Source organism: Sphingomonas hengshuiensis, from assembly GCF_000935025.1.
Lineage (GTDB): Bacteria > Pseudomonadota > Alphaproteobacteria > Sphingomonadales > Sphingomonadaceae > Sphingomonas > Sphingomonas hengshuiensis.
In genome coordinates, this window is the sequence record NZ_CP010836.1 from 2,616,859 (window position 1) to 2,670,291 (window position 53,433).

Annotated in this window: 66 protein-coding genes, 4 tRNA genes and 1 pseudogene (2 of these 71 cut by a window edge); 31 read left to right on the top strand and 40 right to left on the bottom strand. The window is 66.3% G+C overall.

Annotated elements, in window-relative coordinates; genetic code table 11:
• The 11 genes from TS85_RS11495 to TS85_RS11535 form a co-directional block, all read right to left on the bottom strand.
• Positions 1–37: the start of a hypothetical protein gene (locus TS85_RS11495; RefSeq protein WP_227698457.1), read on the bottom strand. The gene continues 668 nt to the left of window position 1, outside the view; the window shows 37 of its 705 coding nt (coding positions 1–37); it begins with the start codon at positions 35–37; its stop codon lies off the left edge, out of view.
• A 23-nt stretch (positions 38–60) separates the two neighbouring features.
• Positions 61–264: a hypothetical protein gene (locus TS85_RS25400; RefSeq protein WP_155006384.1), complete on the bottom strand. Its 204-nt coding sequence runs from the start codon at positions 262–264 to the stop codon at positions 61–63.
• The gene (locus TS85_RS11500; protein ID WP_044332268.1) at positions 257–556 is read right to left on the bottom strand and encodes a hypothetical protein; all 300 of its coding nucleotides are present in this window, start codon (positions 554–556) and stop codon (positions 257–259) included. Before TS85_RS11500 ends, TS85_RS25400 begins: the two co-directional genes overlap by 8 nt.
• Positions 553–1,245, bottom strand: a complete 693-nt coding sequence (locus TS85_RS11505) for a hypothetical protein (RefSeq protein WP_052507868.1) — start codon at positions 1,243–1,245, stop codon at positions 553–555. The genes TS85_RS11500 and TS85_RS11505 overlap by 4 nt, the downstream gene beginning before the upstream one ends.
• Entirely contained in the window at positions 1,242–2,276 is a 1,035-nt protein-coding gene (locus TS85_RS11510) for a phage Gp37/Gp68 family protein (RefSeq protein WP_044332269.1), read from the bottom strand. Before TS85_RS11510 ends, TS85_RS11505 begins: the two co-directional genes overlap by 4 nt.
• Complete coding sequence (locus TS85_RS11515) at positions 2,276–2,470, bottom strand: hypothetical protein (RefSeq protein ID WP_044332270.1); 195 nt, start codon at positions 2,468–2,470, stop codon at positions 2,276–2,278. Before TS85_RS11515 ends, TS85_RS11510 begins: the two co-directional genes overlap by 1 nt.
• Positions 2,470–2,925 (bottom strand): hypothetical protein, encoded by a 456-nt coding sequence (locus TS85_RS11520; RefSeq protein WP_162184715.1) that lies wholly within the window; start codon positions 2,923–2,925, stop codon positions 2,470–2,472. The genes TS85_RS11515 and TS85_RS11520 overlap by 1 nt, the downstream gene beginning before the upstream one ends.
• Positions 2,926–2,942: 17 nt before the next feature.
• Positions 2,943–3,518, bottom strand: a complete 576-nt coding sequence (locus TS85_RS11525) for a hypothetical protein (RefSeq protein ID WP_044332273.1) — start codon at positions 3,516–3,518, stop codon at positions 2,943–2,945.
• Between the two features lie 236 nt (positions 3,519–3,754).
• Complete coding sequence (locus TS85_RS11530; protein ID WP_044332274.1) at positions 3,755–4,096, bottom strand: hypothetical protein; 342 nt, start codon at positions 4,094–4,096, stop codon at positions 3,755–3,757.
• A gap of 67 nt (positions 4,097–4,163) precedes the next feature.
• Complete coding sequence (locus tag TS85_RS26245) at positions 4,164–4,298, bottom strand: hypothetical protein (protein ID WP_265102090.1); 135 nt, start codon at positions 4,296–4,298, stop codon at positions 4,164–4,166.
• A gap of 63 nt (positions 4,299–4,361) precedes the next feature.
• Positions 4,362–4,829 (bottom strand): phage regulatory CII family protein, encoded by a 468-nt coding sequence (locus TS85_RS11535; protein ID WP_044332276.1) that lies wholly within the window; start codon positions 4,827–4,829, stop codon positions 4,362–4,364.
• A 52-nt stretch (positions 4,830–4,881) separates the two neighbouring features.
• Here TS85_RS11535 and TS85_RS25760 point away from each other — a divergent pair, with 52 nt between their 5' ends.
• Entirely contained in the window at positions 4,882–5,163 is a 282-nt protein-coding gene (locus tag TS85_RS25760) for a hypothetical protein (protein ID WP_052507869.1), read from the top strand.
• On the opposite strand, the gene TS85_RS26415 is transcribed toward TS85_RS25760, so the two are convergent.
• Complete coding sequence (locus TS85_RS26415) at positions 5,067–5,654, bottom strand: helix-turn-helix domain-containing protein (RefSeq protein ID WP_077228831.1); 588 nt, start codon at positions 5,652–5,654, stop codon at positions 5,067–5,069. The two genes, TS85_RS25760 and TS85_RS26415, sit on opposite strands and share 97 nt — an antisense overlap.
• Positions 5,655–5,757: 103 nt before the next feature.
• Here TS85_RS26415 and TS85_RS25765 point away from each other — a divergent pair, with 103 nt between their 5' ends.
• The 18 genes and pseudogenes from TS85_RS25765 (at position 5,758) to TS85_RS26430 (ending at position 15,401) form a co-directional block, all read left to right on the top strand.
• A complete protein-coding gene (locus TS85_RS25765; protein WP_044332277.1) occupies positions 5,758–6,045 on the top strand; it encodes a helix-turn-helix domain-containing protein in 288 nt (95 codons plus the stop codon).
• 79 nt (positions 6,046–6,124) lie between these two features.
• A complete protein-coding gene (locus TS85_RS11545; RefSeq protein ID WP_162184716.1) occupies positions 6,125–6,850 on the top strand; it encodes a tellurite resistance TerB family protein in 726 nt (241 codons plus the stop codon).
• A gap of 92 nt (positions 6,851–6,942) precedes the next feature.
• A complete protein-coding gene (locus TS85_RS11550) occupies positions 6,943–7,215 on the top strand; it encodes a hypothetical protein (protein ID WP_044332279.1) in 273 nt (90 codons plus the stop codon).
• Positions 7,212–7,337, top strand: coding sequence for a hypothetical protein (locus tag TS85_RS26250; protein ID WP_265102091.1), 126 nt, complete (start codon positions 7,212–7,214; stop codon positions 7,335–7,337). The genes TS85_RS11550 and TS85_RS26250 overlap by 4 nt, the downstream gene beginning before the upstream one ends.
• Complete coding sequence (locus tag TS85_RS25410; RefSeq protein WP_155006386.1) at positions 7,334–7,471, top strand: hypothetical protein; 138 nt, start codon at positions 7,334–7,336, stop codon at positions 7,469–7,471. Before TS85_RS26250 ends, TS85_RS25410 begins: the two co-directional genes overlap by 4 nt.
• Positions 7,471–7,749 (top strand): hypothetical protein, encoded by a 279-nt coding sequence (locus TS85_RS11555; RefSeq protein WP_044332280.1) that lies wholly within the window; start codon positions 7,471–7,473, stop codon positions 7,747–7,749. The genes TS85_RS25410 and TS85_RS11555 overlap by 1 nt, the downstream gene beginning before the upstream one ends.
• A 63-nt stretch (positions 7,750–7,812) precedes the next feature.
• On the top strand, positions 7,813–8,079 hold the full coding sequence (locus TS85_RS11560) for a DUF6948 domain-containing protein (RefSeq protein WP_155006387.1): 267 nt from the start codon (positions 7,813–7,815) through the stop codon (positions 8,077–8,079).
• On the top strand, positions 8,067–8,435 hold the full coding sequence (locus tag TS85_RS25930; protein WP_077228574.1) for a hypothetical protein: 369 nt from the start codon (positions 8,067–8,069) through the stop codon (positions 8,433–8,435). The genes TS85_RS11560 and TS85_RS25930 overlap by 13 nt, the downstream gene beginning before the upstream one ends.
• Entirely contained in the window at positions 8,432–8,875 is a 444-nt protein-coding gene (locus TS85_RS26420; RefSeq protein WP_077228575.1) for a DUF4326 domain-containing protein, read from the top strand. The genes TS85_RS25930 and TS85_RS26420 overlap by 4 nt, the downstream gene beginning before the upstream one ends.
• Complete coding sequence (locus tag TS85_RS11570) at positions 8,872–9,147, top strand: hypothetical protein (protein ID WP_044332282.1); 276 nt, start codon at positions 8,872–8,874, stop codon at positions 9,145–9,147. The genes TS85_RS26420 and TS85_RS11570 overlap by 4 nt, the downstream gene beginning before the upstream one ends.
• Positions 9,148–9,285: 138 nt before the next feature.
• A complete protein-coding gene (locus tag TS85_RS24675; protein ID WP_077228576.1) occupies positions 9,286–9,543 on the top strand; it encodes a hypothetical protein in 258 nt (85 codons plus the stop codon).
• Position 9,544: 1 nt separating this feature from the next.
• Positions 9,545–10,051 (top strand): annotated as a pseudogene (locus tag TS85_RS26425) (DNA cytosine methyltransferase); the annotation flags it as partial.
• Between the two features lie 106 nt (positions 10,052–10,157).
• Positions 10,158–10,934: a hypothetical protein gene (locus tag TS85_RS26115; RefSeq protein WP_044332284.1), complete on the top strand. Its 777-nt coding sequence runs from the start codon at positions 10,158–10,160 to the stop codon at positions 10,932–10,934.
• A 10-nt stretch (positions 10,935–10,944) separates the two neighbouring features.
• Positions 10,945–11,454 carry a hypothetical protein gene (locus TS85_RS24120; protein ID WP_052507870.1) on the top strand — a complete coding sequence of 170 codons (510 nt, stop codon included), beginning with the start codon at positions 10,945–10,947 and terminating at the stop codon, positions 11,452–11,454.
• Entirely contained in the window at positions 11,454–12,692 is a 1,239-nt protein-coding gene (locus TS85_RS11590; protein ID WP_044332285.1) for a phosphoadenosine phosphosulfate reductase domain-containing protein, read from the top strand. The genes TS85_RS24120 and TS85_RS11590 overlap by 1 nt, the downstream gene beginning before the upstream one ends.
• A complete protein-coding gene (locus TS85_RS11595) occupies positions 12,689–13,099 on the top strand; it encodes a hypothetical protein (RefSeq protein ID WP_227698458.1) in 411 nt (136 codons plus the stop codon). Before TS85_RS11590 ends, TS85_RS11595 begins: the two co-directional genes overlap by 4 nt.
• 332 nt (positions 13,100–13,431) lie before the next feature.
• Complete coding sequence (locus tag TS85_RS11600) at positions 13,432–13,722, top strand: hypothetical protein (RefSeq protein ID WP_044332286.1); 291 nt, start codon at positions 13,432–13,434, stop codon at positions 13,720–13,722.
• A gap of 50 nt (positions 13,723–13,772) precedes the next feature.
• A complete protein-coding gene (locus tag TS85_RS26430; RefSeq protein ID WP_077228832.1) occupies positions 13,773–15,401 on the top strand; it encodes a recombinase family protein in 1,629 nt (542 codons plus the stop codon).
• On the opposite strand, the gene TS85_RS11615 is transcribed toward TS85_RS26430, so the two are convergent.
• The 4 genes from TS85_RS11615 to TS85_RS11630 all read right to left on the bottom strand — a co-directional run bounded on the left by TS85_RS11615 (position 15,361) and on the right by TS85_RS11630 (position 18,562).
• Positions 15,361–15,434: transfer RNA gene (locus TS85_RS11615), tRNA-Met, on the bottom strand. The two genes, TS85_RS26430 and TS85_RS11615, sit on opposite strands and share 41 nt — an antisense overlap.
• A 53-nt stretch (positions 15,435–15,487) precedes the next feature.
• Positions 15,488–15,997: a 2'-5' RNA ligase family protein gene (locus TS85_RS11620; RefSeq protein ID WP_044332289.1), complete on the bottom strand. Its 510-nt coding sequence runs from the start codon at positions 15,995–15,997 to the stop codon at positions 15,488–15,490.
• Positions 15,994–17,916, bottom strand: a complete 1,923-nt coding sequence (locus tag TS85_RS11625; RefSeq protein WP_044332290.1) for a potassium transporter Kup — start codon at positions 17,914–17,916, stop codon at positions 15,994–15,996. The genes TS85_RS11620 and TS85_RS11625 overlap by 4 nt, the downstream gene beginning before the upstream one ends.
• A gap of 172 nt (positions 17,917–18,088) precedes the next feature.
• Positions 18,089–18,562, bottom strand: coding sequence for an Lrp/AsnC family transcriptional regulator (locus TS85_RS11630; RefSeq protein ID WP_044332291.1), 474 nt, complete (start codon positions 18,560–18,562; stop codon positions 18,089–18,091).
• A gap of 131 nt (positions 18,563–18,693) precedes the next feature.
• On the opposite strand from TS85_RS11630, the gene ald reads away from it, so the two are divergent.
• Positions 18,694–19,800, top strand: a complete 1,107-nt coding sequence (ald, locus tag TS85_RS11635; RefSeq protein WP_044332293.1) for an alanine dehydrogenase — start codon at positions 18,694–18,696, stop codon at positions 19,798–19,800.
• Between the two features lie 38 nt (positions 19,801–19,838).
• Here the strand turns inward: ald and TS85_RS11640 are convergent, their stop codons facing one another.
• Genes TS85_RS11640 through ccmC form a run of 7 tightly spaced genes read right to left on the bottom strand, consistent with a single transcriptional unit; the run spans position 19,839 to position 24,680 of the window.
• Positions 19,839–20,513 carry a tetratricopeptide repeat protein gene (locus tag TS85_RS11640; protein WP_044332295.1) on the bottom strand — a complete coding sequence of 225 codons (675 nt, stop codon included), beginning with the start codon at positions 20,511–20,513 and terminating at the stop codon, positions 19,839–19,841.
• A complete protein-coding gene (locus TS85_RS11645) occupies positions 20,513–20,905 on the bottom strand; it encodes a cytochrome c-type biogenesis protein (protein WP_044336194.1) in 393 nt (130 codons plus the stop codon). The genes TS85_RS11640 and TS85_RS11645 overlap by 1 nt, the downstream gene beginning before the upstream one ends.
• Positions 20,906–20,934: 29 nt before the next feature.
• A complete protein-coding gene (locus tag TS85_RS11650) occupies positions 20,935–21,459 on the bottom strand; it encodes a DsbE family thiol:disulfide interchange protein (RefSeq protein ID WP_044332297.1) in 525 nt (174 codons plus the stop codon).
• Positions 21,456–23,399, bottom strand: coding sequence for a heme lyase CcmF/NrfE family subunit (locus TS85_RS11655; protein WP_044332299.1), 1,944 nt, complete (start codon positions 23,397–23,399; stop codon positions 21,456–21,458). The genes TS85_RS11650 and TS85_RS11655 overlap by 4 nt, the downstream gene beginning before the upstream one ends.
• A complete protein-coding gene (ccmE, locus tag TS85_RS11660) occupies positions 23,396–23,830 on the bottom strand; it encodes a cytochrome c maturation protein CcmE (RefSeq protein WP_044332303.1) in 435 nt (144 codons plus the stop codon). The genes TS85_RS11655 and ccmE overlap by 4 nt, the downstream gene beginning before the upstream one ends.
• The gene (gene ccmD, locus TS85_RS25415) at positions 23,827–23,958 is read right to left on the bottom strand and encodes a heme exporter protein CcmD (protein ID WP_155006388.1); all 132 of its coding nucleotides are present in this window, start codon (positions 23,956–23,958) and stop codon (positions 23,827–23,829) included. The genes ccmE and ccmD overlap by 4 nt, the downstream gene beginning before the upstream one ends.
• Entirely contained in the window at positions 23,955–24,680 is a 726-nt protein-coding gene (gene ccmC / locus TS85_RS11665) for a heme ABC transporter permease CcmC (RefSeq protein WP_044332306.1), read from the bottom strand. The genes ccmD and ccmC overlap by 4 nt, the downstream gene beginning before the upstream one ends.
• 173 nt (positions 24,681–24,853) lie before the next feature.
• Between ccmC and TS85_RS11670 the strand changes: the two genes are divergently transcribed.
• Positions 24,854–26,929 (top strand): catalase, encoded by a 2,076-nt coding sequence (locus TS85_RS11670; RefSeq protein WP_044332313.1) that lies wholly within the window; start codon positions 24,854–24,856, stop codon positions 26,927–26,929.
• Positions 26,930–27,032: 103 nt separating this feature from the next.
• On the opposite strand, the gene TS85_RS11675 is transcribed toward TS85_RS11670, so the two are convergent.
• The 3 genes from TS85_RS11675 to TS85_RS11685 form a co-directional block, all read right to left on the bottom strand.
• A complete protein-coding gene (locus tag TS85_RS11675) occupies positions 27,033–28,085 on the bottom strand; it encodes a Glu/Leu/Phe/Val family dehydrogenase (protein WP_044332316.1) in 1,053 nt (350 codons plus the stop codon).
• Positions 28,086–28,109: 24 nt separating this feature from the next.
• A tRNA-His gene (locus TS85_RS11680) sits at positions 28,110–28,186 on the bottom strand.
• A 64-nt stretch (positions 28,187–28,250) separates the two neighbouring features.
• Positions 28,251–29,441 carry a GspE/PulE family protein gene (locus tag TS85_RS11685; RefSeq protein WP_052507871.1) on the bottom strand — a complete coding sequence of 397 codons (1,191 nt, stop codon included), beginning with the start codon at positions 29,439–29,441 and terminating at the stop codon, positions 28,251–28,253.
• Positions 29,442–29,586: 145 nt separating this feature from the next.
• Here TS85_RS11685 and TS85_RS11690 point away from each other — a divergent pair, with 145 nt between their 5' ends.
• A complete protein-coding gene (locus TS85_RS11690; RefSeq protein WP_044336196.1) occupies positions 29,587–30,267 on the top strand; it encodes a prolyl hydroxylase family protein in 681 nt (226 codons plus the stop codon).
• Between the two features lie 59 nt (positions 30,268–30,326).
• Here TS85_RS11690 and TS85_RS11695 read toward each other — a convergent pair whose 3' ends face one another.
• Both TS85_RS11695 and TS85_RS11700 read right to left on the bottom strand, forming a co-directional pair.
• Positions 30,327–33,089: a TonB-dependent receptor domain-containing protein gene (locus tag TS85_RS11695; protein WP_044332318.1), complete on the bottom strand. Its 2,763-nt coding sequence runs from the start codon at positions 33,087–33,089 to the stop codon at positions 30,327–30,329.
• An 84-nt stretch (positions 33,090–33,173) separates the two neighbouring features.
• The gene (locus TS85_RS11700; RefSeq protein ID WP_044332320.1) at positions 33,174–34,859 is read right to left on the bottom strand and encodes a hypothetical protein; all 1,686 of its coding nucleotides are present in this window, start codon (positions 34,857–34,859) and stop codon (positions 33,174–33,176) included.
• A 449-nt stretch (positions 34,860–35,308) separates the two neighbouring features.
• On the opposite strand from TS85_RS11700, the gene TS85_RS11705 reads away from it, so the two are divergent.
• Positions 35,309–36,535 carry an MgtC/SapB family protein gene (locus tag TS85_RS11705; protein WP_227698459.1) on the top strand — a complete coding sequence of 409 codons (1,227 nt, stop codon included), beginning with the start codon at positions 35,309–35,311 and terminating at the stop codon, positions 36,533–36,535.
• Position 36,536: 1 nt separating this feature from the next.
• Here the strand turns inward: TS85_RS11705 and TS85_RS11710 are convergent, their stop codons facing one another.
• Positions 36,537–38,264, bottom strand: coding sequence for a M1 family metallopeptidase (locus tag TS85_RS11710; RefSeq protein ID WP_044332323.1), 1,728 nt, complete (start codon positions 38,262–38,264; stop codon positions 36,537–36,539).
• Positions 38,265–38,399: 135 nt separating this feature from the next.
• Here TS85_RS11710 and lon point away from each other — a divergent pair, with 135 nt between their 5' ends.
• From lon to TS85_RS11725, 3 genes are all read left to right on the top strand, one after another.
• Positions 38,400–40,796 carry an endopeptidase La gene (lon, locus tag TS85_RS11715; protein WP_044332326.1) on the top strand — a complete coding sequence of 799 codons (2,397 nt, stop codon included), beginning with the start codon at positions 38,400–38,402 and terminating at the stop codon, positions 40,794–40,796.
• Between the two features lie 158 nt (positions 40,797–40,954).
• Positions 40,955–41,227 (top strand): HU family DNA-binding protein, encoded by a 273-nt coding sequence (locus TS85_RS11720; protein WP_044332328.1) that lies wholly within the window; start codon positions 40,955–40,957, stop codon positions 41,225–41,227.
• A 107-nt stretch (positions 41,228–41,334) separates the two neighbouring features.
• A tRNA-Val gene (locus TS85_RS11725) sits at positions 41,335–41,409 on the top strand.
• Between the two features lie 272 nt (positions 41,410–41,681).
• Here TS85_RS11725 and TS85_RS11730 read toward each other — a convergent pair.
• The 4 genes from TS85_RS11730 to TS85_RS11745 form a co-directional block, all read right to left on the bottom strand.
• Positions 41,682–42,347 carry a hypothetical protein gene (locus TS85_RS11730; protein ID WP_044332330.1) on the bottom strand — a complete coding sequence of 222 codons (666 nt, stop codon included), beginning with the start codon at positions 42,345–42,347 and terminating at the stop codon, positions 41,682–41,684.
• A gap of 62 nt (positions 42,348–42,409) precedes the next feature.
• Positions 42,410–43,675 (bottom strand): ATP-dependent Clp protease ATP-binding subunit ClpX, encoded by a 1,266-nt coding sequence (gene clpX / locus TS85_RS11735; RefSeq protein WP_044332332.1) that lies wholly within the window; start codon positions 43,673–43,675, stop codon positions 42,410–42,412.
• Between the two features lie 142 nt (positions 43,676–43,817).
• A complete protein-coding gene (locus TS85_RS11740; RefSeq protein WP_173426226.1) occupies positions 43,818–44,450 on the bottom strand; it encodes an ATP-dependent Clp protease proteolytic subunit in 633 nt (210 codons plus the stop codon).
• Between the two features lie 119 nt (positions 44,451–44,569).
• Positions 44,570–45,499: a glycosyltransferase gene (locus TS85_RS11745; RefSeq protein ID WP_044336197.1), complete on the bottom strand. Its 930-nt coding sequence runs from the start codon at positions 45,497–45,499 to the stop codon at positions 44,570–44,572.
• Between the two features lie 121 nt (positions 45,500–45,620).
• Between TS85_RS11745 and TS85_RS11750 the strand changes: the two genes are divergently transcribed.
• Complete coding sequence (locus TS85_RS11750) at positions 45,621–46,199, top strand: DUF4328 domain-containing protein (RefSeq protein ID WP_162184717.1); 579 nt, start codon at positions 45,621–45,623, stop codon at positions 46,197–46,199.
• Between the two features lie 58 nt (positions 46,200–46,257).
• On the opposite strand, the gene tig is transcribed toward TS85_RS11750, so the two are convergent.
• A complete protein-coding gene (tig, locus tag TS85_RS11755) occupies positions 46,258–47,955 on the bottom strand; it encodes a trigger factor (protein ID WP_044332337.1) in 1,698 nt (565 codons plus the stop codon).
• Positions 47,956–48,015: 60 nt separating this feature from the next.
• Positions 48,016–48,100, bottom strand: a tRNA-Leu gene (locus TS85_RS11760).
• 109 nt (positions 48,101–48,209) lie between these two features.
• Here TS85_RS11760 and TS85_RS24690 point away from each other — a divergent pair.
• Genes TS85_RS24690 through TS85_RS11775 form a run of 4 tightly spaced genes read left to right on the top strand, consistent with a single transcriptional unit; the run spans position 48,210 to position 49,599 of the window.
• A complete protein-coding gene (locus TS85_RS24690) occupies positions 48,210–48,395 on the top strand; it encodes a hypothetical protein (protein ID WP_077228578.1) in 186 nt (61 codons plus the stop codon).
• Between the two features lie 28 nt (positions 48,396–48,423).
• Positions 48,424–48,603: a hypothetical protein gene (locus TS85_RS11765; RefSeq protein WP_044332339.1), complete on the top strand. Its 180-nt coding sequence runs from the start codon at positions 48,424–48,426 to the stop codon at positions 48,601–48,603.
• 13 nt (positions 48,604–48,616) lie between these two features.
• The gene (locus tag TS85_RS11770) at positions 48,617–48,883 is read left to right on the top strand and encodes a DUF6894 family protein (protein ID WP_044332342.1); all 267 of its coding nucleotides are present in this window, start codon (positions 48,617–48,619) and stop codon (positions 48,881–48,883) included.
• Positions 48,880–49,599 carry a Crp/Fnr family transcriptional regulator gene (locus TS85_RS11775; protein ID WP_044332345.1) on the top strand — a complete coding sequence of 240 codons (720 nt, stop codon included), beginning with the start codon at positions 48,880–48,882 and terminating at the stop codon, positions 49,597–49,599. The genes TS85_RS11770 and TS85_RS11775 overlap by 4 nt, the downstream gene beginning before the upstream one ends.
• 7 nt (positions 49,600–49,606) lie before the next feature.
• Here the strand turns inward: TS85_RS11775 and TS85_RS11780 are convergent, their stop codons facing one another.
• The 5 genes from TS85_RS11780 to gatB all read right to left on the bottom strand — a co-directional run.
• The gene (locus TS85_RS11780; protein WP_155006389.1) at positions 49,607–50,206 is read right to left on the bottom strand and encodes a hypothetical protein; all 600 of its coding nucleotides are present in this window, start codon (positions 50,204–50,206) and stop codon (positions 49,607–49,609) included.
• Between the two features lie 2 nt (positions 50,207–50,208).
• Entirely contained in the window at positions 50,209–51,384 is a 1,176-nt protein-coding gene (locus TS85_RS11785; RefSeq protein WP_044332348.1) for a M48 family metallopeptidase, read from the bottom strand.
• Positions 51,381–52,115, bottom strand: coding sequence for a hypothetical protein (locus TS85_RS11790; RefSeq protein WP_155006390.1), 735 nt, complete (start codon positions 52,113–52,115; stop codon positions 51,381–51,383). The genes TS85_RS11785 and TS85_RS11790 overlap by 4 nt, the downstream gene beginning before the upstream one ends.
• Before the next feature lie 127 nt (positions 52,116–52,242).
• The gene (locus TS85_RS11795; protein WP_077228579.1) at positions 52,243–52,842 is read right to left on the bottom strand and encodes a peptidylprolyl isomerase; all 600 of its coding nucleotides are present in this window, start codon (positions 52,840–52,842) and stop codon (positions 52,243–52,245) included.
• A gap of 12 nt (positions 52,843–52,854) precedes the next feature.
• Positions 52,855–53,433, bottom strand: the end of a protein-coding gene (gene gatB, locus TS85_RS11800) for an Asp-tRNA(Asn)/Glu-tRNA(Gln) amidotransferase subunit GatB (RefSeq protein WP_044332349.1). 927 nt of this gene lie beyond the right edge of the window; the window shows 579 of its 1,506 coding nt (coding positions 928–1,506); the start codon falls outside the window, past its right edge — the gene reads right to left on this strand; the stop codon is at positions 52,855–52,857.

Below are 53,433 nucleotides of genomic sequence, written 5' to 3' on the forward strand. Positions count from 1 at the left end.
CGAGCGAGTCATGCGCTTCGACGCGACGCTGCATCACGGCAGTGGATCGGTTCGGGCCGGTCACGCGCCGACGTCCGGCTGCGCTATGGGACAAAAGGTTGATGTGCAGGCCACCGCGCGCGCGACGCCGACCATTGCATCGCACTGGCTGCACCATATCCGCCGCACCCCGGCCAATGCCGGGCCGCGGTTCTGCTGCAACTCCGCAACGGAGCGATGGTCGCGATAGGGAAACCGCCCGGTGGCGGCGCGGGCTTTAGCCATCGTCACGACTTCCCCCGCCCCGCCGCCCGAGCAGCCCGGCAGCATCCAGCATCATGCGCACCACCCGCCGCGTCGCCGGGCTGTCCGCGCCGCCGACATGCAGCCCGGTCGTCACCTCATCGGCAAACGCCGCCACATGCCGGATCGTCAGCGCCCCGGTATCCGCATCGATCGCCCCGCGCGCGACGGCGGCACGGACACGATCGGCATGTGCCGCCGCATGGCGCACCACGCCGACCCGCTCATCGGCCCGCGCCTGCGCATCGATGTCGCCAAAGGTCCGGCGCGTCATGCGGGCAACCCGTCAATGTTGCCGGTGACGACGCGGAAGGTGAGCGCGACGACCCATGGGTTCGCGTCCCACGCATCCTCACCATGCAGGCTGTTCCAGAGCAGGCGGTAGGCTTTGGCAGCGGTTGGCCCCCAGCATTCGCCCGCACGGGTGAGCGCGTAGCCTTCGAGCGCCGGGGCCAGGCCCTCGGCAATTGCATCCGCCTCGCGGATCGACTGCAACCGCTCGACCCGCACGTCCTCGACGATCAGCGTCAGACGCGAGGCCCAGCGCGGCATGTGCATCCCTTGGCGGTGCTTGCCTGGTACTCCCACCGGACAGCGGCCATGTTCGCTACTATCCGCGAGGTAGAGTACCGGCGTGTTCTGATCGAGGTCGCGGGGCGCAACGCCATTGTTCCCGATAGACGTCTTCCAATGTTCTCGCACATAGAGTCGGTCATCGGAGGAGTAGGGCACCCTGAATGGGGCGCTGGCCTCCTCGCTGCCGTGGATCATCCAATCTAGTCCAGCATGGCGGTGCGCGCGAAGCCCGGAAAAGTGGGGATTGACGCCCTCTTTAAGCACGGGGTGGACTAGCCGCCGCGTCTGCGTCTTGCGCCCGTCGAGCAGCGCGCGCACCATCGCCGCGGAAAAGATGATGGGGCGATCCCGCTTCCCCGCGAGCATATGGGCGACTGAGATTTTCATGCGGGCATCCCGTCATGCGTCGCGCCGTCGAGCATCCGCCCTGCCGCCTTCTTCCCGACCCGCTGAAACGCAAAATGGTCATGATCCGGCACCGCCCAAATGCCATCATCCCACTTCGGGTCGGCATCAATGTCGTCCGGAAAAAGCGCGTGATGATCTTCGCGAAGTCCGCTTTGCGATTGCCATTCAGGTGGGCAGCCCGGTTCCCACGGCAACCACTCCCCCCATTGCTTGAAGAAGAACGGCACGTCCGCATCGGCGCACTGGTCGCGCAGCGAGCGCACCCAGGCCGGGTGCATCGGGCGGGCGCCGTGTCCGCTTTCACCGCCGACAATAACCCAATGTAACAGACGTTCGCGCGACGGCCCGAAGACCGGAAATATGTCTAAGTCGACCGGGCCCAACAGCGGCTCGACGGACAGGAATCGCACCGCGCCGGGCGTTGCGAGCAAATCAGGGATGCGATCGTCGGCGCGCCGCTGATCCTCAACCGACACGCCAAGCCAGACGTTCGCCAGAGGTATCGGGACAAACTCGGCATCCTCGTCCCTCTCGCGATCACCCAACGCAGCGAACAGGGCGGAGAACTTCACCAGTCCCGCGCGGTTCATGTCGAAACAGACCAGCGCCACCCGCTGCGGCATCCGTGGATCAGACAGATACGCCCGCATCCGCGCCGACCGCTTCGTCAGGATCTGGTGCTGGTGCTGCGGCGTCAGCGCGCAGACCGCGAACACCTTGTCGATCCATGCGTCGGGCACATTCTCATGGAACAGGTCGCCATGCGCATTCCAGAATATCCGCCGAGGACGCTTCCACGCGAGCGGTTGCAGCAGCGCCTTCTCGTTGAGGCGAACCTCGCCCGTCCAGACCATGCCGCCGGCGGTATGCTGCGTCAGGCCGCGCCGCGCCTCGAACCGATGCGCCTGACGCATCGCGTAGCAGCGCTTGCAGCCCGGCGAGAGCACGGTGCAACCGTTGACGGCGTTGACCGTGGCATCGGTCCATTCGATCTTGGTCCCGTCAGCCATCAGAACCGCCTCGGCAAACGAGGATTAGGCTCGCGACACGGCGCGCACAGCCCATCCACCAGGCGCGCGCTATCCTCGCCGCAATCGCCGCAAATCCCCGGCACGCCCGCCACCACCGGCACCCGCGCCGCCGCCAGCGAACGCGCAAGATGCGCTTCCGCAAGCCGCTGCGCATGATCGACCACATCCGCCATCACGCCGCCTCCTGCCGGGGCGCGGACCAATGGCCGGCCGCCGTCTCCACCATTTCGATTTCCTCCGGGTCCTGCGGCACCGCCTCGGCGCCACGCTCGGCGATCGTCAGCCCTTCCAGCAGCGCCAGCTCGGCGCGCAGACGGGCAATCCGCGCCGGTCGCTTGTCCGCCCAGCGCTGCTCGCGCGCGACCAGCGCGCCGCGCCGCTCGGCCTCGGCATGCGTCAACGGGCGCTCGCGCTCGACTGCATCCAGCGCGAGCAGCCCCTCGACACACTCGTCTGCCGTCACATAGCGCCCGACATACTCGCGGTTATACTGGAGCCGCCGCAGCAGCCGCCGAACCTCGGTCTCGCGCGGCGTCAGCGATCCGCCCCGCCGCTCGACCTTGGCATAGAATTTCAGCAGGGCGTCCTGCTCGGCAATGTCGAGCCTGCGACCGAGCAGTGCCGTCATGGACTGCACCGCCGCCATCACGCCTCGCCCTGCGGCGACCAGGTCGAACACCCGCTGCCGACGATCGTCACCACCCGCACGGTGCCACCCATGGGCAGCCCCACCAGAACGCTGCGGATCAGCGCGCGCCGGTGCAGCTCGCCCATCTGGCGGTTCGCCATCTCGCTCCGCTTGAACCCCAGCATCGCCGCCAGATCGCGGTCGCTCGGGCATCGCTCGCCTTTGTCGGCCAGGTCCTGCAACAGGTCGAACAGCAACCGCGCCTCGGCGCGCAGGCCATGCGCATCGGGCGGCGCCGTCGCCTGCCCGAACGGCAACGCCGTCCGCTCCGCGCGATAATCGAACAGCCCATCTCCGCGCGGACGCTGCGCCAGCATCTTGACCAGCCCCATCGCGTGCAACTGCCGCGCCCGTTCGCCCACGCCGCCGCGCCCCAACCGGGGCACCCGCGCATAAATGCACACCCGCCCCGGCCCGGCCTGCATCGCCCAGCTCGTCAGCGCATGCCCCGATGCCAGGAACTCGCCCGCCATCCCGGCCAGCGGTTCCTCGGCATCGATCGGGCGATGCGCGGCGGGTGCCGCCTCGGACACCGTGAAAAGAGGTGCCGGCGAAGGGACGGCAACAGGCTCGGGGTCGGGCCTGTGCTCGGGGGGGCTGGGCACTGCCGCCCCTTCGCCGACGCCGGACGCGCGGGAACCGCCCCCGGCATGGCGCCCGCCGCTTCGACCGGCGCCAATCTTGTTGATCGGCGCCACTGCGCCAGCATCCTGTGTAATGCCCCCCATGGCGATCACCCCACCAGTGCCGGTTGACGACGCATCATCGCTCAATGCCCCTCGGGCCGGGGCAGCGGCTGCTCGCACCAGCGCAGCGGCCCACCGCGCCACCAGTCGCCCGGCTGCACCGCGCCCTTGGTAACTTCCGCGATCGCCGTCGCCTCGAATGCCTCGGGAACCACGCCGCCAAGGAGCAATCGCTCGACGAACGCAGTGCCCGTTTCGATCGCTGCGGCAATGCGCACTGCCCGAACCACGGGCATCGAATCCTCGGCAATCCACCAGCCAAGCCGATGCGCCCCGTCATTCGCCGGATGCGCATAGCCTGCAGCCGCTTCGATCTCCGCCACCGCGGCCACGACGGATTCGCGCGGCAGGGTCACGATGCCCACCCCCGCCGCATCTGCAATTGCAGGTCCAGCACCGCCAGCGCGCCGATGGCGTGCGAAGTCTCGCGGATCATATCGCCTGGCTCCCCAACCGCGCGCAAATCCGCGCCCACAGCGCCTGCGCGCGAAAAACCGAAATGTTCGCCGCTTTCGCTGCGGCGGACAGCGTCTTTCCCAGGCTCACGGCCTCCGCGATCACATCCATGTCGCGGTCATCCTTCGACACGGAACGCGCCCGGCGTCATGATCGCGTAAGGGGTCTCGCGGATCATGCCCGCCCCCGCCGCATCTGCAATTGCAGGTCCACCACCGCCAGCGCGGCATGCGCCTGGGCGATCTCGATACGGATCGCATCGATCCGCGCCTCGCTCATCGGCCCATCGGCAATCGCGGCACAGATCGCCTGCGTCACGTCCGCCGCCTCGCGCGCCACGCTGCCGACCGATCCGATCAGGTCGCCGTCGCACGGCACCCCGGCGGGCAACGCCGCAAACGCACCGCCGATCATGTCGCACACCGCCCCGATCAGGTGCGGAGCGCCCTCGCGGTCCGCCGCCACCCGCTCCAGGTCGACGGCGACGTCAATCGCCAGGAAACGGTCGGGATGCTCGAACGAATAGCAACGCTGCAGGTCGCTCTTGCCGATCCGCGTATAGGTCGCCGCCGCATCCAGCCCGCCGACCGCTTCGATCAGCATGCGCGTGCGATGCTTCAGGTGGCGCAGCGCGGGCGTCATGCGTCGCGCCCTTCGGGGAGGGCGTTTTCGTCGCCCTCCCCCTCGGCTACAGTTGCAGGCGGCAAACAAGCAACTGGAGGCGATGATGTCGCAATTTTTCGAAGGGTGGCGTCTAGACGCGACTGGAAAACCCGTGCTGCATCAACATCACGGATCCCGCACACTGACAGCGCACGGACTTTGCTTCCTTCGAATCGAAACGTTCGAAAGTCCGGAAGCGCTGGCACGCGGTGACTATCAGGATCTGCAAATGACATTGACACCACAGGCGGCAGAGGCGCTTGGGCTGATGCTGCTGAAGACGGCGGAACTTGCGCGGCAACAGGTGCACTGACACACACCGTCACGCCGTCGCGCCCGACATCCACGCCGACGGTGATTTTCGGGCGGCGCGTCGTCATGCGTCCAGTCCTTCGGGGAGGGCCGATACGCCGCCCTCCCCTTTGGCCACAGTCGCCGGGAGGACGGGAGCGACTGGAGACGGATCGCGGAGAGACCGGGGGAAACTTCGCCGGGTTTTCCCGGTGACGTGCCCTCGGGGCTAGGGGTATTTACGGAGTTGTGAACAGCGCAATCCTCTATGGGCCGCGACAATGAGCGAGCTGCAACGACAAGCGCGACATCGGCGCTCAACTGTTCGGCAGGAATCCTGCCGCCCGACCATTGCTCGATGGCCAGCGCGATGCGGGGCGAGCACTGCACCTTTCCATTCTCGATGCGGCTCATATAGCCCCGGCTTCCAACACCGATGGCAGCGGCAAGTTCGTCCAGCGATTGGCCGCGCTCATCGCGTATCGAGCGTATCAAAAGGGGTGCGGTCTTCATGCCCCTAAGTTTCTCTATAGGAAACTTTCTGTCAAGCCCTCATCGCCTCGCGGTTTCTCATTTCTGTAACGACCTGAAATTGTGCGTTTCTTACAATGCAACCATGACCGAGGGGCAGCCGAACTGGTTTTTGCGCGAGTGGATCGCCGACAAAAAGATGCGCCAGAAAGACCTTCTCGACCGAACGCAGTGGCAGAAGAGCAAGCTCAGCAAACTGGTCAACGGCGGCTCGAATTACACGCGCGAAACGCTCAACGCTCTGGCGGTCGCGCTCGGCATAGAGCCCTATGAATTGCTCATGCGGCCCGAACGGGCGCGCGCAATCCGCGAGTTCGAATACAGCGCATACAAACTGGCGGCCGAGGGCAGGATGCCCTTCAGGCCGGAGTAGAGAACGCCCTGGGGGCAGGGCGACAGGGGAGGGGCCGATGGCACTGATCGATATCTGGAACACCGTTCGCGGCCATAGCGTGGCGCCGGGCGAGCCGCCGGAATTCAAGGCCAACGTTCCGGAGGATTTCGAAGAGGAAGAAACGCCCGACTCCCGCGAGCCACCCGCGCCGGCGACCAGCATCAGCGGGTTCACGTGCATCATCGATTATGCCGATTCGAAAGGGCGCGACAGCACGCGGCGGATCACCTGCGTCCGCTTGGAGAACAACGCCGGCACGGAATATCTGCGGGCCTTCTGCCATGAACGTCGCAGCCACCGCCTGTTTCGGTGCGACCGGATCGAAACCTATTACGACATCGAAACCGGCGAGGTCCTGAATATCGGCTCTATCCTCGGCGGGAACCCGGTTATGCTCCGCCAGGCCGCGCCCCTGCACTGGGGTCTCTCCCCACGGGATTACGCCGACATCATCGCCGGGCTGAACATCCTGGTGTTCGTCGCCCGCTGCGACAAGCACTGGCACCCGATGGAACAGGCGGCGATCGACAGTTTCGTAGAGACCTTCTGGCTGCACAGCGGGTTTCGCCAAGACATTCCGATCGACGACATCATCGCCCACGCCGCCAAACTCCGTCCCGATTCGGAGATTTTCTACGGTGCCCTTCTCCGCGCCGCGGAGCGCCGCACTCTCCGCAATACGATCCGCAAGCATATAGCCGCCGTGATCGAGGCCGACGGCGTCGTCACCGACGAAGAATTCTACTGGGGAAATCAGGTCGAAAGCTATCTATCGGGCAACTAGCGCTCGCCTGCGGTTTCCTTGAAGGAAACATTCTGCTTGACAAGCTAGTTTCCTATTAGGCAACTATCGCCTCCGAACCAACGGAGGCGACCATGTCCCTGCATTCCCCTTCCCCCCACGGCCCAGGCGCGCTGCCCCAGGGTAAGACCCGCGCCCTCGCGGCATTCCTCGCCCTCCCCGCTGCCCGCCGCGACGAGCCCCTGACGCGCAACCAGCGCTTCTGCCGGGTGCATATCGCCGGAGACCGCAACCCGCCCTTCGCCACCGATCCGGCCCCCACCGGCCTGCGCGCCTTCGCGATCGGGCTCGTCACCGGCGGCGTCGTCACTGCGGTCATGACCGTGATCATGGCGGCGCAGCCATGATCGGCCCGACCAAATACGTCCGCCGCGCCGCGCTGTTCGGCCTGCTCGGCGGCACCGTGGGGGGCGTCGCCGCATGGGCGCTGCTCTACACCGTCGCCCGCGCGATCGGACTGGGCGCATGAGCCCCGAAACCCGCCGCCGCATCGACGCCTTCCTGCTCGGCCCGGCCGCGCAGTGGGTCTTCTATGCGCTGATCGCCATCGCGCTGGCATGCTTCACGGGGTTCCTCGTGCTCACCATCGGGCACAACCTCTGATGCCCGCGCGCCGCCCGTTAATCTGCAAGCGCAAGGGCTGCGATGCGCCGCGCGATCGGGGGCATATCGTCTGTGCCGCTTGCTGGCGCGACATCCCCACCGCCCTGCGCCAACGCTACGCCGCCGCCCGCCGCCTGCACCTCACCCGCATCGCAAAGCAGCTCGGCAGCGACATCGTCCGCCTGCTGGGCCGCAAGCCCGACGCGGCCACCCCCAACCCCTACACCCGCATCGCCGCGCTGACCGGTGATCGCGATGGGTCGCAGGCGGCGGGGTGATCCTATCCCCAGGCGAGCGGTGCCATCGCCTGGAGCAAACCCCTTGGCATCATGGAGATGAAGATGAAGCGCGTATTGGTAACGACTGCTCACCGTGGCGTGTTCGCGGGCGAAATCGCCGACGATCAGGACCTGAGCGTCAAGGCAATGCCCCTCAAGAACGCTCGAATGGCCATTCGCTTCGGCACGACTCGCGGGCTCATGCAGCTTGCCGAAACCGGGCCGACGTCGAGCAGCAAGATCAGTGCCCCTGCTGACATTCCGATGCTCCACGACATCACCGCCCTGTTCGCGGTTACCGAGGAGGCATGGGCTGCATGGAACAGCTGATCACTGCCGATGACGTTGTGCGTCTCGGCGGTGCCTGTACCGATGGCGTCGGCACCCTGGTGCAGCGCCATGCGGCGAAAATCGCCGCAGCCATGCCTGTCAGCGAAGTTCTGACGCTGGTTCCCGAAAACCAGCATCAGTACGTGCTGCAGGCCGCCCAGCTCGGCGACGGCTACGGCGACGGCTACGGCGACGGCTACGGCGACGGCTACGGCGACGGCGACGGCTACGGCGACGGCGACGGCTACGGCTACGGCGACGGCTACGGCTACGGCTACGGCGACGGCTACGGCGACGGCTACGGCTACGGCTACGGCGACGGCGACGGCGACGGGAATGGAGGCTCTTACAAATGAGCCAGTCCTTTTCCCGAGCGACAGGATCGGAGGGGCGTTCCGCCCCTCCGATCAATGCCCGATCGCCCGACCAACAGCCTGTTCGTTTCCACCGCACGCGGAGGCGCAACGCTTCCACGCCGCCAGGCGCTGTGTACGTCGGACGCCCGACTATCTGGGGCAACCCGTTCAGCGACCGCCCACGCATCGGACATGCCCGAAGCGTGATTCTCTATCGCTCTTGGCTGGCAGGCGACCTCAGCCCCCATGTCATTCGGTGCGCCGGGTTCAGTGAAAACGAAATCAACGCACTCGCAAGATGGCGCGCATCGCTCATACCGCGCCTGCAATCCCTCAGACGACGGGACTTGCAATGCTGGTGCCCGCTCACCTCCGCATGGTGCCATGCGGACACGCTTCTGCGGGTGGTCAACCAGATGCACATGGACTTGGCCGCGTGAGCACGGCCCCCACCACAGGCGAAATCCTCGCCCTCGCGGTCGCCCAGGCGGCGGCACAGCGCGGCCAGACGATCCGCGCCTTCGCCGCCCCGCTGTCGAAATCTCCCAACGCATGGCTCGGCATGTTGCGCAAGGTCAGCACACCCACCCTCGAAACCATCGCCCGCGTCGAGGATCTGCTCGCCGGGCGCCCTGTCGCGCCGCCCCAACCCAGCGGCGGCAAAGGCCCGCGCGCCAGCCTGTCCGCCCGCGACGAGGCCGAACGCCTCTAAACCCTGCGTCCCACGGCGGTCACCGTCTATCGCGCCCTCCGCGACATCGCCGATCGCGGCGAAGTCTGCCCCAGCAATTTCGAGCTGGCCGACAGGACCGGGATCAGCGACATCAGCACGCTGAACCGCGCGACGCGGATGCTCGCCGATCGCCGCCTGATCCGCATTCAGGCAACCGCCGGCGGCGGGCGCATCATCCATATCGCCGTCACCGGCCAACGCACCGCACCCCCGCCGCCGCCAGCCCCCGACGCACCCCCGCGCCGCTATCTGCGCAGCGCAGTCGCCGTCCCTCGGGAAGCCCTGCCCCCGCGCATCGATCGCGATCCCTGCCCCCGCTGCGGCACCCGCGGCGACCTCGGCTGCCGCCATGGCCGCGCCGGGGTGAACTGGTGACATGGCTATACGTCCCCCCTCTCTCTGGAACGTCATCGAACTCTGCGCCGGCGGCGGAGGGCTTGGACTCGGCATCAAGCTTGCCATGCCTGGAGCGCGCGGCATCGCTTACGTGGAGAGGGAAGCAGCCGCCGCCGCGCTTCTGGTTACGCGCATGGAAGCGGGCGACCTGGCTCCCGCGCCTGTCTGGTCTGACCTCGGAACCTTCGATGCTCGACCGTGGCGTGGCCGCGTTCATTGCGTCGCTTCCGGCGATCCATGCCAGCCCAACAGCGTCGCCGGAAAGCGCGGAGGCGCCGACGACGATCGTTTCCTCATCGAACAGGTACTCCGCGTCGTCGCCGAGTGCCGGCCTCTCCGTCTCTTGCGCGAGAACGTGCCGGGGAACGCGGACGGACAGCTCGCCGCCCTCGTCCCGGCATTGGAAGCAATGGGCTATCGCGTTGAGGCGGGAATATTCAGCTCGGGCAAAACTGGAAATTCCCAAGGGCGCGATCGACTCTTCGTCATGGCCGACGACGAGAGTGTCGAGGGGGGGGTATTCCCGCGACCATGGCGACCCGGCGAAGGAGCGCCCGACGCTGGAGGGGTTGGCGACGAACTGGCGGACACCCATGGCATCGGACGATGGCCGCAAGGCATCGCCAACGACGCATCAGGTGATGCTCGCCAACCAAGCGCGCGCCTGGTCGGCGCCGACTGCGCACGACGGGCGAAGGCCGGGTGCAGATCTGCATTCGACACAGGGACGCAATCTGAGCCGCGAGGTGTCGAACTGGCCAGCACCTACGGTGATGATGACGGGAGACCGGACCTCACCGGATACCTTCGCGGCACGGCAGCGGCGCTTGAAGGACAGGCATGGGAGCGCGACCGGCAATGGCGCCGGCGTCGATCTGGCGATGGCCGCGAGGATGTGGCCGGCGCCGATGACGCGCGACTATCGCAGCGGCAGCTCGCAGAAATCCAGCGACGAACTTTGGGGCAAGAAGGGGCGCCCTTTGGAGCGGGTCGCGCTGGAGGCCTCCCAATCGTCGCTCCAGGACCAGAGGACGCGGCCTGGGCAGCAATCCTTGACTCCTATCCCCTTCTCGCCCCTGCCCTCGGACGGTTCGATCTCTGGGCAATTGCTCGCCGAAATCTCGGTCTTGCGCCGATGGTCGATGCGATCGGGCGGCGCGGCGGGATGGCGCGGGACATGGACCCGGCAACCAAGGCGGCAGCTCAATCCATGGTTCGCGGAATTGCTGATGCGCTGGCCAACCGGGTGGAGCGCATTCGACTGCTCGGAAACGGGGTTGACCCAGTGGCTGCATGGGATGCGTGGGTTCATCTCGACGCTCGACACTGCGAGGCGCGGGAGCGGGGACAAGCAGGGCGAGCTGTTTTGAGCAGCATAGCATGATCCCCGCCCGCCCCACCTACGCCACCGACTGGCCCGGCATCGCCGCGACGGCGGAGCAATTGCTTGCCGATCGCCTCGCCCGCGATCCCGATCTGGTCGCGGCGGGCAAGCTGCCGCCGGCGGCGGCGGACGATCGCGCGCGGATCATGGCCGCGATCGTCGCCCTGTGGCGCGCCGTCGTGCGCCGCGAGCCCGTGCCCGCCCTATCCGCGACCCACGCCGAAATGCGCGCCGATCTGGCAAAGGCGCGCGAGGTCCTGTCGACTCTGGCGGCATCCCGCCCGGACAATACCGCCCTCGCCATCCGCCTCGCCGCGGTCGTCGCGCTGGAATGGAACCACCGCCCGTGCATGCCAGGCCATGATCTGCCGTGGATTCTCCACGTCCACGCGGCGAACCTGCAGGCGCGCGCGATGGCCGCGAGCCCGGCCCCGGCGCCTGTGCAACCGCCCGCCCCGCAACCGGCGCCGCGTGCCTTCCGCCCCGCACAGACGGCGCTGCTATAATGGCGATCGACAACCTCTTCGCTGGCGGCGCGCGCATGGTGCATGCGGACGCCGTTGAGCTAACCCTCGCCTCTCTGCGCGCCTATTGGGACCGTCACGAACATATCGCCGTCGCATGGTCGGGCGGCAAAGACAGCACCGCGGCTCTGACGCTGCTGATCCACTTTATCGACATCGGCGAGCTGCCGCAGCCTGAGCGGCTGTACGTCTTGTACGCGGACACACGACAGGAACTGCCGCCGATCCAGGCTTCGGCAGAGCTGATAATGGCCAAGCTGCGCGAGCGGAACTGGATCGAGGTGATCGTCGTGCGCGCACCGATCGAAAAGCGGTTCATGCCGTATATTCTCGGGCGAGGGGTGCCGCCGCCCAACAACAACACGCTGCGGTGGTGCACACGTCAGATCAAGGTCGAACCGATGATCGCCGCCATGACGGAGGTTTTGGCGTCCATCCCCGGATCACTTCTGACGATCACTGGCGTGCGGGAGGGCGAAAGCGCGATCCGCGATGGCCGCATCCGCATGTCGTGTTCGAAGGACGGCGCCGAATGCGGTCAAGGCTGGTATCAGCAGGTACTGCCCGAGGCAGCGGGCCTACGCGGGCGCACAGCCACGCTCGCGCCCCTACTCCACTGGGGAGTGTGCACCGTCTGGGATTGGCTGAAGGTCTTTGCCCCTGCGCCGGAATTCGGAGGCTGGCCTACCGCCATTTTGGCGGACGCCTATGGCGGCGACGATGCCACCGAAGTCAACGCGCGCACGGGCTGCACGGGCTGTCCGCTCGCCAGCGAGGATAATGCACTTGCTGTCATCGTCGAGACCGAGGGATGGCGGCACCTGTCCCCGTTGCTCGAATTGCGCCCGATCTACCGGTGGATGCGCAAGCCGGCGCAGCGCCTTCGCAAATCCGGCGTCGAGCGCCTCAAAGATGGTTCGATCGCGAAGAACCCGCAGCGCATGGGCCCGCTCACGCTGAAGGCGCGCACGACCGCGCTGTCTCAAATATTGGATATTCAGGCGCGGGTCTGCGCGGGTGCCGTAGCCGCCGGCACTCCAGAGCGCGGCATCGATCTTATCAATGCCGAGGAAGAGGTGCTGATCCGCCAGCTGATCGCCGCCCGGACGTTCCCGGCAAAGTGGGATGGTGACGAACCCAGCGCCACCGCGTGGCTCGATGCCGTGTACGGCGACGGCACGGTACAGCCGATCCTCTTTCGTGACCTGGTGGGATCATGACCAATCCCCCCTTGTTACAAGGCTGCTCTCAGAGCGCCGGGAAGGGCCATAACCGCCTTCCGGGGCAGCAGGAGGGCGGATGGGCGCCACGCCCCTGCCCTGAGTGCCTGAAGCTGTTCGAGCCCAAGGTGCGCAATCAGCTCTTCTGCACCCCGCAGCACAATGCGGCCTGGAACAACCGCGCCACCGCACGCGGTCGGGTGCTGACGCCCCTCGGCATGGCCGCGCGCGTCACGCGCAACGGCACCCAGGGCGCGCCCGAACTGCGCGAGGCCGGGCGCGTCACGCGCAACGCCTACAACACCCTCCTGCGCAACTACCGCGACGAGGATCGCGAGGCCGGACGGATGCCCTGGGCGCAATACATGCTGCTGCGGCTGAAGCTTGGCTACGAGCCCCTGCGCTGATGCCCAAACCCCGCGCCGCCCCACCCCCGCCAGCCATGGACGAAGCGATCCTGCGCCTCGTCCGGGCGCTGGCGCGTGCAGCGGCGCGGGAGGATCACGCGGCGACGGTCGCCGCCAGAGGAAAGGACGGGATATGACTGGCGACATGAAAGCTATGACGCCGGGAGAGCGTCGCTTCCTGAAGCACCGATCCTGCGGGTGGTGTGCCGGCCTGCTGACTGCATCGTCCTGTGGGTCGATGTACTTCGGCGATGACGAGCGCTGCGATATGGTGGCGAAGCGCAAGGCCGCACTGGAAACGTACAAGCCGCGCCCTCGAAAGGACCCCCACCATGGTTGACGAACAGCAGGCGAGGGAATCCCTCGTGGCAGCGCTGACACTGTTGGCAGAACACGGGCTACCGCACGACATGTCCGAGGTGCTGGTATGGGGCAATCCGCGCCTACAGTGCCCGCCGGGCGCGCTTGCCAAGGTGCTTGCGGCGAATCGCGAACAGGCGCTGAGAGAGGCGGCGGAGAAGGTGCAGCAGATTGGTGTTAACCAGTCACAGCAAAACTTCGCAGGGCTGAACATTGCGCGGCTTGCCATCCTCTCCCTCATCGCCAAGGAGCCGGTGGGGTGAGTGTAGCCACCATTGACCAGCCCCCGCCCCAACGCGCACCCTGACGCGCGATGCCCAGCCCCCAGCCCCGCACCGCCATCTACGCCCGATTCTCAACCGAGCTTCAGCACGATCGCTCGATAGACGATCAGGTCGCGCTCTGCCGCGCCTATGCGCAGCGCGAAGGGCTGGCCGTCGTCGCGGTCCACGCCGATCGCGCGCGCTCGGGCGGGTCCACCATGGGGCGCGACGGGCTGCAGGCGCTGTTGGCGCAGGCGCGCGAGGGCGCGATCGACGTGGTGCTGGTGGAGGCGCTCGATCGCCTGTCGCGCGACATGGAGGATCTGGCGGGCATCCACAAACGCCTGACTTTTCAGGGGGTGCAGATCCGCGCGGTGCACGAAGGCGCCGTCAATACCGTGCTGGTCGGGCTGCGCGGCCTGATCGGCCAGCTTTATCGCGAGGATAACGCGCACAAGATCAGGCGCGGCCAGGAAGGGCGGGCGCGCGCCGGCCTGTCCCCCGGCGGCCTGCCCTATGGCTATGCCCCGGTCCCCGGCGAACCCGGCAAGCGCCGAATCGTCGAGGATCAGGCCGCCGTCATCCGCCGCATCTGCGCCGATTTCGTCGCCGGGCATAATGCGCGCGCCATCGCCGGGGCGCTCAATGCAGAAGGCGTGCCCGCGCCCGGCGGCGGCAAGTGGAATGCCTCGACCATCAACGGCTCGCCCGCGCGCGGGATCGGCATACTCAACAACGAAATCTATGCGGGCCGTCTGGTGTGGAACCGCGTCCGCATGGTCCGCGATCCCGATTCGGGCCGCCGCCTGTCCCGCCCCAATGCCGATGGCCAGCGCAGCACCACCGCCCTGCCCGACATGGCGATCGTCCCAGAGCCGCTATGGCAACAGGTCCGAGACAGGCTGTCCGCGCGTGCCGCCACCAAACCATGGCAGAGCCGCCGCCCGCGCCGCCCCCTCTCGGGCCTGCTCCGCTGCGGCGCCTGTGGCGCGGGCATGGCGGCGATGGGCAGCGACAAGAGCGGGCGCACGCGCATCCGCTGTTCGGGCCACCGCGAACGCGGCGACTGCCCCGATCCGCGCAGCTATTATCTCGACACGGTCGAACGCGCGGTGCTGGACGGCCTGAAACGCGAAATGCGCGATCCCCGCCTGATCGCCGAATATGCCCGCGCCTATCACGCGGAGCGCCAGCGCCTCGCCGCCGATACGATCGCCCACCGCGCCGATCTGGAGCGCCGCCTGGCCGCGATCGGCAAAGAGGCCGACAGGGTCACCGATTGGCTGATAAAGGGCGTGGGCGACCCCGCCCGGCTCGACGCGCGGGCAAAGCAGTTGATGACCGAGGAAGTCGATCTCCGCGCCCGCCTCGCCGACGCCGAACAGCCCGCGAACGTGGTGACGCTCCACCCCCAGGCCCTCGCCCGATACGCGCAGCAGCTCGAGCGCCTGTCCGAATCGCTCGGCAAGGCGATCGACCTCGGCGAACACGACGCCGCCGCCGCGATCCGCGAGCTGGTCGAAACCGTCACCCTGCGCCGCGGCGCGGACGGCGGTATCGAGATAGAGGTGCAGGGCAGGCTCAACAGCCTACTGCTACCCCCACCGGCACTGCGCGCCGTTTCGGGGGGATTACCGGTAGCGGAGGAGGGACTTGAACCCCCGACCCCAGGATTATGATTCCCGTGCTCTAACCAACTGAGCTACTCCGCCCTACCGGGCCGCCGTCAGGCGAGGGCGGCACATAGGTCCCGTCCGCGCGGCGGTCAAGCGAACAAGTGCCGCGAATGCGCTTCCCACGGCCCACCGCGATACCACCAGCTCGCCAGCCCCGCCAATGCGACCGGGCGCGGCCGGAAATCCCGCGACAGAGCGCCGAGAACGACCTTAGCGAGCGACGGCGTGACCTTGTTCTGGACGGTGATGTGCGGGCGCCACCGCCCGGCGTCCTGCGGGGTCAGCAGCCCGGCAAAGGCATCGACCAGCCGCGCCCGGATCGCCTCCAGCTCGGGCGATTCGATCCGGTAGGCGACGCCGCGCCCCAGCGAGATCAGCCCGGTGATTCGGGCCTGCGGCGCGCGCAGCCCGCGCGTCTCCTGCGCCAGTCGGTGCTTCAGTTCCTCCGCGACCGAGGGCGGGAGGTGGTGGAACAGCGTCAGATGCGCGGCAAGCTGGTTGCGCTCGGCGGGATAATGTTCGCGGCGCATCGCATCGAACCACGCCTGGTCCTGCCGCCCGAACAGCGCCGTGACGATGAGCGGCGCGGGTGCGCTCAAATCTCGACCTGGCTCCCCAGCTCGACCACGCGATTGGTGGGCAGGCGGAAAAACTCCATCGCGCTTTCGGCGTTGCGCAGCATCCACGCGAACAGCTTTTCGCGCCAGATCATCATCCCCGGCCGCGACGACGGCAGCAGCGTCTGGCGGGCGAGGAAGAAGCTGGTCTCCATCATCTTGAACTCGGCGCCGCACGCATTGACCTGCTTGAGCGCGGCGGGGACATCGGCCTCCTGCATGAAGCCATAGCCCAGGATCATGCGGTGGAAGCCCTTGCCCAGATCCTCGATCTTCATCCGGTCGGCGTCGCTGACATAGGGCACGTCCTTGATCTTGACGGTCAGCAGGATGACGCGCTCGTGGAGCACCTTGTTGTGCTTGAGGTTGTGGAGCAGCGCGTGCGGAACGCCGTCCGCGGTCGAGGTCATGAACACCGCCGTCCCCGGCACCCGAGTCGCGGCGTTCGCGGCCGATTCGATGAAGATGCGGATCGGCATCGCGCTCTCGCGCAGTCGCTCGATCATCAGCTTGCGCCCCTTCGACCAGGTCGTGAGCAGCGTGAAGATGATGAACCCGACCAGCAGTGGGAACCAGCCGCCGTCAGGAACCTTGGTCATGTTCGCGGCGAAATAAGCCCCGTCGACGAGGAAGAACACCGCGAGCAGCGGGATCGCATAGCGCTTCTTCCACTTCCACAGCGTGAACAGCACCACCGCGAGCAGGCAATTGTCGATCAGCATCGCCCCCGTCACCGCGATGCCATAGGCCGCAGTCAGGTTCGACGAGCTCTTGAACGACAGCACCAGCACGATGACCATGATCATCAGCGCCCAGTTGATCAGCGGGATATAGATCTGCCCCGCCGTCGACGCGCTGGTATGCTCGATCCGCAGACGCGGGATGAAGCCCAGCTGGATCGCCTGCTGCGTGACCGAGAACGCGCCCGAGATCACTGCCTGCGACGCGATCACCGCGGCCATCGTCGCCAGGATCACCAGCGGGAACTGGAACGAATCGGGCGCGAGCATGTAGAACGGGCTCTCCAGCGCCGCGCTCCCCTCGCGCATCAACAGCGCGCCCTGCCCCATATAATTGAGGATCAGCGCGGGCAGCACGAAGAACAGCCACGACACGCGGATCGGATTGCGGCCGAAATGCCCCATATCGGCGTATAGTGCCTCGGCGCCCGTCACCGCCAGCACGATCGACCCAAGCGCAAGGAAGGCCGGCAACGGATTGAGCGCGAAGAATTCGATCGCATGCCGCGGGTCGAGCGACCACAGGATGCCGGGCTCATGCACGATGCTGAGAACGCCCAGCGTCCCGATCGTCAGGAAGTACAGCAGCATGATCGGCCCGAAGAACAGCCCGACACGCGCCGTCCCGGTGCTCTGGATCGAAAAGAGCATGACCAGGATCACGACCGCGATCGGCACCACCAGCCCGGAGAAGGACGGCGCGGCCACCGCGAGGCCCTCGACCGCCGAAAGCACCGACACCGCCGGGGTGATCATCGAATCGCCATAGAATAGCGCCGTCGCGAACACGCCCAGCAGCACGATGCCGGCGGTCCAGCGCTTCTGTCCCGCGCGCCCCGAAATCAGCGCGAGCAGCGCCAGGCTGCCGCCCTCGCCCTTGTTGTCGGCGCGCATGATGATCGTGACATATTTGAGCGTCACCACCGCCATCATCGACCAGAACATCAGGCTGATCGCGCCCATGATGTGCGGGGTATCGAGAGGCAGGACGTGATGCTCGTTCGCGAAGGTCTCGCGGAACGCGTAAAGCGGGCTGGTGCCGATGTCGCCAAAGACGATCCCGACCGCGCCGATCGCGAGCTTCACCAGGCCGTCCTGGCCATGGCCATGCGGTCCGTGCGGCTCGTCCTCCGCCGGGTGCGCTTCCGCAACCCCGCTCACGGGAGGTGTCACAGTCGCGACCGTCGCGAAGGGAAGGAAACGGACCTGGTCATGCGACCTGTGTTCTCGTCTGCATCAGAGTGGGCGGGCCGTTAGCACGTGCAACAATTGGTAGCAACGGGGCGACGTACGTATGCGCGCTCCTGCCCCGAAGCGATACAATGCCGCAAGGTTACGCGCCTGCGCCGAAAAGCGCGTCGGCTTCGCTCCGAGTCGGCACCGCGCGCAACACGAAGCTGCTGTTGATCGTCACCACGCCCGGCAACCGGCCGAGATGTTCGCGGTGCAGCCGCTCATAATCGTCCAGGTCGCGCGACAGGATCTTGAGCCGGTAATCCTGCCCCCCGGATACCAGCGCGCATTCGACCACACCGTCGATCGTCGCCACTGCGGCCTCGAACTTGGCGAGGTCCTCTTCCTTCTGCGTCCCAAGCGTGATGTCGACCAAAGCCGTGATGCGAAACCCCAGTTCGCGATGGCTCAGCCGCACGCCATAGCCCGTGACATGCCCTGACGCCTCCAGCGCCTGGATGCGCCGGGTGCAGGCGGATTGCGACAAGCCTACGCGTTCGGCGACGACCGTCACGGCTGCGCGCGCATCGGCAGCAAGAAGCTTGAGGATAGCAGTGTCGATTCGATCGATCATGCATGAATTCCCGATATTTCGCACCACATCCAACAATCCATGCACTGACCGACGCTGCGGAGCAAATCTTTGCAGAGATTTCGCCGGGGCTATTCGGTTACGCTCCGCCCTTCTCAATCGGAGTCGTGACCATGCGCGTCGGTGTCCCCAAGGAAATCAAGAATCACGAATATCGCGTCGGGCTCACCCCCGCCTCGGTCGCCGAGCTGGTGGCCGCGGGGCACCAGGTGCTCGTCGAAACCCAGGCGGGCAGCGGCATCGACTTCGCCGATTCGGCCTATACCGCGGTCGGCGCGACGATCGCCCCCGATGCAGCTTCGGTCTTCGCGGGCGCCGACATGATCGTGAAGGTCAAGGAGCCCCAGCCGCAGGAAATCGCGCTGCTCGAGCCGCGCCACCTGCTCTTCACCTATCTCCACCTCGCCGCCGACAAGCCGCAGGCCGAAGGGCTGATCGCGTCGGGCGCGACGTGCATCGCCTATGAAACCGTCACGTCGCGGTCGGGCGCGCTGCCGCTGCTGAAGCCGATGTCCGAAGTCGCGGGGCGCATGTCGATCCAGGTCGGCGCGCATTATCTGGAGAAGGAACAGGGCGGTCGCGGCGAGTTACTCGGTGGCGTCCCCGGAGTCGCGCCGTGCAAGGTCGCGATTCTCGGCGGCGGTGTCGCGGGCGTCAACGCCGCGCAGATGGCAGTCGGCCAGCGCGCCGATGTCACGATCTATGACATCAACAATGATCGCCTCGCCGAACTCGACTTGCATTTCGGCAGCCAGATCAAGACCGCCTATGCCAGCAAGGCCGCAATCGCCGAGGCAGTGACCCGCGCGCAGCTCGTGATCGGCGCGGTGCTCGTCCCCGGCGCGGCGGCGCCCAAGCTGGTGACGCGCGAGATGCTGGGCACGATGATGCGCGGCAGCGTGCTCGTCGACATCGCGATCGACCAGGGCGGCTGTTTCGAGACCAGCCACGCGACCACGCACGACAACCCGGTCTATGAGGTCGACGGCGTGATCCATTACTGCGTCGCCAACATGCCCGGCGCAGTGGCGCGCACCTCGGCATTCGCGCTCAACAACGCGACGCTCCCGTTCGTGCTCAAGCTCGCCAATCTCGGCGCCGAGGCGGCGATGCAGTCCGATGCGCACCTTGCCAACGGCCTCAACGTCTCAGGCGGCAAGATCCGCCATGCCGCGGTCGCCGAAGCGCTGGACCTGCCCTTCGAAGCCTGGGCGGGCTGAACGCTTCCAGGGGGCGGCCACGGCTGCCCCCTTGATACCTACGGCGCCGGCGGGGCGGACGGGGCGGGCGCATCCTCCGGCCCGCGCTGCGTCGCCATCGCCTCCACGAACTTGTCGAGCAGGAACAGCCGCACCACCAGTTCCTCGCGATAGCTCGCCTTTTCCGGGGCCAGCGCCACCGCACGCGCCCAATGCGGCCGTGCCTCGGCGAACTTGCCTTCGCGGATATAGGCCAGACCATAGAAGAATTCGGGCCCGGGATGGTTGGGCCACAAGGCGACGGCGCGGTCGAACGCGAATTTGGACGCGGGCGAAACCTGCATCCCGTCATTCTCCTCGAGCACGAGCCCGAGCCCGGTCCACAGCGCGGCGTCCTTCGGCGATTTGCGCACCCCGCCGATCATCACCTTCACCGCCGCGCTGGGCGATCCTACCCGCGTCATCGAGTCCGCGGCCATGAAATAGCTGTAGTTGAAATTGTAGCGCCCGAACATCGCCTCGCGCAGCGCGACGAGCGACGGGTCGACTTCGCCCGGCTTGTCGACCGCAGCGACCGGGTGCCCGGCCATCCCCGGCGAGCCCTGCCACGCATAGCCCGCCGCCCCCAGCACCAGCGCGGTCGCAGCGACCGTCCACAGCCGGCGCGGGAACCCCGTCAGCCACAGCAGCAGTGCAGCGCCCAGCGCGAGCCCCGCGAACAACAGCCAGCCCATCAATCGCGCTCCCTGCCGAAGGTGCGCCGTGCCAGCACGATCCCCAGGGCCAGCAGCGCGAGCGGCGCGATCCACAAGGGCGCGGTTACCCAGCTGAACGGCGGATCATAGGTCACGTAATCGCCATAGCGCTGGACGAGCCACGCCCGGATCGCCTCGGGCTGCTCGCCTGCCTCGACGCGCTCGCGGACCAGCGCGCGCATGTCGCCCGCCATCTCCGCGTCGCTGTCGGCGATCGACTGGCCCTGGCAGACCAGGCAGCGCAGCGTATCCATCAGCGCCTTGGCCCGCGCTTCCTTGGCCGGATCGGCGAGCTGGGTATAGGCGAGCGGCGCCGGGGGGCGACTCGAATCCGCCAGCGCGGGCGCGCCAGCGAGCAGCGCCGAAACCATCGCGGCCCCGGACAGCGCGGCGACGCGGCTCACTTCGCCTTCTCCAGTTGCGCCAGCAGCACCGGCACGTCCTCCGGGCGGATCGGCCCGATATGCTGAAAGGCGATCGTCCCGCGCGCATCGATCACAAAGGTCTCGGGCACCCCCGACGATCCCAGCGCGAGTTGCGCCGCGCTCGCCTTGTCGTCGCCGATCCTTGTATAGGGATCGCCATGCTGCCGCAGGAATTGCTGGACCGCCTCTGGCGTATCGCGGATCGCGATCGCGTCGATCTCTACCCCCGCCTGGCGCAGCTTCATCAATTCGGGCGCCTCGGCGATGCACGGGATGCACCAGCTTGCAAAGACGTTGAGCAGCCGCGGCTTGCCGCGCATCGCGGCGGCGTCGATCCCCGGTCTGCCCGGCAGCAGCGCGGGCATTTGCAGCGCGGGCAGCGGTTTGCCGACCATTGCGGAGTGGATCATCCGGTCGCCCGGCTTGACCAGCCCGCTCGTCACCAGCGCAAAGACCAGCGCGAACAGCGCCAGCGGCGCCCAGATCAGCAAGCGCCTCATAGATGTTCCGCCTCGGCGGCGTCCCGCCGCTCGCGCAGTTCGCGGCGCACGCGCCCGACCAGCGCCAGCGCCCCGCCCAGCGCGATCAGCCCGCCGCCCAGCCAGATCAGCGTGACGAACGGCTTCCACCACAGCCGGAGCTGCCACCGCCCCTGCTCGTCGCCCTGCCCCAGCACGGTGTAGAGCTGCCCATCGAGCAAAGTCGTGATCGCCGCTTCGTTGGTCGTGGTCGGCGGCGCGCTGAAGAAACGCTGTTGCGGTAGCAGTTCGAATGGCGCGGTGTTGCCCCGCTGCACCTTCAGCCGTGCCTCCAGCGCGGACCAGTTCGGCCCAAGCGTCGGGCGGATCTCCTCCAGCGTCACTCGGAACGGCCCGACGGTGACATTCCCGCCGACGCTGACCGCCGCCAGCCGCTCGACCTTGAACGCGGTGTCCGCCGCCATGCCTGCGATGCTCACCGCGACGCCCAGATGCGCGATCACCATCCCCCAGATATGGATCGGGGTGCGGCGCAGGTTGCGGCGCGCGAGCGGCAGGATACTGGCGACCGCGAGCCCCGCTGCGAAGGCGATGCCGAGGATCGGCACCAGATGCGCGCTGCCGGTAAAGGCGAACAGCAGCGCAAAGGCCAGCCCCGCCGCCGCCGCCGGTGCCAGCAGCTTGCCGAGCAGCGCATTGGCACTGTCGCGCCGCCATTTGAGCAAAGGCCCCACCGCCGTCGCCGCGACCAGCGCGAGCGCGACCGGGGCAATCGCCTTGTTGAAGAACGGCGCGCCGATCGAAAGCTGGACGTCCATCGCCTGCGCCACCAGCGGATACAGCGTGCCGATGAACACCACGCCGAGGATCACGCTCAGCAGCAAATTGTTGAGCACCAGCGCGCCCTCGCGGCTGACGAGCTGGAAGGTCGAACCCTGCGTCACCTTGCCCACGCGCAACCCGAACAGCGCGAGCGCGCCGCCGATATAGATGCCGAGCAATGCCAGGATGAACGTGCCCCGCGTCGGATCGACGGCAAAGGCATGGACGCTGACGAGGATGCCCGACCGGACCAGGAAAGTGCCGATCATCGACATCGAAAACGCGACCACCGCCAGCATCAGCGTCCAGGCGCGCAGGCCGTCGCGCGTCGCCAGCACCGTCACCGAATGGAGCAGAGCCGTCGCCGCCAGCCACGGCATCAGCGAAGCGTTCTCGACGGGGTCCCAGAACCACCAGCCGCCCCAGCCCAGCTCGTAATAGGCCCAATAGCTCCCCGCCGTGATCCCGATGGTCAGGAAAATCCAAGCCGCCAGCACCCAGGGTCGCATCGCCTTGGCAAAGGACGGCCCCACGTCGCGCATCAGCAGCGCGCCGACTGCGAAGCTGAACGCGACCGACAGCCCGACATAGCCGAGATAGAGCGTCGGCGGGTGGAAGGCGAGGCCGGGGTCCTGGAGCAGCGGGTTCAGCCCCTGCCCGTCCGCCGCCGCCGGATCGAGTCGCACGAACGGGTTGGAGGCAAAGGCGAGAAACGCATAAAAGCCCAGCCCGATCGCCGCCTGCGCACCCAAGGTCGCGGCCAGCGTCGCGGCGGCAAGCTGGCGCTCGAACAGCGCTACCCCCGCCCCCGCTGCGGCCAGCACCGTGACCCACAGCAGCATCGACCCTTCATGGTTTCCCCAGGCGCCGGCGATCTTGTACATCAGCGGCTTGAGCGAATGGCTGTTCTCGACGACCAGCACGACCGACATGTCGCTGCGCACGAACAACAGGATGAGCAGCCCGAACGACAGCACCGCGAGCAGCCCCTGGACCAGGGTCGTGCGGCGGAGCGCGATCATCAACTGATCGCCCTTGCCCTCCACCGCTTCCCGCGCCGCGCCCCAGGCGAGCAGAACCTGGACCAGCGCGAATGCCGCCGCGAGCCAAAGTGCGGCGAGCCCTGCCTCGGCGATCATTGCTTCAGCGTCTCGCTCTTGTGCATCTTGCCCGCGACTTGCGGGGGCATGTAGCGCTCGTCATGCTTGGCGAGCAGATTGTCGGCGGTGAAGCTGCCGTCGGGGTTGAACCGGCCTTCGGCGACAACGCCCGATCCTTCCTTGAACAGGTCGGGCGTTACCCCGCGAAACGCCACCGGCACGCGCGCCTTGCCGTCGGTGACCGCGAAGGCGACCGAGACGCCGTCGGGCTTGCGGACCAGCGATCCGGTCTCGACCATCCCGCCCAGCCGCACCGCCTTGTCCAGCGGCACGGGCTTACCCTGCACGTCGCCGGGCGCGTAGAAGAACGCGGCCTGATCCTGCAACGCCGACAGCGCCAGCCCCGACGCGCCACCGATCGCGGCGAGCGCGAGCAGGCCCAGCACGAGCCGCTGATGCTTGGCCTTCATCGGTCGCGCCGCAGCGATTCGGCGGCGGCCTCGGCCCGGCGCATCGCCACCCAGCTTGCCGCCGCTAGCCCGCCGGTGCCGATAAGCGTCACCAGATAGGCCGCCGTCACGAATGCCCAATGGTTCATCGCCCCGCCATCCGCTTCATCCGCGCCTCGACCTTCTGCACCGCAAGCGCCGCGCGCATCCGCATCAGCACGACGCCGCCGAACAGCAACGAAAAGCCACCCAGCGTGAAGAACAAAGGCCATAGCATCGATCCGTCGATGCTCGAACTGGTCAGCCCGATGCTCTGCCCCTGATGCAGCGTGTTCCACCACACCACCGAATAGCGGATGATCGGCAACAGCACCGATCCCGCCACGCCAAACAGCGCGGGCACGCGCCCGTCGCCGCCGCGATCGGCATCGGCGCGGGCAAGCGCGATATAGGCGATGTAGATGAAGAACAGCAGCAGCATCGACGTCAGCCGCCCATCCCATTCCCACCACGTCCCCCAGGTGGGCCGGCCCCAGATCGACCCGGTCACCAGGCAGATCGCTGCAAACACTGCCCCTGCGGGCGCGATCGCGCGCGCGGCGATGCTGGCCAGCGGATGCCGCCAGATCAGATAGCCCAGGCTCGATGCCGCGAGCGCCGTCCATCCCCCCATCCCCAGCCAGGCGGCGGGAACGTGGATGTACAGGATGCGCACCGTCTCCTTCTGGAGATAGTCGGGCGGCGTCAGCGTCAGCCCGGCCCAGGCGCCGAACAGCGCCAGCGCCGCGCCGAGCCAGAACAGGATCGGCGTCAACGGCTTCGCGATTTTCAGAAACCGCGCAGGATTCGCAAGGGCATGAAGAACGGCCACGGCAAAGAGGTTAGCCGGGTTCTTCACCGGAATCCATCGCCCCCCGTTAAGTAGATGCCACAGGAACGGACCTGCCCGCAGCGCGCGTAAGAGGGCGTGCCTGCACCCTCGTATAATTGTGCGGACCCAAGCACCGCGCGATCCGTTGAGCAGCAAACTCCAGGAGCGGCGACATGGCTAAAGACAACGACTTCACCACCGGCAACGGCGGCGAAACGCATCAGACAGCGACGGCAGAGCGGCTGACCACCAATCAGGGTATCCCCGTCTCCGACAACCAGAACCAGTTGAAGGCCGGCGCACGCGGCCCGGTGCTGCTCGAAGATTTCGTGCTGCGCGAGAAGATCTTCCACTTCGACCACGAGCGTATCCCGGAGCGGATCGTCCATGCGCGCGGTTCGGCGGCGCATGGCTATTTCGAATCCTATGAGGACCTGTCGGACCTCACCAGCGCCGACTTGTTCAGCGAAGCGGGCAAGCGCACCCCGGTCTTCACGCGCTTCTCCACCGTCGCGGGCGGCGCCGGTTCGGTCGATACCCCGCGCGACGTGCGCGGCTTCGCGGTCAAGTTCTACACCCAGGATGGCAATTGGGATCTGGTCGGCAACAATATCCCGGTGTTCTTCATCCAGGATGCGATCAAATTTCCCGACCTGATCCATTCGGTGAAGATGGAGGCGGACAAGGGCTATCCGCAGGCGGCGTCGGCGCATGACACCTTCTGGGACTTTATCGGCCTGATGCCCGAATCGACCCATATGATCATGTGGGCAATGTCCGATCGCACCATCCCGCGCTCGCTGCGCACGATGCAGGGCTTCGGCATCCACACCTTCCGGCTGGTCAATGCCGAGGGTCAGTCGACCTTCGTCAAGTTCCACTGGAAGCCCAAACAGGGCGTCCAGTCGACCTGCTGGGACGAAGCGGTCAAGATCGCCGGCGCCGACCCCGATTACCACCGCCGCGACTTGTTCGAGGCGATCGACATGGGCGACTTCCCCGAATGGGAGCTGGGCATCCAGGCATTCGACGAAGAGTTTGCCGACAGCCTGCCCTATGACGTGCTCGATTCGACCAAGATCATTCCCGAGGAACTGCTGCCGGTGCGCCCGATCGGTCGGATGGTCCTCGATCGCAACCCGGACAATTTCTTCGCCGAGACCGAACAGGTCGCCTATTGCCCGGCGAACATCGTCCCCGGCATCGATTTCAGCAACGACCCGCTGCTCCAGGGCCGGCTATTCTCGTATCTCGATACCCAGCTCAAGCGGCTGGGCTCGACCAACTTCCACCAGATCCCGATCAACGCGCCCAAATGCCCGGTGATGAACTTCCAGCGCGACGGCCATATGCAGATGGCGGTGCCCAAGGGCCGCGCGAATTACGAGCCCAACAGCCTGTCGCAGGCGGGCGAGGAAGCCGGGCCGCGCGAATGCCCGGTCAAGGGCTTCACCACGCATCCCGGTCGCGCCGCCGAGCAGGAACAGGGCGACAAGCTGCGCATCCGCCCCGAAAGCTTCGCGGATCACTATAGTCAGGCACGGATGTTCTTCCGCTCGCTCGCCGAACCCGAACAGGCGCATGTCGCCTTCGCGCTGGTGTTCGAACTGTCGAAGGTCGGGCTGGAGCATGTCCGCACGCGCGTCCTGTCCAACCTCGTCAATGTCGATCCCGACCTCGCCGCGCGCGTGGCCGACGGTCTGAACATGCCGCTGCCCAAGGCATCGGAGACTGCGGCGCCGGTGCAGGATCTCGACCTGTCCCCCGCGCTGCGGATCATCGAGGGGCCGCTCGAGCCCGAGGACATCGAGGGCCGCTCGATCGCAGTGCTCGTCGCCGATGGCTCGGACGCCGATGCGACGAAGGCACTGATCGGCGCGATCGAAGGCGCGGGTGCCCGCGCGGTGATCGTCGCGCCCAAGATCGGCGGCGCGAAGCTGTCGGACGGATCGTTGCTCAAGGCGGATGCCCAGCTTGCGGGCTATCCCTCGGTGCTGGCGGACGCGATCGCGGTGTCGCTGTCGGCTGAGGGAACGGCGATGCTGCTCAAGGAAGCGGCGGCAGTGCAATTCGTGATGGACGCCTTTGGCCACCTCAAGGCGATCGGTGCTAGCGACGCGGCCAAGCCGTTGCTCGATAAGGCTGGCGTCGAGGCGGACGCAGGCGTGACCGGGCTGGACGACGGCTTCATCGACGCGGCTGCGAAGCGCTTCTGGGATCGCGAGCCCGGCGTGCGGATGCTGCCGTAAGCCATCCGCAATCGCTCCCCTCCCGCAAGCGGAAGGGGGATTAAGAATGCAAAAGGGGCGGACAGGTACTCCCTGCCCGCCCCTTTTCTTCATCCGAGCCGGATCAACCCCGCCCGATCAACCTTTGCGCGATCCGGTCCGCGACATCGCTTTGCGGGTCGCCGGTGCGGTCGCTCTCGTCCCACACTTCGATCAGGCGGTCAGGGATGCGATTGACCCGCGCGTCGACTTCGGCGCGGTCGCCCTGCCCCAGATATTCGAGCCCGACATTGATGATCCCGCCCGCGTTGATCACATAATCCGGCGCGTACAGGATGCCGCGCTCCTGAAGGCGCTTGCCGTCCGCACGCGTCGCAAGCTGGTTGTTCGCGCCGCCCGCCACGACCTTGCACCCAAGCGCGGGAATCGAGGTCTCGGTGAGGATCGCGCCGAGCGCGTTGGGGCTGAAAATATCGGTGTCGAGCGTAGCGATCGCGCCCGCGTCAACCGCTTCGGCACCCAGTTCGGACGCCAGCGCCTTGGCGCGCTCGGCATTCACGTCGGCCAGCACCAGCTTCGCGCCATCCGCCGCGAGCAGCCGGGCCAGCCCGCCACCGACCGACCCAACGCCCTGGATCGCAACGCGCACCCCCGCCATCGAGTCGGCGCCCAGCCCGCGCTTGGCCGCCGCCTTGACGCCCAGATAGACGCCGCGCGCGGTCACCGGCCCCGGATCGCCGCCCGCGCTGCCCGCCGCGACCGGCAGGCCGGAGACGTGGCGCGTCTGCGTCGCGACGACCTTCATCCGCGCTTCGGACATGCCGACATCCTCGGCAGTGACATAGCGCCCGCCAAGCGACTCGACCGCGCGCCCAAATGCCTCGAGCTGCGCGGTGGTGATCTCCGAGCCCGGCCGGTCGGCCAGCACGACGCCCTTGCCCCCGCCCATCGGCAAATTGGCCATCGCGTTCTTGTAGCTCATGCCCCGCGACAACCGCAGCGCGTCGGTGATCGCGGCGCGGTGATCGGCATAGTGCCAGAAGCGCACACCCCCGGCCGCAGGCCCCAGCGCGCTGGAATGGATCGCGATGATCGCGCTCAGCCCCGATGCGCGGTCGGAGAACAGGTGGACGCCCTCATGGTCGTCGAAATCGGGGAAACCCCAGTCGGTGAGCATGGCGGGTCCGCGCTGTGGAGAAACTGGGGCGACCGACGGGACTTGAACCCGCAACATCCGGCATCACAAGCCGACGCTCTAACCAATTGAACTACGATCGCCGTGGAGGTTGGCCGCTTAACCGCGGCAAACGCTTTGCGCAAGAGTATTGCGCGGCTTTAATCGCTATCCGCGCGATACCCGCACCGCCTCCTCCGGCGTGGTCACCCCCGCGCGCACCAGCGCGCGCGCCGCCGATCCCAGATTCGGTGCGCTTACAAAGGCGTGGCGCGACAATATCGCCTCGTCGCCGCTATCGTTGAGCAGGCGGCGGAGCGCCGGATCGACGTCGATCGCCTCGAAAACGGCAATCTCGCCGGCATGGCCGGTGCCGTCGCATGCACCGCAGCCGCCCGCCGAATAGACGATAGCGCCCGGATCGAAGCCCAACAGCGCCGACACCGATCCATCGGCCTGAACCGGGATCCGGCATTGCGGGCACAGCCGGCGGACCAGCCGCTGCGCCAGCACGAGGTTGAGCGTCGAGGCAAGCGCGAACGGCCCGACTCGCCATTCGCGCATCCGCCGAATCGCGCCGACCGCATCCGCCGCGGCGACGGTCGCGACCACGAGCATCCCGTCCTGCGCGGCTTCGACTGCCAGCGCGGCGGTTTCCCGGTCGGCGATGCCGTCGATGCCGATGCCGTCGCAATCCTGAAGCCGCGCCTGCCGCAACGCATCCGCGGCACGGAGCGCGCCGCCAATGGCGGCCTGCGCCACGCCGTCGATCCGCGGGCCCGGCAGCGGCTCGATCGCGACCAGCGTGCGATTGCCCTCGGCGAGGTGCCGAAGCAGCGCGCGCAGCGTCGTTGTGGTGCCCGATCCGCTGGCGCCCGCGAGCAGCACCAGCCCGCCGCGATTCAGCGCGGGGCGCAGCGCCGCCAGCAACTGCGGGCGCATCCCCAGCTCTTCCAACGCCGCTTGCGTCCGCTCCTGCACCGCAAGCTGGAGCACGATCCGCGCGCCATCGCGCGTGGCGAGCCGTGAGACGCCAATGGTTGCGCCGCCCTCGCAGAAGCGCGCATCGGCACCCGCCCGGGCATCGATCTCGGCGGAGATCGCGCGCAGCCGATCCGCGGTAAGCCGGCCGAGCACCGCCAGACCGCCGCCGATTCGCAGCCGCACCACGGCACCGCGACCGACCGGCTCGACATGGACATGCGACGCCTCGCGCCGCGCCGCTTCGGCAAGCAGCGTTTCCAATGTCAGGTTGCGCAGTTCATCGCCGCCGGGAGCGTCGATCGGCGATACCAAGCCGGCATCGGTCGCGGCGCGCCGTGTCGACTCCGCCGTAACCCCTTCCAAATCCAGGCTCATGCAATCCCCCTTTTCGGATCACGTCGCGGTGCAGCAAGTATGTGACGATTATGCTGCGTTTTTATGACTTTCCCGGAACGACATGCGGCACCTTTCGGCATGGGTCGGGGTGGAATCGCACAGCGCAATTTGGCACAATGTGGGCATGCACGCGTCCGCCACCCAAGCCCCCCTGATCCCCAATCTTGGCTCCGGCCACCCTTCCGAGCCGGTGGTCGACCACATCCTGCGCTGGCCCGGTATCCAGCGTGTGCCGAGCGCGAAAGTCGCAATGTTCATCGCCAAGAATTTCCTGGAGCCCGAGCTTTGCGCGGTGCTTATGGACCGGATCGATACGAAGCGGCGACCGTCGACGCTCGCCGATGCCAATGGCGATTATGCCTTCCGCACCAGCGAAACCTGCGATCTCGATCCGGAAGATGCGATGACGGTGGAACTGAAGCGCCGGATGATCGCCATGACCGGACTCGACCCGACGCATGGCGAGCCGATGCAGGGTCAGCGCTATGATATCGGGCAGGAGTTCAAGGCGCATACCGACTATTTCGAGCCGCAAGGACAGGATTTCGCCAAATATTGCAGCGTGTCGGGCCAGCGCACCTGGACAGTGATGCTGTATCTCAACGACGTCGAGGCAGGCGGCGCGACGCGGTTCAAGGCAATCGACAAGATCGTCCAGCCCGAAGTCGGCAAGGTGCTTGCCTGGAACAACCTCCGCCCCGATGGCTCGCCCAATCCCTCCACCATCCATCACGCGATGAAGGTTCGGGCCGGCACCAAATATGTGATCACCCAGTGGTTCCGCGAACGCCCCTGGGGGTGGTAGAACAGAAAAGGGCGGGCAGTCCGCATCCGGACGCCCGCCCTTTCCCCCTATCTTCAGTCTCAGAACGTCGCGCTTAGCCCGATCGAGAACATGCGGCCCAGGTCATAGGTGTTGACCTCGCGGCGCACGCCGTTGGGGAAGATCTGGTACTCCTGATACTTCTGGGCGGTCAGATTTCGGGCTTCGATCTTCAGTTCGAACTCGGTGCCGACCAGCTTGAAGCCCTGGCGCATCACGATGTCGAAGCGCCAGCCGGGGTTCTCTACGATGTTCGGCTCGGGAATGCCGTCGCCCGAAGGCGGCACCGGGCCACGGTTGGTCACCCGCTCGCTGGCATAGTTCACCAGGAAGGTGAGCTGCGACAGCGCATCGCGATCCTCCAGCCCAAGCTGGAAATTGGCGATATGGTCCGACTGGCCGACCAGCGGGTCGCCGTCGACGAACAGGTTGCTCGCCTTGACATAGGTCGCCACCGCGCCCTGCAGCGGGCTTGGCACCAATTCGTCTGTGACCTGCAGCTCGGACTTGGTGTAGGTGTAGTTCGCCTGGAGCATCAGGCGGCGCCCGCTCCAGAACGGCCCGTCACCGATGCCATCAAGGTTGATATACTTCACCGCATCGATCTCTGCGCCGTACAGCCGTGCGCTGGGTGCGTAGGAGAAGCCGACCTGCGGCGTGGTCGCGCCGCCGGGGAAGAAGGCGACGGTTTCGATCGGCTTGTCGATTTTCTTCATGAAGGCCGCCAGCGTCACGCGCTGCTGGGGGGCGTAGAACCACTCAGCCCGCATTTCGAGGTTGTACAGCTTCGAGTCGTTGAGCAGCGGGTTGCCGAAGAACTGCCGGTTGCTCTCATAATCGGTGTAGAGCTGCGGCGCGAGTTCGCGGAACTGCGGACGCGCGATCGTCTTCGAACCATGGAAGCGTATCTGGAGGTCGGGGACCGCCGACCAGGTGATCGTCGCCGCCGGGAGCCAATAGGCGTTGTTCAGCCGGGTATTAAGCAGCCCGCTGGTGGTGACGGTCTCGCGACCGTCCTCATAGCGGACGCCCAATGTGGCGCGGATCCGGTCGACGGGCTCCATCTCGGTCTGGATATAGCCGGCCTGGACCTTGAGCCCCGCCTGATATTCCGCCGCGCCCGCATTGGCCGTGGTGTTGCGCAACTCGATGCAGTTGCCCGCATCGGTATAGCCGTCGATGAAGCGCGTGCAGCCGTTCAGGATCGTGTCGTCGGACAACAGATAATCGGGACGCAACTGGCCCAGCACCAGCGGCAACGACGACCCGTTGGGGCCGAAATACTGGAACTGGTAGCGGCTGGAGGTGCGATCGGCGTCGCTGTAATAATAGCCCCAGGACACGGTCATCGGGAACGCGATGTTGAGCTTGTAGCTCAGATCCGCCTGCCCCGACCAAAGATCCTCGTTGAGATCGCTGAACGCGATCGTCGCGGGGGTGTTGGTGCTCAGCGTGTTCACATAATCATTCACTGGCGTCGAATAGATCGACTCCAGATACTGATAGCGGAAGTGACGCTCATAGGGCGCCTTGCGCTTGGTGTTGGCATAGCCGCCGCGCACGTCGAGGGTCAGGTCGTCGAAATGGAATTCGCCGGCCAGCTGCGTGTTGATCAGCTGGCGCTCGTACCATGCGGTATTCTGGTCGTAAAAGGGCTGGTTGCCGTTGATGACGTCGAAGTTGTTGCCTTCGCCGCCAACGCCGATGCTTGCCTGCTTGACGGTGTCGTGGATGTACAGGTTGGTCCAGCGGACCTTGTGCTCGCCGAATTCGGCGCCAAGCCCGACCAGGCCGTTGACGATCACGCGGTTGTCGGTGGTGATCATGTGGAAGTCGCGCGACAGGCCGCCGTCATTGTCGATCGAATATTGCTGGATCGCGTCGCGCGTGCGCCACGAATTGTTGAGCCCGCCCGCGGCGATGAGGCCGACCCGGACGTCGCCGACATCGGCGGAACCGCCAAGGCTGGTCTCGAAGCTGAGATTGGGCGGAATATGCGGGTGATCGAAAACCAGCGTCGTCTGGGCATTGGTCAGCCCGGTGATCTCGCTCGACTTCAACGTCGACGTGCGGTTGCGGCCGGCATCCAGAATGAACTTCGGCACCTTGCGCTCGCCGCTGTCATAGCCGAACCAGTCGGCGCGACCGCCGTCATAGGTATAGCCGTGGTTGTCGGTGGTGAACGTGTCCCAGCCGAACGAGGCGCCCATCTGGAAGAAGCGCTCCTTCGGCACGGCGCGGGTCGTGAGGTTGATCACGCCGCCACCGAATTCGCCGGGATAGTTGACCGAATAGCTCTTCTGCACCAGCGCCGATGCGATGACGTTGGTCGGGAAGATGTCGAGCGGCACGACGCGGCGGAGCGGCTCTGGGCTCGGCAACGGCGAACCGTTGAGCAGCGACGACGAATAGCGATCGCCCAGGCCGCGGACGAATACAAAGCCATTGCCGACAACCGACAGGCCGGTCACCCGCTGGAGTGCGCCGGCGATATCGCCTTCGCCGGTGCGGGCGATGTCTTCGGTCGACAGCACGGACACGACCTGGGGCGTGGCGCGCACGACGTTGGGAACGTTGCGCCCGACGACGACGATGTCCTGCGTGTCGTTGAGTTCGGCACCCGGAGTGGAGGTCTCAACCTGCTCCTCGGTGGACTCGGGGGTCTGTTCCTGCGGGGTGGCCGGAACGACCACCGATCCCGCGGGAGGCGTGGACGGTGCGCCCGTCACCTGAGCGAGCGCGGCAGGCGCGACCAGCGTCGAGGTGGCGAGGAGCAGGCTTCCGAAGGCGAGCTGGGTTCTCATATCTGGTTCCGGAGCGAAGAGTTCGGAAAATCAGCGAAAACGGAGCGGCGCACGGCGCGCCGCTCCGTCAGGTTCCGCTTGGCGTCAGTTCGGGACGGCCGTGCAGCTTCCGCTGGTCGTTCCGAAGTTCGCCCGGTTCGAGTTGCAGGTCCAGGTCTGGTACCAGGTGTCGAAGTCGTTCGCGGTGCTGTCCGGCCCGATCGCACCCAGGAAGGTGGTCGTGACAAAGAACGCCGCCAGACCCGAAGCGGGCTGCGGATTGTAGATTGCCGGGTTGACCGCGGTGACGGCCGCCGCACCGGTGCCACGCAGATAGCCGCCCGTCACGGCCTCTGTCGACGTGCCGTTGATCGTGACGTTGTTCGCCGCCGCCTCGACGATCGCCTGCTGCTCGGCAGCGGTCACCTTGATCGTGTTGACCGTGCTCTCGGCATATTTGGTCGCGCCGCACGCGAAGTAGATCGAGTTGAACATCGGCGGGCCGAAGTCCTGAAGCGCACCAAGCGTTTCTGCGGTGCCTGGGGTCGGCAGCGTGGTCGAAGGCGTCGAGTCCGCGGCGCGGATCGTGGTCTTGCCGCTGGCATCGGAGGCGCCGGCGACGATGTTGGTGCAGGCGTTCGGGGTCACGATGATGCCGTTGACCAGGCGATTGTCGGCGCCGCCGCGGATACGCAACGCGGCGTTGGTGGCGCTGGTCGTCTGGATGAAGGTGAAGTTGGCGATCTGGCCCCAGGTGCGGGGCAGCGCGTCTTCGCCACCGTTCGTATCGACTTCGATCATATAGTTGTCGGTCTGAGTGTTATTCGGCTTCTGCACCGCCAGCACGAACTGGATCAGGCCGCGATAGCCGACGTCATAGTCGAGGCTGTCGTCGTCGGCGCCGGTCATCACCAGGTTCTTCATGTTGGTGCGACCGCCAAAGATCTCGATGCCGTCGTCCGAGCTGTTGTGCACTTGGACATGGTCGATCGTCGTACCATAGCCGGTGCCGCCCAGCGTCAGGCCCTGAAGCTCGACGCCTTCCGCCAGCACGGTGCCCGAGTAACGGATCTGGACATAGCGGAAGGTGCCGCTGTTATCCGAAGGCGCGTTGCCGCCGTACAGCGCGGTGCCGGTGCCTTCGACGACGTTTTCGCAGGTGGCCGAGCCGCCCGTCACGCCGGAAAGGTTGCAGTTCGAGATCGGCGCGCGGCCGGCGAGGATCACGCCGCCCCACTGGCCCTGCGAGTCGTCGGTCGCGGTGCCGGCGATGTTCTGCTGCGACGTGAAGATGATCGGCAGCGCCTCGGTGCCCTCGGCGAGGATGCGCGAGCCGCGGTTGACGATCATGAAGTCGTTATCGGCGTTGGTCGTGTTGGCATAGAGCACCACGCCCGGAGCAATCGTCAGGATTGCGCTCTGGCCGCCCGGCGCAGTGCCGGCGCCGCCCAGATCGATGCCGACATCGACGCGACCGTTGATTTCATACGCAACGCCCGGAAGCTTCGCGAGCGTCGTGTTGCCCGTGATCAGCGACGGCAGGCGGCACCCGCGGAAGCTGCCGATCACGCCGACATCGGTATAGCCGGTCGGGCAGGCGGCGGCCGGCGTGCCTGGCGTGGGGGTCGGAGTCGCAGGAGTCGGGGTCGACGTCGAAGTCGGCGCCGGTGCGGGGACCACGATCACGCCTTCGCCCGGCGAGGCGACGCTGAGCGCGCCGTCGCACGCCGACAACGCGGCGCCCGCACAGGTGGTCATAAGAATAAGGCCGAGGCGTTTGAAGCTTGCCATAAAATCTCCGTTCCGGCGGACGCCGGGTTGCGCGGTGGGCGAATGAACGGGATCGACTCGGTTCCCCCTGTCGATCACAGCCGCCGCGCTACGGAGCTTGCGTGACTCGTCCGCGAGTATACGAAGACAGTCAGGCGACGTTTAAATTACAATGGGATGACGATGTTGCGCCTGGGCAACACTGCATAGGGGCGCGTGGGCCAGGCGTGATGGAAAAATGCCGCAGTGCGCGTCAAGGCGCTCGCACGTTGCGCGGTCGGCTAAAGGATATCGGGTACGCACCGCTTCACGCGCGCGTCGTCGCCGCTGTGCTGGGCGAAGGGGTCTTGCCGCGCCCGACCGCCGATGACGCCGCTTAGGTGCGTGCGCGTACTATCCCGCATTCCCTCGGTGACGCCGCATCGCGATAGCCTTGCGGCGTGATGCCTCTCGATTCCTCTCTTCGCGACTTGGCGGCAGCATTGGCGGTCGGCCTGCTGATCGGGCTGGAACGGGGTTGGCGTGCGCGCGGCATCGCCGATGGCGGGCGAGTCAGTGGATTCCGCACCTTCGGTTTTCTCGGGCTCGCCGGGGGCGTCGCGGCGATGCTTCCACTGGTGATCGCGGCGGTAGTGGCGGCGGGCGTCGCGGCCAGCCTGGTGCTCGGCTATGCGGGGTTGCTGCGCCGCGACGGCAGCCTGTCGGTGACGGGCACGGTGGTCGGCGTGCTGACCTTCGGGCTTGGCTTTCTGGCCGGGAGCGGGCGGGTCGCAGAGGCGCTGGCGGTCGCGGCGGTGGTCGTGTTGATCCTCAGTTCGCGCGAGCCGCTGCACGCGATGCTGAAAGGCATGAGCGAAGCCGAAGTCGAATCAGTAGCGCGATTCGCGATCGTGGCGCTGCTGGTCCTCCCGCTGCTCCCCGACGCCAGCTATGGTCCCTATCAGGCGTGGAACCCGCACCGCATCTGGATGGTGGTGGTGATTGTGCTCGCTTTGTCGTTCGCGGGCTATGTCGCCGCGCGCCGTTTCGGGCCGGACCGGGGGGTGCTGGTGCTGGCGCTGACGGGGGCGCTGGTGTCGTCGACGGCGGTCACGGCCAGCTATGCCCGCCAGCTTCGGGCCGGGAGCGGGAGCGAGGCGGGGCTGACCGCGGGGATCGGGCTGGCGTCGCTGGTGATGCTGGTGCGGGTACAGGTCATCACCGCGCTGCTCGCGCCCTTCGCCAGCGTGTCGCTGGCCATTGCGATGGTGCCCGCGCTGGCGACGGCGTTGCTGCTGGCGCTGCTGGCGCTTCGGCGGGGGAATAGCGGCGGTAGCACCGCGCCGGTGGTGCTGGGCAATCCGCTGGATTTCGGCCCGGCGCTACTGCTCGCCGGGCTGGTCGCGATCCTGTCGGTTGTCGCGCGCTGGGCACAGATGGCCTTTGGCGATCAGGGTATCGCTGTGTTGCTTGGTATCACCGGCATGATGGATGTCGATGCCGCGGTGCTGACGCTGGCCGGGTTGCCGGCGGGTACGATCGACGGCACCACGGCCGGGATCGTATTGGCGGTGCCGATCCTCGCGAACACCGCGATCAAGGGCGTGATGGCGCTGACCATTGCGGGGGGACGCAAGGGCGTGCGCGCGTCGGCGCCGCTGTTCGGCGCTGTTCTGGCATCGGCCTGCGGGATCGCGCTGGCGGGATGGTTACGCTGACCTACCCGCCGCCGCGCCGCATATAGGCCTGGTACGCGTCCACCGCGTCGGATTGCCGCAGGATGCGCGATGCCGGGTCCACCACGACGTGCGCGCCGGGCGGCGCGGCAATCACGCCCTTGCCGCCCGTCATGGGCACGGTCTGGACCCTGCCGTCGATCGACACTTCCACCGGGAGCGGAAAGGCTTTGTCGCCCGGCAGCTTCCACGCCAACAGCACCCGGTCGCCTTCGCGCGTCTCCATCAGCCGGGGCAGCGCCGCCGTGCGTAGATAGACGTCGAAGAACCAGCCCAGGTCCCGCCCCGTCACCTGGTTGACGATCGCCACATATTCGGGCGTGTTGGCAAAGCGCGGCTGGAAGTTGCCCGGCTTCGGGTCGCTGCGGCCATAGACCAGCCGCCGCGTCACATCCCAGAAAGCCTCGTCGCCGATCAGGTTGCGCAGCGTGTGCAGGACCCAGGCGCCCTTGACATAGATGTCGCCGCCAGGACCGCCATTGGCGTCCTCATACACTTCCTCCTCGGTCATCACGCGGCCCGAGACGATCGGCGCGTGGTTGAGGATCTGGTTGCGGAACTCGTCCATCATCGCCGCATAGCGGGCCTCGCCCTCGCGCCAGCGACCGTAGAGCGGCTGCATATATTGGGCATAGCCCTCGTGCAGCCAGTAATCGTCCCAATTGCCGGCGGACATCTGGTTGCCGAACCATTCATGCGCCAGTTCGTGCTGGAAAATCTCGTCGAACCCGCTCGGCGTTTTCTTGTAGGCGTTGCCATAGGCGTTGATCGTCTGGTGCTCCATGCCCAGATGCGGGGTCTCGACCACCCCCAGCTTCTCGTCCCACCAGGGATAGGGCCCGATATTCGCCTCGAAGAAATCGAGCGTCGGCGCAAATTCGGCGAACAGCCGCTGTGCCTGCACCTCGCGCCCAGGGAGATACCAATAGCTTAGGGGAAAGGTCGCGCCGAAGCGGTCGGTGTGCCGCGCAAGGGTGATTTCCTTGTACGGCCCGACGTTGAGCGCAATCGAATAGGGATTGGGGCTCCGCGCCTTCCAATGCCAGGTCGTGCGTCCGTCCGGCAGCGTCTCGACGCGCTGGAGCACGCCATTGGACGGCGCGCTCAACCCCTGCGGTACGGTGATGTGCAGATCGACCATCGCGGGCTCGCCCTGTGGAAAGTCGAGGCAGGGCCAGAAAAGGTCGCAGCCATAGCCCTCCGCCGTCGTCGCGACCCACGGCTTGCCGTCGCCGGGGGTCTTTGCCCAGACCAGCCCGTCGTCCCACGGCGCGCGCACCGCGACATGCGGGGTGCCGCCATAGCTGATTCGGACGGTGGCCCGGTCACCCGCCGCCAGCGGGCGCGGCAAAGTGATCGCCAGCCGCCCCTGCGGATTGCTCCACGCCGAGGGCGCCAGCGGCGTGCCGTCCAGAGCAATCGCACTGACCGGCAGGTTCTTGTCGAGATCGATCAACAGGCGAGTCTGCGGCGTGGCGGTGCGCAACGTCAACGTGCCGACGCCGCGCAGGCTTTGCGTCGCGGGGAGCACTTCGATGGCGAGGTCGACATGCTCCAGCGTCAGCGCGGCACGTTCGGCATCCACCGGACCGCCGGAGATTTTGGTCAGCGCGGTGATCGGCGGCTCGCCCGGCCCGATCTGCGCGAACGCCGGGCTTGCCCCCGCGAGCGCGGCGGCGACCAGGATGCGAGCGGGGATACGGATCTGCATCAGGCGGCCAAACCGTCACACGGGGCGCCGCATTCGCCGCCCCGCGATGCAATCAATAGACGGCGATTGATGCCGCTGGCGTCGCCCCCATATATAGTGGAGACAAGGGCCCATTGGGGCCGACCCGGAGTATTCATGAAGCAGTCCTATCCCGTCCTGCCGCTTCGCGACATCGTCGTTTTCCCGCACATGATCGTGCCGCTCTTCGTCGGCCGCGACAAGTCGGTTGCGGCGCTCGAGGCCGCAATGGCCGACGACAAGGAGATTTTCCTCGTCGCGCAGCTCGACCCCGCCGAGGATGATCCCGGCCGCGAGGATCTGTACGACACCGGCGTTTCCGCCGAAGTGCTCCAGCTGCTCAAGCTGCCCGACGGCACGGTGCGCGTGCTCGTCTCGGGCAAGGAGCGCGGCCAGCTCGCCCGCGTCGAAGAAACCGGGCCGTACCTGACCGCCACGGTGACGCCGGTTGCCGAGGACGAGACCGACGGCGCCGAGGTCCAGGCGCTGATGCGCTCGGTCGTCGACCAGTTCGACAATTACGCCAAGCTCAACCGCAAGCTCCCCGCCGAAACCGCAGTCCAGCTCGGCGAGCTGGACGATGCGTCGCGCCTTGCCGACGCGGTTGCCGCCAATATCGCCGTCAAGGTCGCCGACAAACAGTCGCTGCTGGTCGAGACCAACCCGCAGAAGCGGCTCGAAATGGTGTTCGCCTTCATGGAGGGCGAGCTGGGCGTGTTGCAGGTCGAGAAGAAGATCCGCAGCCGCGTGAAGCGCCAGATGGAGAAGACCCAGCGCGAATATTACCTCAACGAACAGCTCAAGGCGATCCAGCGCGAGCTGGGCAATGAAGGCGAAGAGGGTGATGGCGACGAAGTTGCCGAGCTGACCCAGAAGATCGCCACGCTCAAGCTGTCCAAGGAAGCGCGGACCAAGGCCACCGCCGAGCTCAAGAAGCTCAAGACCATGGCGCCGATGAGTGCCGAGGCGACGGTGGTGCGCAATTATCTCGACGTGCTGCTGGGCCTGCCCTGGGGCAAGAAGTCGAAGCTGAAGCGCGACCTGATCGAGGCCGAGGCGGTGCTCAACGGCGATCATTATGCGCTGGAAAAGGTCAAGGACCGGATCATCGAATATCTGGCCGTGCAGGCGCGGATGAACAAGCTGAAGGGCCCGATCCTGTGCCTGGTCGGCCCTCCGGGCGTCGGCAAGACCTCGCTCGGCAAGAGCATCGCCAAGGCGACCGGGCGCGAGTTCATTCGCCAGTCGCTGGGCGGGGTGCGCGACGAGGCCGAGATTCGCGGCCACCGCCGCACCTATATCGGCTCGCTGCCGGGCAAGATCGTGTCGAACCTGAAAAAGGCCGGCACCTCGAACCCGTTGTTCCTGCTCGACGAGATCGACAAGCTCGGCCAGGATTTCCGCGGCGATCCCGCGTCGGCGCTGCTCGAAGTGCTCGACCCCGAACAGAACCACAAGTTCAACGACCATTATCTGGAGATCGACATCGATCTGTCGGACGTGATGTTCGTGTGCACCGCCAACTCGCTGAACCTGCCCCAGCCGCTGCTGGATCGCATGGAGATCATCCGGCTGGAGGGCTATACCGAGGACGAGAAGGTCGAGATCGCCGAGCGCCACCTGATCGCCAAGCAGATCGACGCGCATGGCCTCAAGGACGGCGAGTTCGTCCTGACCAACCCTGGGCTCCGCGCGCTCATCCAGAAATACACGCGCGAAGCGGGCGTCCGCACGCTGGAGCGCGAGATCGCCCGGCTGGCACGCAAGGCGCTGCGCCAGATCCTGGAGGGCAAGACGCAAAGCGTGACGGTCACGCCCGAGAACCTGTCCGAATACGCGGGCGTGCCCAAGTTCCGGCACGAACTGGGCGAGGAGGAGCACCAGATCGGCGCCGTCACCGGGCTGGCCTGGACCGAGGTAGGCGGCGAACTGCTGACGATCGAAAGCGTGACCGTTCCCGGCAAGGGCGGGATCAAGACCACCGGCAAGCTGGGCGACGTGATGAAGGAATCGGTCGAGACGGCGCTGAGTTTCGTCAAGGCGCGCTCGCCCTCCTATGGCATCAAGCCGAGCCTGTTCGCGCGCAAGGACATCCATGTCCACCTGCCCGAAGGCGCAGTGCCCAAGGATGGCCCATCTGCGGGCATCGGGCTGGTGACGTCGATGGTCTCGACGCTGACCGGCGTTCCGGTGCGGCGCGAAGTGGCGATGACCGGCGAAGTCACGCTGCGCGGCCGGGTGCTGCCGATCGGCGGGCTCAAGGAAAAGCTGCTCGCGGCGCTGCGCGGGGGAATCAAGACCGTGCTGATCCCGCAGGAGAATGAGAAGGATCTGGTCGAGATCCCGGCCAACATCCGCGACGGGCTGGAGATCATTCCCGTCAAGCATGTCGACGAAGTGCTGCGGCTGGCCCTGACCGGACCGCTGACTGCGATCGACTGGACCGACGCCGACGAACTGGCGGCGCAGCCCCCGGTGGTGGTGCCCGGAGTCGGCGACGCGGTTCATCATTGACGGCATATTGACCATTTCCCGTAACTGACTTTCGCTCAAATACGGGAATCCGGGGTTTGACAGCGGCGGCGGCGGCGTGCTGACTGGCACATCGGCTTGCCGCCGCGACTCAATTCATCCAAAAGCCGTCATTCAAATAGTCAGGGGGATTCAACCACATGAACAAGCAAGAGCTGATCGGTCAGGTCGCCGACAATTCCGGATTGGGAAAGGGTGACGCGAGCAAGGCCGTGGAGGCCGTTTTCGACGCCATTTCTGCGGCGCTCAAAAAGGGCGACGAGGTCCGGTTGGTCGGGTTCGGCACCTTCTCCGTCGGCAAGCGCAAGGCGTCGACCGGCCGGAACCCGCGGACCGGCGAGGAAATGACGATCAAGGCGTCGAACCAGCCCAAGTTCAAGGCCGGCAAGGGCCTGAAGGATTCGGTGAACTGAAACCCGGGCGAAGCGGGCGGAATGTGCCGGTGCAAAGCGCCGGGGGGCTGGACAGCGCGACGCGCTCCGCTTAAAGGCCCGCTTCCCGTTTCGGTCGAAAGGCCAATGGGCGCGTAGCTCAGTGGTAGAGCACTGTGTTCACACCGCAGGGGTCGCTGGTTCAATCCCAGCCGCGCCCACCACCTTAAAGCCGGGTTCTCCGGTCATTTGCTCCTCCTTAGCAATGACGGATGACCCGGCTCAGGTCCTAGCTACCGCGCAATGCGCCGGTATCAGCAAATCCATACCTCCCCGGATGCCACCGACGGCAAATGTTGCCCGGTACGCAGCGTTCACCCGGCGCTGCAATGCGAGCAAGTTCCAGATCGTGCAGCGTGACACGGCGCGCACGACGAGTCGCCTGGGGCCCTCAGCGGCGCGGGGACTTCGGCGATCACGCGTTCCACGGATCGTCTCAGCCGCCGGTGGGGCGCCCCAGCCGCATCAGCCAGGCGACGAAGACCGCGAACGCGGCCTGCCATGGCAGATGGACACATTCATACCAGAAGATGAAGCGCGAGGGCCGCAACGGCAGTTCCAGCGCATGCGACAATGCCAGTCCCTCGGCCATCCCGAACGCTCCCAGCGTCGTCAACACGCCGATCCCGGCCAGAGCGATCGCTCGAGTCGACCGAGTGAGGGCTGCGATCCGAATCGCGAACAGCCCGGCAAAGGCGAGCACCGAACCCGCACTCCCACCGATCGCCCCGGTGATCAGGCCGTTGACATAGGCGTCGGCGCCGGGCTCCAGCGGGAAATTGACCACGCCGTTGCGCCACGCCAACTCGTTCGCGACGATGTGCGCCGCGGTCAGGAGCAATGTGAAATAGACCAATCTCCTCCCCCACCCACGCTGCCGCGCGCTTGCGATGAGATAGGGCATGCCGAAAACCGGCGTCAGGTACAGGCTGGGGCCGATCACCGGCGCCAGCGCGTCCATCGGATCGGGATAGAGCGCCAACACGATCGCCAGCGCTATCGCATAGACGAGGCTGCCGATCAGCAGCCAGACCAGCGCATGCCGAAACCGCAGGCGGCTTCTCCGCGACGCCGCGCCACCCGGCAGGCCGGGCGCGATCATCGGCGAATCAGCGGGCGGGCGCCCGGCTGGTCAAATGGCCAGCCCACGCACCCGCCGCCGAATCAGGCCGCGCCGCCCGCCTTTTCCTTCTTGGTATAGACGCGAACCGGGTCCTTGCGACCGTCCACCACGTCCTTGTCGACCATCACTTCGTCGACGCCATCCATGCTGGGCAAATCGAACATCGTGTCGAGCAATATGCCCTCCAGGATCGAGCGAAGCCCGCGCGCGCCGGTCTTGCGCTCGATCGCCCGCTTCGAGATCGCCACCAGCGCGTCGTCGTTGAAGCCCAGCTTGACCTGCTCCATGTCGAACAGCTTCTGATACTGCTTCACCAGCGCGTTCTTCGGCTCGGTGAGGATCTTCATCAGCGCCTCGACGTCGAGGTCCTCAAGCGTCGCGATCACCGGCAGGCGACCGACGAACTCGGGGATCAGGCCGAACTTCAGCAGATCCTCGGGCTCGACCTGCTTCAGCGTCTCGCCGGTGCGGCGCTCCTCGGGAGCCGCCACATAGGCGCCGAAGCCGATCGACTTGCCCTGAAGGCGGTCGCCGATGATCTTCTCAAGCCCGCTGAACGCACCGCCGCAGATGAACAGGATGTTCGTCGTGTCGACCTGGAGGAACTCCTGCTGCGGGTGTTTCCGGCCACCCTGCGGCGGGACGCTCGCGGTGGTGCCTTCCATCAGCTTGAGCAGCGCCTGCTGCACGCCCTCACCCGACACGTCGCGGGTAATCGACGGGTTCTCGGCCTTGCGCGAAATCTTGTCGATTTCGTCGATGTACACGATCCCGCGCTGCGCCCGCTCGACATTATAGTCGGAGGCCTGGAGCAGCTTGAGGATGATGTTCTCGACATCCTCGCCGACATAGCCCGCCTCGGTCAGCGTGGTCGCATCGGCCATCGTGAACGGCACGTCGAGGATGCGCGCCAGCGTCTGCGCGAGCAGCGTCTTGCCGCAGCCGGTGGGCCCGACGAGCAGGATGTTCGACTTGCTCAGCTCGACATCGGCACCCTTGGCGCCGTGGTTGAGCCGCTTGTAATGATTGTGCACCGCCACCGACAGCACGCGCTTGGCGCGCTTCTGGCCGATCACATAATCGTCGAGCACGTCGCAGATTTCCTGCGGCGTGGGCACGCCGCCGTCCTTCTTGGACACGAGCGCCGACTTGGTCTCCTCGCGGATGATGTCGTTGCAGAGCTCGACGCATTCGTCACAGATGAACACGGTCGGCCCAGCGATGAGCTTGCGAACCTCGTGCTGCGATTTGCCGCAGAACGAGCAGTATAGCGTGCTCTTGGAGTCGCCGCCGCTGAGCTTTGTCATTTAATCCATCCTTTACGCGCCGGACGCGTATCGCCACCCGCCATCCTACACGCGAGCGTCATTCCGGCAATCCAAAATCGGACCACGTGCCCGCGGTTCCGTATCGTCCGGGGATACAGGCCCCGGACGCAAGTTACTATCCTCAGGCGCCCGATGCGTCGTCCGCCGGGTTCGGCCGCTTGTCATAGACTTCATCGACGATGCCGAATGCCTTGGCTTCGTCTGCCTCGAAGAACGAGTCGCGGTCCATGGTGGTTTCGATTCGCTCGATCGGCTGGCCGGTATATTTCGCATAGAGCGCGTTCATCCGAGCGCGGATGCGCAGGATTTCCTTCGCCTGGATCTCGATGTCGGAAGCCATGCCCTGCGCCCCGCCCGAAGGCTGGTGCAGCATGATGCGCGCATTGCTCAGCGCGACGCGAAGCCCCGGCTCGCCGGATGCCAGCAGGAAGCTGCCCATCGACGCCGCCTGGCCGATGCACACCGTGCCGACGCGCGGACGGATATACTGCATCGTGTCGTGGATCGCCATGCCGGCAGTCACCACGCCGCCGGGCGAGTTGATGTACATCCAGATGTCCTTCTTCGGATTCTCCGATTCGAGGAAGAGCAGCTGGGCGGTGATGAGCGAGGCCATATGATCCTCGACACCACCGGTGACGAACACGATCCGCTCGCGCAGCAGGCGCGAATAGATGTCGAAGCTGCGCTCGCCGCGGCTCGACTGTTCGATGACGATGGGAACGAGGCCCCCAGTTACAGGGTCGATGGTCATCTGACCGGAAAGCGGATGCATGTCGGGAAATCTCATATTGTTGTTCTGCCCAGGCCCAACATCGGCGCTCGGACAGGATGGTGCAAGGGGGGAGTGCGTCGGAGGTGCACGCCGGGCGATCAGGACGGGCGGAACGGCCCCGGCTGGGCGAGATAGGCAAGCCGCCGCATCTCGCGCCGGCCCCGCACCACGGTATCGAGAATCAACCCGGTAAACAGGTTGAGAAAGGCGAGAATCATCAGCCCGGTCACCAGGATCGCGGTGGGAAAGCGCGGCACCAGCCCGGTGTGCGCATAGGTGACCACCAACGGTATCGCCAGCACGATCGCCAGCGTCGCGAACAGCGATGCGATCCAGCCGAAAAACAGCATCGGCCGCTCGATCCGGTACAGCGTCACGATCGTCCGCAGGATACGCAGTCCGTCGCGATAGGTGTTGAGCTTCGAATGCGATCCCTCGATGCGCGCGAAATAGGGTGTCTCCACCTCGCCCACGGGCATTTTCAGTTCGAGCGCGTGGACGCTGATTTCGGTCTCGATCTCGAAACCCGCCGACAGCACCGGGAAGCTCTTCACGAAGCGCCGCGAAAAGGCGCGATAGCCCGAAAAGATGTCGGTGAAGCTGCGCCCGAACAGCCCGGCGAGGAACCCGGTCATCGCGCGGTTGCCCAGCACGTGCCCGCGCCGATAGGCCTCCGCCGCTTCATGGACGCGCGTGCCCACGATCATGTCCAGCCCCTCCTCCACCAGCCGCGTGACCATCGCCGGCGCGGCATTGGGATCATAGGTGGCGTCGCCATCGGCCATCACATAGATATCGGCGTCGATGTCGGCGAACATCCGGCGGACGACATTGCCCTTGCCCTGCATCCGCTCGCTGCGCACCACCGCGCCCGCCGCACGCGCGACGTCGATCGTGCGGTCCTGGCTGTTATTGTCATAGACATAGATGGTCGCCCCCGGCAGCGCCGCGCGGAACCCCGCAATCGTCTGCGCAATCGCGGCTTCTTCGTTGTAGCAGGGGAGGAGCACGGCGATCGAAAGGGTCATCGGGTCGCCATAGGGCGGAAACCTTCGCGATTCGACAATTTTGTCTTTGCGCAATCGCAGGCGGCATGGTGACCTGTCGAGGAGGCGAACGGCGGGGGGGGCGACGATGGAGCGAAGGGACTTGGGCACGCTGACACTGGTGGTCGGCGTGATGGTGGCGATCGACGCGCTGGCGACACCGGCCATATTAATTTGGGCGCTGGCGTTTCCCGACGGGTACACGCTCAGTATGGCGCCCATCGCAGGCCCTGTGGACGCCGCCGCCGCCCTCTTCAGGCTTGCGACGATTATGGTCTTCTGCTGGTGGATCGTGCGCGCCGGCAGGAATCTGGTCGCTGCGGGCTATGACGACCTGGAGTTCAGCCCTGCATCGCGTATCTGGTGGTTTGCCGTCCCCATCGCCAATTTCTTCAAGCCATTCCAGGCAATGCGCGAGCTGTGGAACGCCAGCCATGGCAAAAGCGACTATGCCGAGGGCAGCGGACTCGTGGCGACGTGGTGGGCGCTTTGGCTGATAAGTCGTATCGTCGCGATCATGGCTGGCCGCGTTGCTACCGTGCAGGACTCAGGCACAACCCCCTTTTGGGTCGAGTCCGCGTTCGACCTGCCGCTCGCTGCGGTCGCAATCGCCCTGATCCGGGGCATTGCCAGTGCCCAGAAGCAGCTGTCAGAGCCGCATCTTGAGGAAGTATTCGCCTGAACGGCGAAACGCCCGCCGCAACTGCCCAAAAGCAGGATCGCGGCGGGCACGGTGAGGCTTACGCCTCGGTTTCGGTCTTCTTCTTCGCCGGCTTCTTGGCGGGCTTGGCTTCCTCGCCTTCGGCTGCTGGCTCAGCGGCTTCGGCGGGCTTTGCCTTCTTGGTTGCCGCCTTCTTCACCGGCTCCTCGGCGACGAGTTCGTCGGCGGGCGCTTCGACGGGCGTATCGCTCTTCGACGGCGCCTTCTTGGTCGCGGCCTTCTTCACCGGCTCCTCGGCAACCAGCGGCTCGTCGAGGACTTCCGCGAGCGTCGACCCGCCCTCTCCCGACGTGTCGGCATCGGCTTCGGCGGGCTCAGCCTTCTTGGCCTTCTTCGCCTTGGGCTTGGGATCGTCATGGTCGTGGGTGTGCGTGCCCGACACGAAGCCGTCGTCGCTTTCGATCGCGGCTTCCAGCTCTTCGCGAGTCACTTCGCGCTCGCTGATCTCCGCCTTGTCGAACAGGTAATCGACGACCTTGTCCTCGAACAGCGGCGCGCGGAGCTGGGCGGCCGCCATCGGGTCCTGCTGGACATATTGGATGAAGCGCTGACGATCCTCGGGGCCGTATTGCTGCGCGGCCTGCGCGATCAGGCGGTTCATTTCCTGCGAGGAAACCTCGACGCCGTTCGCCGTGCCGATTTCGGACAGGAGCAGGCCGAGGCGCACGCGGCGCTCGGCGATCGCGCGATAATCGTCGCGCTCGGCTTCCAGCTCGGCGAGCGCCGCCGCCGGGTCGGCCTCATGCTCGGTCTCATGGACGAGCTGGTGCCAGATCTGGTCGAACTCGGCCTCGACCATCGACGGCGGGACCGGGAAGTCATGGCCCGCCGCAAGCTGATCGAGCAGCTTACGCTTCATATAGGTGCGGGTCAGGCCATTGAGCTGCTGCTCGATCTGCCCCTTGAGCAGCCCGGTGAGCTGCTCGAGGCTCTGGAGCCCCAGCGCCTTGGCGAAATCATCGTCGATCTTGGTCTCGCCCGCGGTCTTCACCGCGGTGATCGTCAGCGCGAACTGGGCAGGCTTGCCCGCCAGGTTCTTGGCGCCGTAATCCTCGGGGAAGGTGACGTCGATCGTCTTCTCGTCGCCGACCTTCACGCCGACGAGCTGGTCCTCGAAACCGGGGATCAGCTGGCCCGAGCCGAGCTCGACCGCCATGTCGGTGCCGGTGCCGCCGTCGAACGCAACGCCGTCGACCGATCCTGCAAAGTCCATCGTGACCTGGTCGCCCTGCGCGGCTTCGTGGCCCTCGGCGGCGTCTTCCCAGCTCTTCTGCCCGCTCGCGAGCTGGCTGAGCTGCGCTTCGACTGCCGCGTCATCGGCGGGAACGGTCAGCCGCTCGAGCTTCAGCCCCTCGATCGAGGGCGTCGGGACGTCGGGGAGCACTTCCAGCTCGACCTTGACCTCGGCATCGACGCCGGGGGCATAATCGCCCTCCAGGCGGACCGAGGGCTGCATCGCAGGACGCAGCTTCTGCTCGGCGATCAGTTTCTGGACGCCTTCCTGGATCGAGGTGTTGAGCGCCTCGGCGGCGATCGCCTCGCCATGCATCTTGCGGACAAGGTTGGTCGGCACCTTGCCGGGACGGAAACCGGGCATCCGAATCTGCGGCGCGACTCGCTTCACTTCGGCATCGACCCGCGAGTCGATATCCTTTGCGGTGATCTTGAGCGTGTAGGCGCGCTTCAGGCCCTCGTTCAACGTCTCGACAGTCTGCATTTCTCTAGGGCTTCCAACTGTGAAAAGGAGTATTCGGCACGCGGCGCTGAGCGGCGGTGCTGGTGCGGGCGAAGGGACTCGAACCCCCACACCTTTCGATACCAGAACCTAAATCTGGCGCGTCTACCAGTTCCGCCACGCCCGCTGGGGCACCGCCGGTCGGCGGGCTCTATACCAGTCATGCGACGCGGAGCAAGCACCAAGCAACCGAACGCCTTCGGCCTGCGTTGACCCGGGCAGAAGGAGAGCGTCCCATGCCCGTAGAACCGCCGATCCCCGCCGAGCCGACCACGCCCCCTGACGAAGCCCCCGGCTCCCCCCAGCCCGGCCAGCCCACCGCGCCGCCGCCCGAGATCAATCCGCCGACCCCGGACATCGACATCCCCGCGCCGCAGCCGATGGGCGATCCGCCCGCATCCCCCGGGCAACCCATGGCCTGACTCGGCCCGCTTCTTTCAGGAGAGCAGCATGACCGACACAGATCGCGACCCGCGCCCCGACATCCAGCAGGCCGTCGAATCGCGCAAGGACGAAGCCGAGGTCGCCGGTGGCGGGGCCGACACCTCTCCGCTCGAACCCAGCGGCGTATCGGACGGCGTCGGCGGCACCGCGGGTGACGTAAAGAACCAGGATCGCGACCAACAATAATCGAGAGCCCATCATGGCCCAGTATTTCCTGCACGTGCACAATGGCACCGGCTTCACCCGCGACGAGGAGGGCCAAGACTTCGCCGATCTCACCGCGGCGCGGATTGGCGCCATCGATGGAATACGCTCGATCCTGAGCGAGGAAGTACGATCGGGCGCACTCGATCTGGCCGGTCAAGTCGAAGTAACCGACGCGGCCGGCCACATCGCGCTCACGCTCCCTTTCGAGGAGGCGGTGGAAATTCACCGTCGTTCAACGACCATTGAGGAGTCTTTGTGATTCGCAAGCCGCTGATGAAGCTCCGCGCCCGTGACGATATTACCGACGCGGAGGCGGAGGCGATCAGCGATGCTATTGGCGAGATCGTCGAGTATGCGTCCGACGTCACCTTCATCGCGCCGAAGCAGGAATTGACCCATTCGACGCTCCTCCTCGAAGGGCTCATGTGCCGCTACAAGGACTTGAGCGACGGGCAGCGGCAGATCACCGAGATCCATGTGCCCGGCGACTTTGCCGACCTGCACAGCTTCACGCTCAAGCATCTCGACCACAGCATGATGACGTTGACACCCTGCACGATCGCAAAGGTGCCCCACACGGAACTGACCCGTATTACCGAGGCGTATCCGCATCTGGCGCGGGTGCTGTGGTTCTCGACCAACCTCGACGCCTGCATCCACCGCGAATGGGAAGTGTCGCTGGGCCGCCGAAGTGCGCTGGAGCGCACCGCGCATCTGTTCTGCGAGCTTCAGCAGCGGCTGGCGATCGTCGAGATGGCAAGCGAGTCCGACTATGCGTTCCCGCTGACTCAGACCGAACTGGCCGAATGCCTCGGGCTCACGTCGGTTCACGTGAACCGGGTCCTCAAGGAGCTACGCGAACGCGGCCTTGTCGAGTTCCGGGGCGGGCGGGTTACGATCCACGATCTGCGGGAGTTGCGCCGGGTCGCGGAGTTCGACCCGGCGTATTTGTACCTGGAGAAGCGGGCGCGGTGATGCGCGGTCACATGGCCGCGCTGTCCATGATCGCGCGGGCCTCGCCGATCCCTGCCCCGAAATAGTGCAGAGCCGGCCCCTGGAACGCGATCAGATAGAGTTTGCCGCCGATCACCGCGGCGCGCGCCTCGCCATTGCGGCGAAGGTCCTCGTCCTGCACCGCATAGTGGAAGGTGAAATGCACCCCGTCGTGCCCGGCCAGCTTCGCAGGGGCGACATTGTCGATTTCGAACAGCGAGGTCGCAACCGCGTTGCGAATCGTCCCCTCGTAAAGCTGGACGATGTCCGGGGCCAACATATTGGCGGCGAATCGCGGGAGCGGGCGGTCCTTCTTGTGGCGATCCTTGATCAGCGTCGCCCCCGGGGCCACGCCGCCGACGAACAGCAGTTCATTGAGCGCGAGCCCATCAACCGTCCACATCTCGGCGCTGGGCCCGGGCCGCGCCGACGAACGGTTCCACTCGATCCCCGGCGTCACTTTGAGCGTGGATTTGCCGACCAGAACCGGCTGGTGCGGCGCCATCACTTTCCATCCCGCAATCGCCGCACCGGGCACCGCGACCATCAGCGCCGCTGCGGCGAGCGCGCCTGTAAACCTGCGAACCATCTTCATTGTCCCCCTGCCATCATGGCGATCATTGCCTTGTCGACTGCATCCGGCCGCGCCTTGAGATAGGCGCGCAACTCACCCTGCCCCTCCGGCCCGGCGCCCGAGCGCAACAGCGCAAGGCCTAGGCCCCGGTGCAGTTCCGGCGCGGCGTAACCGCTTTCGCGCGCGGCACGATAGAACGCCGTCGCCTGTTCCAGATCCTTGGCCGTCCCCCGGACGCGGTAGAGTTCGCCGCGCGCATAGAGGAGCGGGCCGGTCCAGTTCCCATCGGCAAGTTCGGCCAACAGGAATTCGGTCCCGCCAAAATCATTCAGCTTGATCTGGTCGTCGATCAGCGCGGGCCACCATGCATCCAGCGCATCGCGATAGCGTTCCGCCCCCAGTTCACCGCCGCCAGCGGGGATTGCCGGCATCTTCCGCGCGAGATCGGCGAGGTAGGTCAGGCGGTCCTCCGACGAGGGATGCGTATCGAGAAAGCCGCCGCCGGGATTCCGGCGCTTCTTCTGGTGGCGCGCGGCTGCGGTCGCGTCCCCTTCCGCCACCACCTGGCGCCAGACCGACGCCGCCGCGATCGGGGCATAACCGCCGCGCTGCATGAACTCGAGCGACGCGACATCGGCTTCGCGCTCCATGTCGCGGCTGAAGGCGAAGATCGACCCCAGCATCCCAAGACTGGCGACCTGCCCTATCGGACCCAGCATCGACAGCCACACCATCGCGTCGGTCTTCTTGCGCAGGCTGCGGAAGTTCTGGAGCGAGTGGCGGCGCTCGAAATGCGCGAATTCATGGCCCAGCACGGCGGCGAGCTGCGCTTCGTCCTGAAGCCGCAGCAGCGCACCAGTCCAAACCTGCATCATGCCGTTCGGCGCCATGCTCGCGTTAAAATAGGGCGTCCGCACGATGTAGAGCCGCGCAAGGCCGCAGCGTTCCTCGCCGACTTCGCGGCACAGCACGCCCATGACATAAGCATTGATCGCCGGATCGCGGACGACGAAGGGCGAGGTCTTGAGCGTCCGCTCGGCCTCGTCCATCTGCATCCACAGGCCCCGCTCGTCGGCGGATTGCGGAGTCTGGCGCGCGGGCACCACGGCATCCTGCGCCGACGCCAACCCGGTTTGCCCGGCGCCGCACGCCGCGAGCGCGGCGGCGGCGATCGCCCGCCGCACCCGGCTCATTGTGCGACGGCGGGCAGCGCGCGCCGGGGGAAATCCTCCATCAACTGGCTGACGCGCTTTGCCGCCCCGTCGGGGTCGCGCACGTCGCCGCCCATTTTGAGGTCGGCGTTGATCCAGACCAGTTCGCCCGTGCGCAGATCGACCAGGCCCGCATAGCCGATATGGACCCCGGCGGTCAGCCCGACCCCCAGCATTGCCGCGAAGATCTGGGCGGTCTTGCGCCCCGCCGAGCCATAGCTGTCATAGGTATAGAAAAAGAGGCCATAGTCCGCGCCACCGATCTCGCGCAGCCGGGACGCCCCCTCGCCCAGCGTCCATCGGAAATCGGCGCGCTTGGTCGGCAGCCGGTTTCCCGCGAACAAACGGCCATATACCACGGTATTGGCCACCGTTTTGAACAAGGCGCGATAGTCCGCAAGAACCTGGCCCTGCTCGCCCTCAAGATCGGGCATGGCGACGATCGTGTTCGCGCTGGCCTGTTGCGACTTGATCAAGGCGGTGCCCAGATGCTCGCGCGCCGTGGCCGTCCACTCCGCATTCGGCTCGTTGAGCCCCGCCGTGCTTTGCGATCCCACCGCGACGTCGGGCCGGAATACGACGATCCGGACGTCGCCCGATGCGGGAAAGGCGAAACCCGCCTTGGATGCAGATGCCTCGGCGCCGAACTGTGCCTGCGCTGGTGCTGCGCACAACAGCAATCCGCCAATAGCGGACATAAAATATCGAAGCATCCCATCCCCCATCATCGCCTGTCCCCACAGGCGTATTACGGTGAAATGCTACTAGGCAATAATGCTCGGAGCAATAGCCAGATTTAGTGAGGAATGATTCGGTCTGATCTTTTACCGAAACGATTGGCTACAGCCGCCGCGCGGTCAGTACCTTGACCGGCGCCTCAGGCACTTCGCCCTTGAAGCTCCCCTGGAGGGTCTTGGTCAGCGAGGTCCGCGCATCGAAAATCTTCAGTACGACGTCCATCCCCTCCACCACGCGCCCGAACGCCGCATAGCCCAGATTGTCGCCGGGACGCGCGGGGTCGGCGTCGAACGAGGGCTGGTCGCCGACGCTGATCGTGAACTCGCCGCGGCCCGTGCCGGGCGCGAGGCGGGGCACGGAGATCGCGCCGTCGACATGCTTCACGCCGGTCTGGCTGGTCGGCTCATGCTTGATCGGCGGGAACAGCCTGGCGGGTGCGTTCTGCACGCCGAACTGGACGAAGCCGAAATGGTCGGCGACTTTCACGGTGCGGTAAAAGACGATGCCGTCCAGCCGTTTCGCATCGACATAGCGCAGGAAATTGCGCGCGGTGATCGGCGCCTTGGCGGTTTCCAGCTCCAGCACGAAACGCCCGACCGTGGTCTCCACCGCGACCCGCACTGTCGCGGGTGCAGGCGGAGCGGTCTGGGCGATGGCGGGGAGCGCAAACAGGCTCAGCAACAGCAGCAGCAATCCCCGCATCGTCCCGTCTCCTTACGCCAGCGCCTTCTTCAGCAGTTCGTTGACCACCGCAGGATTGGCCTTGCCGCCCATCGCCTTCATCGTCTGGCCGACGAAGAAGCCGAACAGCGCTTCCTTGCCGCCGCGATATTGCTCTAGCTGCTTGGGGTTGTTCGCCATCACTTCGGCGATCACCGCCTCGATCGCGCCGGTGTCGCTGGTCTGCTTGAGCCCGCGCTCCTCGACGATCTTCGCGGGGGCGTCGCCGGTCTCGAGCATGATTTCGAACACCTGCTTGGCCAGCGGGCCGGACAGCGTGCCGTCCGCCGCCAGCGCCAGCAGTTCGGCGCCCTGTTCGGGGCTCACCGGGCTCTCATCGACCGTCTTGCCCAGCCGGTTGAGCGCGCCATACAGGTCCGAAATCAGCCAGTTGGCCGCCGCGCGCGCGACTTCCTGCTCGCCCTTCGCCTGGACCCGCACGCTCTCCGCCAGCAGCGCCTCGAACCAGCGCGCCGTCTCCGCCTCCGCGGTCAGCACGGCGGCGTTGTATGCGCTCAGCCCCAGCGATTCCTCATACCGGCGGCGCTTGGCGTCGGGCAGTTCGGGAAGGCT

Coding starts and splice junctions, on each gene's coding strand:
- TS85_RS25410 (WP_155006386.1), top strand. CDS start 7,334: ATGAGCCCCGAAACCCGCCGCCGCATCGACGCCTTCCTGCTCGGCCCG.
- TS85_RS11795 (WP_077228579.1), bottom strand. CDS start 52,842: ATGCGGGGATTGCTGCTGCTGTTGCTGAGCCTGTTTGCGCTCCCCGCC.
- TS85_RS26420 (WP_077228575.1), top strand. CDS start 8,432: ATGAGCCAGTCCTTTTCCCGAGCGACAGGATCGGAGGGGCGTTCCGCC.
- TS85_RS11645 (WP_044336194.1), bottom strand. CDS start 20,905: ATGGTTTCGGCGCTGCTCGCTGGCGCGCCCGCGCTGGCGGATTCGAGT.
- TS85_RS24675 (WP_077228576.1), top strand. CDS start 9,286: ATGCTCGCCGATCGCCGCCTGATCCGCATTCAGGCAACCGCCGGCGGC.
- lon (WP_044332326.1), top strand. CDS start 38,400: ATGAAGCAGTCCTATCCCGTCCTGCCGCTTCGCGACATCGTCGTTTTC.
- ccmE (WP_044332303.1), bottom strand. CDS start 23,830: ATGAAGGCCAAGCATCAGCGGCTCGTGCTGGGCCTGCTCGCGCTCGCC.
- ald (WP_044332293.1), top strand. CDS start 18,694: ATGCGCGTCGGTGTCCCCAAGGAAATCAAGAATCACGAATATCGCGTC.
- TS85_RS11510 (WP_044332269.1), bottom strand. CDS start 2,276: ATGGCTGACGGGACCAAGATCGAATGGACCGATGCCACGGTCAACGCC.
- TS85_RS11600 (WP_044332286.1), top strand. CDS start 13,432: ATGGTTGACGAACAGCAGGCGAGGGAATCCCTCGTGGCAGCGCTGACA.
- tig (WP_044332337.1), bottom strand. CDS start 47,955: ATGCAGACTGTCGAGACGTTGAACGAGGGCCTGAAGCGCGCCTACACG.
- TS85_RS25400 (WP_155006384.1), bottom strand. CDS start 264: ATGGCTAAAGCCCGCGCCGCCACCGGGCGGTTTCCCTATCGCGACCAT.
- ccmD (WP_155006388.1), bottom strand. CDS start 23,958: ATGAACCATTGGGCATTCGTGACGGCGGCCTATCTGGTGACGCTTATC.
- TS85_RS11650 (WP_044332297.1), bottom strand. CDS start 21,459: ATGAGGCGCTTGCTGATCTGGGCGCCGCTGGCGCTGTTCGCGCTGGTC.
- TS85_RS11730 (WP_044332330.1), bottom strand. CDS start 42,347: ATGATCGCGCCCGGCCTGCCGGGTGGCGCGGCGTCGCGGAGAAGCCGC.
- TS85_RS24690 (WP_077228578.1), top strand. CDS start 48,210: ATGCCCGTAGAACCGCCGATCCCCGCCGAGCCGACCACGCCCCCTGAC.
- TS85_RS11695 (WP_044332318.1), bottom strand. CDS start 33,089: ATGAGAACCCAGCTCGCCTTCGGAAGCCTGCTCCTCGCCACCTCGACG.
- TS85_RS26415 (WP_077228831.1), bottom strand. CDS start 5,654: ATGAAGACCGCACCCCTTTTGATACGCTCGATACGCGATGAGCGCGGC.
- TS85_RS11505 (WP_052507868.1), bottom strand. CDS start 1,245: ATGAAAATCTCAGTCGCCCATATGCTCGCGGGGAAGCGGGATCGCCCC.
- TS85_RS11550 (WP_044332279.1), top strand. CDS start 6,943: ATGTCCCTGCATTCCCCTTCCCCCCACGGCCCAGGCGCGCTGCCCCAG.
- TS85_RS11780 (WP_155006389.1), bottom strand. CDS start 50,206: ATGGTTCGCAGGTTTACAGGCGCGCTCGCCGCAGCGGCGCTGATGGTC.
- TS85_RS11535 (WP_044332276.1), bottom strand. CDS start 4,829: ATGACGCCCGCGCTGCGCCACCTGAAGCATCGCACGCGCATGCTGATC.
- TS85_RS11675 (WP_044332316.1), bottom strand. CDS start 28,085: ATGCTCACCGACTGGGGTTTCCCCGATTTCGACGACCATGAGGGCGTC.
- TS85_RS11720 (WP_044332328.1), top strand. CDS start 40,955: ATGAACAAGCAAGAGCTGATCGGTCAGGTCGCCGACAATTCCGGATTG.
- TS85_RS11685 (WP_052507871.1), bottom strand. CDS start 29,441: ATGAGCCTGGATTTGGAAGGGGTTACGGCGGAGTCGACACGGCGCGCC.
- TS85_RS24120 (WP_052507870.1), top strand. CDS start 10,945: ATGATCCCCGCCCGCCCCACCTACGCCACCGACTGGCCCGGCATCGCC.
- TS85_RS11560 (WP_155006387.1), top strand. CDS start 7,813: ATGAAGCGCGTATTGGTAACGACTGCTCACCGTGGCGTGTTCGCGGGC.
- TS85_RS26250 (WP_265102091.1), top strand. CDS start 7,212: ATGATCGGCCCGACCAAATACGTCCGCCGCGCCGCGCTGTTCGGCCTG.
- TS85_RS11740 (WP_173426226.1), bottom strand. CDS start 44,450: ATGACCATCGACCCTGTAACTGGGGGCCTCGTTCCCATCGTCATCGAA.
- TS85_RS11785 (WP_044332348.1), bottom strand. CDS start 51,384: ATGAGCCGGGTGCGGCGGGCGATCGCCGCCGCCGCGCTCGCGGCGTGC.
- clpX (WP_044332332.1), bottom strand. CDS start 43,675: ATGACAAAGCTCAGCGGCGGCGACTCCAAGAGCACGCTATACTGCTCG.
- TS85_RS11790 (WP_155006390.1), bottom strand. CDS start 52,115: ATGCTTCGATATTTTATGTCCGCTATTGGCGGATTGCTGTTGTGCGCA.
- TS85_RS11500 (WP_044332268.1), bottom strand. CDS start 556: ATGACGCGCCGGACCTTTGGCGACATCGATGCGCAGGCGCGGGCCGAT.
- TS85_RS11670 (WP_044332313.1), top strand. CDS start 24,854: ATGGCTAAAGACAACGACTTCACCACCGGCAACGGCGGCGAAACGCAT.
- TS85_RS26115 (WP_044332284.1), top strand. CDS start 10,158: ATGGCATCGGACGATGGCCGCAAGGCATCGCCAACGACGCATCAGGTG.
- TS85_RS11655 (WP_044332299.1), bottom strand. CDS start 23,399: ATGATCGCCGAGGCAGGGCTCGCCGCACTTTGGCTCGCGGCGGCATTC.
- TS85_RS26430 (WP_077228832.1), top strand. CDS start 13,773: ATGCCCAGCCCCCAGCCCCGCACCGCCATCTACGCCCGATTCTCAACC.
- TS85_RS25930 (WP_077228574.1), top strand. CDS start 8,067: ATGGAACAGCTGATCACTGCCGATGACGTTGTGCGTCTCGGCGGTGCC.
- TS85_RS11590 (WP_044332285.1), top strand. CDS start 11,454: ATGGCGATCGACAACCTCTTCGCTGGCGGCGCGCGCATGGTGCATGCG.
- TS85_RS11630 (WP_044332291.1), bottom strand. CDS start 18,562: ATGATCGATCGAATCGACACTGCTATCCTCAAGCTTCTTGCTGCCGAT.
- TS85_RS26245 (WP_265102090.1), bottom strand. CDS start 4,298: ATGGATGTGATCGCGGAGGCCGTGAGCCTGGGAAAGACGCTGTCCGCC.
- TS85_RS11640 (WP_044332295.1), bottom strand. CDS start 20,513: ATGGGCTGGCTGTTGTTCGCGGGGCTCGCGCTGGGCGCTGCACTGCTG.
- TS85_RS11555 (WP_044332280.1), top strand. CDS start 7,471: ATGCCCGCGCGCCGCCCGTTAATCTGCAAGCGCAAGGGCTGCGATGCG.
- TS85_RS11690 (WP_044336196.1), top strand. CDS start 29,587: ATGCACGCGTCCGCCACCCAAGCCCCCCTGATCCCCAATCTTGGCTCC.
- TS85_RS11700 (WP_044332320.1), bottom strand. CDS start 34,859: ATGGCAAGCTTCAAACGCCTCGGCCTTATTCTTATGACCACCTGTGCG.
- TS85_RS11710 (WP_044332323.1), bottom strand. CDS start 38,264: ATGCAGATCCGTATCCCCGCTCGCATCCTGGTCGCCGCCGCGCTCGCG.
- TS85_RS11745 (WP_044336197.1), bottom strand. CDS start 45,499: ATGACCCTTTCGATCGCCGTGCTCCTCCCCTGCTACAACGAAGAAGCC.
- TS85_RS11765 (WP_044332339.1), top strand. CDS start 48,424: ATGACCGACACAGATCGCGACCCGCGCCCCGACATCCAGCAGGCCGTC.
- TS85_RS25765 (WP_044332277.1), top strand. CDS start 5,758: ATGACCGAGGGGCAGCCGAACTGGTTTTTGCGCGAGTGGATCGCCGAC.
- TS85_RS11520 (WP_162184715.1), bottom strand. CDS start 2,925: ATGACGGCACTGCTCGGTCGCAGGCTCGACATTGCCGAGCAGGACGCC.
- TS85_RS11595 (WP_227698458.1), top strand. CDS start 12,689: ATGACCAATCCCCCCTTGTTACAAGGCTGCTCTCAGAGCGCCGGGAAG.
- TS85_RS11515 (WP_044332270.1), bottom strand. CDS start 2,470: ATGGCGGATGTGGTCGATCATGCGCAGCGGCTTGCGGAAGCGCATCTT.
- TS85_RS11770 (WP_044332342.1), top strand. CDS start 48,617: ATGGCCCAGTATTTCCTGCACGTGCACAATGGCACCGGCTTCACCCGC.